Annotated in this window: 64 protein-coding genes (1 of these 64 cut by a window edge); 32 read left to right on the top strand and 32 right to left on the bottom strand. The window is 70.1% G+C overall.

What is annotated here, in order from left to right; genetic code table 11:
* Positions 1-149: 149 nt before the first annotated feature.
* Together BM228_RS18925 and BM228_RS18930 are read left to right on the top strand one after the other, a co-directional pair.
* The gene (locus tag BM228_RS18925) at positions 150-1,595 is read left to right on the top strand and encodes a YcjX family GTP-binding protein (protein ID WP_092043055.1); all 1,446 of its coding nucleotides are present in this window, start codon (positions 150-152) and stop codon (positions 1,593-1,595) included.
* A 371-nt stretch (positions 1,596-1,966) separates the two neighbouring features.
* On the top strand, positions 1,967-2,995 hold the full coding sequence (locus tag BM228_RS18930; protein ID WP_092043057.1) for a YcjF family protein: 1,029 nt from the start codon (positions 1,967-1,969) through the stop codon (positions 2,993-2,995).
* Between the two features lie 9 nt (positions 2,996-3,004).
* On the opposite strand, the gene BM228_RS18935 is transcribed toward BM228_RS18930, so the two are convergent.
* The 3 genes from BM228_RS18935 to BM228_RS18945 all read right to left on the bottom strand — a co-directional run bounded on the left by BM228_RS18935 (position 3,005) and on the right by BM228_RS18945 (position 5,064).
* Positions 3,005-3,235, bottom strand: coding sequence for a hypothetical protein (locus BM228_RS18935; RefSeq protein ID WP_092043058.1), 231 nt, complete (start codon positions 3,233-3,235; stop codon positions 3,005-3,007).
* 94 nt (positions 3,236-3,329) lie between these two features.
* The gene (locus BM228_RS18940; RefSeq protein ID WP_092043060.1) at positions 3,330-3,881 is read right to left on the bottom strand and encodes an RBBP9/YdeN family alpha/beta hydrolase; all 552 of its coding nucleotides are present in this window, start codon (positions 3,879-3,881) and stop codon (positions 3,330-3,332) included.
* 109 nt (positions 3,882-3,990) lie between these two features.
* On the bottom strand, positions 3,991-5,064 hold the full coding sequence (locus BM228_RS18945) for an apurinic/apyrimidinic endonuclease family protein (protein ID WP_092043062.1): 1,074 nt from the start codon (positions 5,062-5,064) through the stop codon (positions 3,991-3,993).
* Between the two features lie 121 nt (positions 5,065-5,185).
* Between BM228_RS18945 and BM228_RS18950 the strand changes: the two genes are divergently transcribed.
* The 5 genes from BM228_RS18950 to BM228_RS18970 all read left to right on the top strand — a co-directional run bounded on the left by BM228_RS18950 (position 5,186) and on the right by BM228_RS18970 (position 11,782).
* Positions 5,186-6,373, top strand: a complete 1,188-nt coding sequence (locus BM228_RS18950; RefSeq protein WP_092043063.1) for a YihY/virulence factor BrkB family protein — start codon at positions 5,186-5,188, stop codon at positions 6,371-6,373.
* Positions 6,374-6,489: 116 nt separating this feature from the next.
* Entirely contained in the window at positions 6,490-6,900 is a 411-nt protein-coding gene (gene msrB / locus BM228_RS18955) for a peptide-methionine (R)-S-oxide reductase MsrB (RefSeq protein WP_092043155.1), read from the top strand.
* 320 nt (positions 6,901-7,220) lie between these two features.
* Positions 7,221-8,213, top strand: a complete 993-nt coding sequence (locus BM228_RS18960; RefSeq protein WP_092043065.1) for a CYTH domain-containing protein — start codon at positions 7,221-7,223, stop codon at positions 8,211-8,213.
* A 190-nt stretch (positions 8,214-8,403) separates the two neighbouring features.
* A complete protein-coding gene (gene thrS, locus BM228_RS18965) occupies positions 8,404-10,431 on the top strand; it encodes a threonine--tRNA ligase (RefSeq protein ID WP_092043066.1) in 2,028 nt (675 codons plus the stop codon).
* 364 nt (positions 10,432-10,795) lie between these two features.
* The gene (locus tag BM228_RS18970) at positions 10,796-11,782 is read left to right on the top strand and encodes a diguanylate cyclase domain-containing protein (protein WP_244537209.1); all 987 of its coding nucleotides are present in this window, start codon (positions 10,796-10,798) and stop codon (positions 11,780-11,782) included.
* A 16-nt stretch (positions 11,783-11,798) separates the two neighbouring features.
* Here the strand turns inward: BM228_RS18970 and BM228_RS18975 are convergent, their stop codons facing one another.
* The 5 genes from BM228_RS18975 to BM228_RS18995 all read right to left on the bottom strand — a co-directional run bounded on the left by BM228_RS18975 (position 11,799) and on the right by BM228_RS18995 (position 13,450).
* A complete protein-coding gene (locus tag BM228_RS18975) occupies positions 11,799-12,227 on the bottom strand; it encodes a hypothetical protein (RefSeq protein ID WP_092043069.1) in 429 nt (142 codons plus the stop codon).
* A 41-nt stretch (positions 12,228-12,268) separates the two neighbouring features.
* Positions 12,269-12,502 (bottom strand): DUF6894 family protein, encoded by a 234-nt coding sequence (locus BM228_RS18980; RefSeq protein WP_092043071.1) that lies wholly within the window; start codon positions 12,500-12,502, stop codon positions 12,269-12,271.
* A gap of 131 nt (positions 12,503-12,633) precedes the next feature.
* Positions 12,634-12,888: a hypothetical protein gene (locus BM228_RS18985; RefSeq protein ID WP_092043072.1), complete on the bottom strand. Its 255-nt coding sequence runs from the start codon at positions 12,886-12,888 to the stop codon at positions 12,634-12,636.
* Positions 12,889-13,023: 135 nt separating this feature from the next.
* On the bottom strand, positions 13,024-13,209 hold the full coding sequence (locus BM228_RS18990) for a hypothetical protein (protein WP_092043074.1): 186 nt from the start codon (positions 13,207-13,209) through the stop codon (positions 13,024-13,026).
* A gap of 34 nt (positions 13,210-13,243) precedes the next feature.
* Positions 13,244-13,450, bottom strand: coding sequence for a hypothetical protein (locus BM228_RS18995; RefSeq protein ID WP_092043075.1), 207 nt, complete (start codon positions 13,448-13,450; stop codon positions 13,244-13,246).
* 666 nt (positions 13,451-14,116) lie between these two features.
* Here BM228_RS18995 and BM228_RS19000 point away from each other — a divergent pair.
* The 5 genes from BM228_RS19000 to BM228_RS19020 all read left to right on the top strand — a co-directional run bounded on the left by BM228_RS19000 (position 14,117) and on the right by BM228_RS19020 (position 16,491).
* Entirely contained in the window at positions 14,117-14,584 is a 468-nt protein-coding gene (locus BM228_RS19000; protein ID WP_092043077.1) for a Ros/MucR family transcriptional regulator, read from the top strand.
* A gap of 258 nt (positions 14,585-14,842) precedes the next feature.
* Positions 14,843-15,118 (top strand): hypothetical protein, encoded by a 276-nt coding sequence (locus tag BM228_RS19005; RefSeq protein WP_425284966.1) that lies wholly within the window; start codon positions 14,843-14,845, stop codon positions 15,116-15,118.
* Positions 15,119-15,324: 206 nt separating this feature from the next.
* Entirely contained in the window at positions 15,325-15,687 is a 363-nt protein-coding gene (locus BM228_RS19010) for a hypothetical protein (protein ID WP_092043078.1), read from the top strand.
* A 221-nt stretch (positions 15,688-15,908) separates the two neighbouring features.
* Positions 15,909-16,091: a hypothetical protein gene (locus tag BM228_RS19015; protein ID WP_092043080.1), complete on the top strand. Its 183-nt coding sequence runs from the start codon at positions 15,909-15,911 to the stop codon at positions 16,089-16,091.
* A 61-nt stretch (positions 16,092-16,152) separates the two neighbouring features.
* Entirely contained in the window at positions 16,153-16,491 is a 339-nt protein-coding gene (locus tag BM228_RS19020; protein WP_244537211.1) for a PilZ domain-containing protein, read from the top strand.
* Positions 16,492-16,497: 6 nt separating this feature from the next.
* Here the strand turns inward: BM228_RS19020 and BM228_RS19025 are convergent, their stop codons facing one another.
* Complete coding sequence (locus tag BM228_RS19025; RefSeq protein ID WP_092043081.1) at positions 16,498-16,887, bottom strand: heme utilization protein; 390 nt, start codon at positions 16,885-16,887, stop codon at positions 16,498-16,500.
* Positions 16,888-17,059: 172 nt separating this feature from the next.
* Here BM228_RS19025 and BM228_RS19030 point away from each other — a divergent pair, with 172 nt between their 5' ends.
* From BM228_RS19030 to BM228_RS19040, 3 genes are all read left to right on the top strand, one after another.
* Positions 17,060-17,242, top strand: coding sequence for a hypothetical protein (locus BM228_RS19030; RefSeq protein WP_092043083.1), 183 nt, complete (start codon positions 17,060-17,062; stop codon positions 17,240-17,242).
* Positions 17,243-17,265: 23 nt separating this feature from the next.
* Positions 17,266-17,514 carry a hypothetical protein gene (locus BM228_RS19035; protein ID WP_092043084.1) on the top strand — a complete coding sequence of 83 codons (249 nt, stop codon included), beginning with the start codon at positions 17,266-17,268 and terminating at the stop codon, positions 17,512-17,514.
* An 81-nt stretch (positions 17,515-17,595) separates the two neighbouring features.
* Positions 17,596-17,901 (top strand): hypothetical protein, encoded by a 306-nt coding sequence (locus BM228_RS19040; RefSeq protein WP_092043086.1) that lies wholly within the window; start codon positions 17,596-17,598, stop codon positions 17,899-17,901.
* Between the two features lie 66 nt (positions 17,902-17,967).
* Here the strand turns inward: BM228_RS19040 and BM228_RS19045 are convergent, their stop codons facing one another.
* Entirely contained in the window at positions 17,968-18,162 is a 195-nt protein-coding gene (locus BM228_RS19045; protein ID WP_007566096.1) for a hypothetical protein, read from the bottom strand.
* A gap of 223 nt (positions 18,163-18,385) precedes the next feature.
* On the opposite strand from BM228_RS19045, the gene BM228_RS19050 reads away from it, so the two are divergent.
* The 3 genes from BM228_RS19050 to BM228_RS19060 all read left to right on the top strand — a co-directional run bounded on the left by BM228_RS19050 (position 18,386) and on the right by BM228_RS19060 (position 19,517).
* Positions 18,386-18,586 carry a hypothetical protein gene (locus tag BM228_RS19050; RefSeq protein WP_092043087.1) on the top strand — a complete coding sequence of 67 codons (201 nt, stop codon included), beginning with the start codon at positions 18,386-18,388 and terminating at the stop codon, positions 18,584-18,586.
* 104 nt (positions 18,587-18,690) lie between these two features.
* Positions 18,691-19,167, top strand: a complete 477-nt coding sequence (locus tag BM228_RS19055; RefSeq protein ID WP_092043089.1) for a phasin — start codon at positions 18,691-18,693, stop codon at positions 19,165-19,167.
* 107 nt (positions 19,168-19,274) lie between these two features.
* Positions 19,275-19,517, top strand: a complete 243-nt coding sequence (locus tag BM228_RS19060) for a hypothetical protein (RefSeq protein ID WP_092043090.1) — start codon at positions 19,275-19,277, stop codon at positions 19,515-19,517.
* Positions 19,518-19,570: 53 nt separating this feature from the next.
* On the opposite strand, the gene BM228_RS19065 is transcribed toward BM228_RS19060, so the two are convergent.
* Complete coding sequence (locus tag BM228_RS19065; protein ID WP_092043092.1) at positions 19,571-19,825, bottom strand: hypothetical protein; 255 nt, start codon at positions 19,823-19,825, stop codon at positions 19,571-19,573.
* Positions 19,826-20,288: 463 nt separating this feature from the next.
* Here BM228_RS19065 and BM228_RS19070 point away from each other — a divergent pair, with 463 nt between their 5' ends.
* Entirely contained in the window at positions 20,289-20,516 is a 228-nt protein-coding gene (locus BM228_RS19070; RefSeq protein WP_092043093.1) for a hypothetical protein, read from the top strand.
* Positions 20,517-20,544: 28 nt separating this feature from the next.
* Here the strand turns inward: BM228_RS19070 and BM228_RS19075 are convergent, their stop codons facing one another.
* From BM228_RS19075 to BM228_RS19090, 4 genes are all read right to left on the bottom strand, one after another.
* Complete coding sequence (locus tag BM228_RS19075) at positions 20,545-20,862, bottom strand: hypothetical protein (RefSeq protein WP_092043159.1); 318 nt, start codon at positions 20,860-20,862, stop codon at positions 20,545-20,547.
* 172 nt (positions 20,863-21,034) lie between these two features.
* Positions 21,035-21,295 (bottom strand): hypothetical protein, encoded by a 261-nt coding sequence (locus BM228_RS19080; RefSeq protein WP_244537212.1) that lies wholly within the window; start codon positions 21,293-21,295, stop codon positions 21,035-21,037.
* Positions 21,296-21,375: 80 nt separating this feature from the next.
* Positions 21,376-22,209 (bottom strand): hypothetical protein, encoded by an 834-nt coding sequence (locus BM228_RS19085; RefSeq protein WP_092043096.1) that lies wholly within the window; start codon positions 22,207-22,209, stop codon positions 21,376-21,378.
* A 216-nt stretch (positions 22,210-22,425) separates the two neighbouring features.
* Positions 22,426-24,462 carry a molybdopterin-containing oxidoreductase family protein gene (locus tag BM228_RS19090; RefSeq protein ID WP_092043098.1) on the bottom strand — a complete coding sequence of 679 codons (2,037 nt, stop codon included), beginning with the start codon at positions 24,460-24,462 and terminating at the stop codon, positions 22,426-22,428.
* A 217-nt stretch (positions 24,463-24,679) separates the two neighbouring features.
* On the opposite strand from BM228_RS19090, the gene BM228_RS19095 reads away from it, so the two are divergent.
* From BM228_RS19095 to BM228_RS19105, 4 genes are all read left to right on the top strand, one after another.
* Positions 24,680-26,707, top strand: a complete 2,028-nt coding sequence (locus BM228_RS19095; protein WP_244537215.1) for a BON domain-containing protein — start codon at positions 24,680-24,682, stop codon at positions 26,705-26,707.
* A 465-nt stretch (positions 26,708-27,172) separates the two neighbouring features.
* Entirely contained in the window at positions 27,173-27,439 is a 267-nt protein-coding gene (locus BM228_RS19100) for a hypothetical protein (RefSeq protein WP_208612061.1), read from the top strand.
* Positions 27,440-27,536: 97 nt separating this feature from the next.
* Positions 27,537-27,707, top strand: a complete 171-nt coding sequence (locus BM228_RS34730; RefSeq protein ID WP_167367771.1) for a hypothetical protein — start codon at positions 27,537-27,539, stop codon at positions 27,705-27,707.
* Between the two features lie 339 nt (positions 27,708-28,046).
* Positions 28,047-28,751, top strand: coding sequence for a YidB family protein (locus BM228_RS19105; protein WP_092043102.1), 705 nt, complete (start codon positions 28,047-28,049; stop codon positions 28,749-28,751).
* A gap of 335 nt (positions 28,752-29,086) precedes the next feature.
* Here BM228_RS19105 and BM228_RS19110 read toward each other — a convergent pair whose 3' ends face one another.
* The 6 genes from BM228_RS19110 to fabD form a co-directional block, all read right to left on the bottom strand.
* The gene (locus BM228_RS19110; protein ID WP_092043104.1) at positions 29,087-29,428 is read right to left on the bottom strand and encodes a DUF6883 domain-containing protein; all 342 of its coding nucleotides are present in this window, start codon (positions 29,426-29,428) and stop codon (positions 29,087-29,089) included.
* The gene (locus tag BM228_RS19115) at positions 29,425-29,676 is read right to left on the bottom strand and encodes a DUF4926 domain-containing protein (RefSeq protein WP_092043105.1); all 252 of its coding nucleotides are present in this window, start codon (positions 29,674-29,676) and stop codon (positions 29,425-29,427) included. Before BM228_RS19115 ends, BM228_RS19110 begins: the two co-directional genes overlap by 4 nt.
* Before the next feature lie 214 nt (positions 29,677-29,890).
* Positions 29,891-31,153 carry a beta-ketoacyl-ACP synthase II gene (fabF, locus tag BM228_RS19120; protein ID WP_092043107.1) on the bottom strand — a complete coding sequence of 421 codons (1,263 nt, stop codon included), beginning with the start codon at positions 31,151-31,153 and terminating at the stop codon, positions 29,891-29,893.
* Between the two features lie 173 nt (positions 31,154-31,326).
* Complete coding sequence (locus BM228_RS19125) at positions 31,327-31,566, bottom strand: acyl carrier protein (RefSeq protein ID WP_007559070.1); 240 nt, start codon at positions 31,564-31,566, stop codon at positions 31,327-31,329.
* 344 nt (positions 31,567-31,910) lie between these two features.
* Entirely contained in the window at positions 31,911-32,648 is a 738-nt protein-coding gene (fabG, locus tag BM228_RS19130) for a 3-oxoacyl-[acyl-carrier-protein] reductase (protein WP_092043108.1), read from the bottom strand.
* Positions 32,649-32,665: 17 nt separating this feature from the next.
* Complete coding sequence (gene fabD, locus BM228_RS19135; protein WP_092043110.1) at positions 32,666-33,607, bottom strand: ACP S-malonyltransferase; 942 nt, start codon at positions 33,605-33,607, stop codon at positions 32,666-32,668.
* 269 nt (positions 33,608-33,876) lie between these two features.
* Between fabD and rpoZ the strand changes: the two genes are divergently transcribed.
* From rpoZ to BM228_RS19150, 3 genes are all read left to right on the top strand, one after another.
* Positions 33,877-34,287, top strand: coding sequence for a DNA-directed RNA polymerase subunit omega (gene rpoZ / locus BM228_RS19140; RefSeq protein WP_010685409.1), 411 nt, complete (start codon positions 33,877-33,879; stop codon positions 34,285-34,287).
* A gap of 216 nt (positions 34,288-34,503) precedes the next feature.
* Complete coding sequence (locus BM228_RS19145; RefSeq protein WP_092043161.1) at positions 34,504-36,744, top strand: RelA/SpoT family protein; 2,241 nt, start codon at positions 34,504-34,506, stop codon at positions 36,742-36,744.
* Between the two features lie 360 nt (positions 36,745-37,104).
* Positions 37,105-37,746, top strand: coding sequence for a LabA-like NYN domain-containing protein (locus tag BM228_RS19150; protein WP_092043111.1), 642 nt, complete (start codon positions 37,105-37,107; stop codon positions 37,744-37,746).
* A gap of 15 nt (positions 37,747-37,761) precedes the next feature.
* On the opposite strand, the gene BM228_RS19155 is transcribed toward BM228_RS19150, so the two are convergent.
* From BM228_RS19155 to dapA, 3 genes are all read right to left on the bottom strand, one after another.
* On the bottom strand, positions 37,762-38,331 hold the full coding sequence (locus BM228_RS19155) for a peroxiredoxin (RefSeq protein WP_092043113.1): 570 nt from the start codon (positions 38,329-38,331) through the stop codon (positions 37,762-37,764).
* 188 nt (positions 38,332-38,519) lie between these two features.
* Positions 38,520-38,993 carry an SsrA-binding protein SmpB gene (smpB, locus tag BM228_RS19160; RefSeq protein ID WP_092043114.1) on the bottom strand — a complete coding sequence of 158 codons (474 nt, stop codon included), beginning with the start codon at positions 38,991-38,993 and terminating at the stop codon, positions 38,520-38,522.
* Between the two features lie 16 nt (positions 38,994-39,009).
* The gene (gene dapA, locus BM228_RS19165; RefSeq protein WP_092043116.1) at positions 39,010-39,909 is read right to left on the bottom strand and encodes a 4-hydroxy-tetrahydrodipicolinate synthase; all 900 of its coding nucleotides are present in this window, start codon (positions 39,907-39,909) and stop codon (positions 39,010-39,012) included.
* 248 nt (positions 39,910-40,157) lie between these two features.
* On the opposite strand from dapA, the gene BM228_RS19170 reads away from it, so the two are divergent.
* Positions 40,158-42,485: a transglycosylase SLT domain-containing protein gene (locus BM228_RS19170; protein WP_092043117.1), complete on the top strand. Its 2,328-nt coding sequence runs from the start codon at positions 40,158-40,160 to the stop codon at positions 42,483-42,485.
* Between the two features lie 523 nt (positions 42,486-43,008).
* Here the strand turns inward: BM228_RS19170 and BM228_RS19175 are convergent.
* Complete coding sequence (locus tag BM228_RS19175; RefSeq protein ID WP_092043119.1) at positions 43,009-43,224, bottom strand: hypothetical protein; 216 nt, start codon at positions 43,222-43,224, stop codon at positions 43,009-43,011.
* A gap of 182 nt (positions 43,225-43,406) precedes the next feature.
* A complete protein-coding gene (locus BM228_RS19180) occupies positions 43,407-43,997 on the bottom strand; it encodes a thermonuclease family protein (RefSeq protein ID WP_092043120.1) in 591 nt (196 codons plus the stop codon).
* A gap of 494 nt (positions 43,998-44,491) precedes the next feature.
* Here BM228_RS19180 and BM228_RS19185 point away from each other — a divergent pair, with 494 nt between their 5' ends.
* Genes BM228_RS19185 through BM228_RS19195 form a run of 3 tightly spaced genes read left to right on the top strand, consistent with a single transcriptional unit; the run spans position 44,492 to position 46,836 of the window.
* Positions 44,492-44,797, top strand: coding sequence for a PepSY domain-containing protein (locus BM228_RS19185; RefSeq protein ID WP_092043122.1), 306 nt, complete (start codon positions 44,492-44,494; stop codon positions 44,795-44,797).
* A gap of 15 nt (positions 44,798-44,812) precedes the next feature.
* Positions 44,813-45,475, top strand: coding sequence for a response regulator transcription factor (locus BM228_RS19190; RefSeq protein ID WP_092043123.1), 663 nt, complete (start codon positions 44,813-44,815; stop codon positions 45,473-45,475).
* Entirely contained in the window at positions 45,472-46,836 is a 1,365-nt protein-coding gene (locus tag BM228_RS19195) for an ATP-binding protein (RefSeq protein ID WP_092043125.1), read from the top strand. Before BM228_RS19190 ends, BM228_RS19195 begins: the two co-directional genes overlap by 4 nt.
* On the opposite strand, the gene metW is transcribed toward BM228_RS19195, so the two are convergent.
* The 6 genes from metW to BM228_RS19220 form a co-directional block, all read right to left on the bottom strand.
* Positions 46,833-47,519: a methionine biosynthesis protein MetW gene (gene metW / locus BM228_RS19200; protein WP_092043126.1), complete on the bottom strand. Its 687-nt coding sequence runs from the start codon at positions 47,517-47,519 to the stop codon at positions 46,833-46,835. The genes BM228_RS19195 and metW overlap by 4 nt on opposite strands.
* Positions 47,520-47,527: 8 nt before the next feature.
* Positions 47,528-48,733: a homoserine O-acetyltransferase MetX gene (gene metX, locus BM228_RS19205; RefSeq protein WP_092043128.1), complete on the bottom strand. Its 1,206-nt coding sequence runs from the start codon at positions 48,731-48,733 to the stop codon at positions 47,528-47,530.
* A gap of 202 nt (positions 48,734-48,935) precedes the next feature.
* Positions 48,936-49,142 (bottom strand): hypothetical protein, encoded by a 207-nt coding sequence (locus BM228_RS19210; RefSeq protein WP_092043130.1) that lies wholly within the window; start codon positions 49,140-49,142, stop codon positions 48,936-48,938.
* 96 nt (positions 49,143-49,238) lie between these two features.
* Positions 49,239-49,418: a hypothetical protein gene (locus tag BM228_RS19215; RefSeq protein ID WP_092043131.1), complete on the bottom strand. Its 180-nt coding sequence runs from the start codon at positions 49,416-49,418 to the stop codon at positions 49,239-49,241.
* Between the two features lie 129 nt (positions 49,419-49,547).
* The gene (locus BM228_RS34735) at positions 49,548-49,715 is read right to left on the bottom strand and encodes a hypothetical protein (protein WP_167367772.1); all 168 of its coding nucleotides are present in this window, start codon (positions 49,713-49,715) and stop codon (positions 49,548-49,550) included.
* Positions 49,716-49,857: 142 nt separating this feature from the next.
* Positions 49,858-50,151, bottom strand: a complete 294-nt coding sequence (locus tag BM228_RS19220) for a hypothetical protein (protein ID WP_092043133.1) — start codon at positions 50,149-50,151, stop codon at positions 49,858-49,860.
* A 787-nt stretch (positions 50,152-50,938) separates the two neighbouring features.
* Here BM228_RS19220 and BM228_RS19225 point away from each other — a divergent pair.
* Both BM228_RS19225 and BM228_RS19230 read left to right on the top strand, forming a co-directional pair.
* Positions 50,939-51,553 (top strand): LysE family translocator, encoded by a 615-nt coding sequence (locus BM228_RS19225; protein ID WP_092043134.1) that lies wholly within the window; start codon positions 50,939-50,941, stop codon positions 51,551-51,553.
* Positions 51,554-51,652: 99 nt separating this feature from the next.
* Positions 51,653-52,748: the 5' portion of a pyridoxal phosphate-dependent aminotransferase gene (locus BM228_RS19230; protein ID WP_092043136.1), read on the top strand. The gene runs 20 nt beyond the window's last position; 1,096 of the gene's 1,116 nt are visible here — the first part of the coding sequence; it begins with the start codon at positions 51,653-51,655; the stop codon falls past the right edge of the window.

Genomic DNA, 52,748 nt, shown 5'->3' on the forward strand with positions numbered 1-52,748 from the left:
GGTGGAACCCTGCAAGCCTCCGGGCTCCGCCCCGGAACCCCGCCAAAGGGCTGAGCCCTTTGGAAACCCCAGTCCGGCCAAGCCTTGCGGTTCGAGCCGAACCGCGCCACCTGTGCCCGGCCTGTTTCCCCGAGACGACGAGCCCGCCCGTGCCCCTGACCGACCTTGCCGCACGCGCCGGCTCGGCCGTCAAAGCCTTCGCCGAAGCCTCGCACGACCTGTTGATCCAGCCGACCTTGCGGCTCGGGGTCACCGGACTCGCGCGCTCGGGCAAGACCGTGTTCACCACGGCGCTGATCCACCACCTCGTGGAGGCGCACGCCCTGCCGGCCTTCGCGCCCGCGCAGGAAGGCCGCCTGCGCCGGGCCCGGCTGGTGCCGCAGCCCGACGACGACGTGCCGCGCTTTCCCTTCGAGGAGCATTTCGCGACGCTCACCGAGGCCAGGCGCTGGCCGCGCTCCACCGACCGGATCAGCCAGTTCCGTCTGGAGATCGCCTACGAGCGCGCCGCCGGCTGGCGCAGCGGCCCCGCGACCCTGATGCTCGACGTGGTCGATTATCCCGGCGAATGGCTGCTCGACCTCGCGCTGATCGAGACGAGCTACACCGCATGGTCGCGGGCCACGATCAACGGCACCCGCCGGCCTGGCCGGGCGGCTGTCGCGGCGCCTTGGCTTGAGGCGCTCAAGGGCTTCGATCCCAACGGGCCCCTGGACGAGGTCGCGGCCGAGCGGGCCAGCGACGCGTTCAAAGCCTATCTCGCGGCCCTGCGCGCCGGCCCGGAATCGGTCGCCACGACCCCGCCGGGCCGCTTCCTGATGCCCGGCGACCTCGCGGGCTCGCCGGCCCTGACCTTCGCGCCGCTCGACAATCTCACCGGCAGCATCGCCCCCGACAGCCTCGCCGGGCTGATGGAGCGGCGCTTCGAGGCCTACAAGGCCAAGGTCGTGACCCCGTTCTTCCGCGACCATTTCCAACGGGTCGACCGGCAGATCGTGCTGGTGGACGTGCTCGCTGCGGTCGATGCCGGGGCAACCGCCCTGGCCGAGTTGGAGGAGGCGCTGGACGCGGTGCTGCTCAGCCTCAATATCGGCCGCAACACGGTGCTGTCGAAGCTGTTCGCGCCCCGGGCGGACCGGGTGCTGTTCGCCGCCACCAAGGCCGACCACCTCCACCAGACCAGCCACGACCGGCTCGACGCGCTGCTGCGCCTGCTGGTCTCCCGGGCCATGCGGCGAACGGAAGCCGCGGGCGCCCGGGTCGGCACCGTGGCGCTCGCCTCCGTGCGCGCCACCCGCGAAACCACGGTCCATGATGGCCCCGAGATTCTTCGCGCGGTTGCGGGGACGCCGGAGGCCGGGGAAACGGTCGGCGACGAGGTGTTCGACGGCAACAGCGAGGCCGCGGTGTTCCCGGGCGAGCTGCCGGCCCGCGCGGAGGCCGTGCTGGAGGGCGCCGTCGCGCCGGGCTCGCTGCGCTTCCCCCGCTTCCGCCCGCCGCTGATTCGCCCCGACGGCCTCGGCCGCCCCGGCCACCTGCCGCAGATCCGCCTCGACCGCGCGATGCAGTTTCTGATCGGCGACAGGCTCGGGTGATGGGGAGGGTGGCTGTCCGGGATGCCGCCGCGGTCGTGAACCGGTCGACGCATGTTTCGATCGCCCTGCGACGTGCCGGCGTTCGTTCACACGCATCGTGCCCGACTCACACGGCGCCGGTTGGGGCGCAGGTCCCCTCTCCTGTGCGGGAGAGGGACAGGGTGAGGGATGCGACTTCTCCGGAAAGCCCTAGTCCCTCACCCCAACCCTCTCCCGCACGGGCGAGGGGGCGTGTCGCGGCCGGCGCGAAGCGATGGGTCAACATTGGAGTCCGTGCCAGCGACGGCACCCGGCGCACCCGCACGGACCGGCTCCAACAGCCCACCGCCCTGAGGGCAAAACCGAAAAAACCCCTCTGGAGGCCGTAAGCCATGTCCTCAGGCCAGAAACCCCGCGCCTTCCGGATCAATCCCGAGCCGCCCCCCGGTCCGGGGGTGACCACGACGCCGCTCGCGGCCCGGCCGGAGCAGGCCCGGATCGTGGAGGAGCCGTTCGAGATCGTCGACGCGGCCGACGGCGTCGCGGTGCCGGTGGCGCCGCGGCGGGGTTCGCCCTGGGGGGCGCTGTTCCTGTCGGCGGCCGGCGGCCTGGTCTCGTTGGGGATCGGGTTGTCGGTCGAGCGGATGATCGCCGACCTGTTCCAGGCTGCGCCCTGGCTCGGCTGGGTGGCGCTCGCGCTATTGGGCCTCGCCGGGCTGGCGCTGCTGGCGATCGTCGGGCGGGAGCTCGCCGGGCTGCGGCGCGAGCGGAAGATCGAGCGGCTGCGGCAATCGGCGGTCGACGCGCTCGCCACCCGCGACCATACCGGCGCGCAGGCGGTGGTGCAGGCCCTCTCGGCCTTCTACGCCGACCGCGAATCCCTGGCCCCGGGCCGCGCCCGGATCGACGCCGCCGCCGACGCGATCCTCGACGTGGACGATCGGATCGGGCTGGCCGAGCACGAATTGCTGGCGGGCCTCGATCGGCAGGCGCGCAACGCCATCGCGTCCGCCGCCAAGCAGGTCTCGGCGGTCACGGCGCTCTCGCCGCGGGCGATCGTCGATGTCGCGTTCGTGGTCTTCGCCGCCGTCCGGCTGCTGCGCCGGATCGCCGCCATCTACGGCGGCCGGCCGGGCTTCCTCGGCTTCCTGCGTCTGGCGCGGGCCGCGGTGGGGCATCTCACCGTCACCGGCGGCATGGCAGTGGGCGAGAGCGTGATGCAGCAGGTGCTGGGGCTCGGGATCGCCGCCCGGGTCTCGGCCAAGCTGGGGGAGGGCGTGCTCAACGGGCTGATGACCGCCCGCTTCGGGCTGGCCGCCCTCAATGTCTGCCGGCCGCTGCCGTTCGTGCGCGAGGCGCCGCCGCGACTGGCCGACGTGGCGGGCGAGCTCCTGCGCGCGGCCGAGCCCGATCCGAAATAGGCCGGACGGCTATTTGGCGGCGGCCGTGGCGGCGCGGCGGTTGGCGATGCGCGTGAACATGTTGCCGGTGTAGTCGGCGACCTTCGGCTTCTCGACCTCGCCGACCTTCGCCTCGAACGCCTCGATGCGCTTCAGGAGCGCGGCGTCGTTGAACAGCGAGCTGTTGAAGTTGATGTGGGCCCGGGGCCCGAGGGCGGCCTGGACCGCGTCGAGTCGTTCCAGAAGCTCTTTACGCGTCACGGTGCTCTCCAGGGGCGCCTTCGGGGCGAAGGACCGCCCAAGCCCACACTGGAGGCCGCGAGGGTAAACGACGCGTTAACGTGAGGCGGAGCGCCTACAGCCCCTTCAGGAACCCGGCGAGGCGCATCAGCCCCTCCGGCCATGGCCCGTGCCCGCTGGCGACGTTGATGTGACCCGATTCGCCGGCATCGACGGTCAGAGAGCCCCAGCTATGGGCGAAATCGTCGGCCCGGTCATAGGTGCAATACGGGTCGGTGCGGCTGGCGACCAGGAGCGACGGGAAGGGCAGGGGGTCCCGGGGAACCGGCGCGAAGGCGCGCACCGATTCGGGCAGGTCGGGCGCCTCCTCGACATCCGGGCACGCCACGAACAGGGCACCGCGCACGATTCCGGGGGCGAAACGCGGCGCCGCCTCGACGCAGGCCACCACCCCGAGGCTGTGGGCGATCAGGATCACCGGTCGGGTCGCGGCCGCCACCGCGTCTGCGATCCGCCCGCACCAGGCCTCCGGGGTCGGCGCGTGCCAATCGTCCTGGGCCACCACCTGCGCGGTGGCGAGGCGCCCGGCCCAGCGGGCCTGCCAGTGGTCCTCGTCCGAGCCTCCGAGCCCCGGGACGATGAGGATGTCGCAATCGGCGGTCTTCATGCCGGCTGACTAGCGCATGATGCGGAAAAGTGGAAACCGGTTTTCCGGAATCATCATGCGCGAACAAGGCGCTAGCGCAACCGTCCGCGGAAGGCGTCGAGACCGCCGGTCACTCCGCGGCGATCGGGGCCGCCCGGGCCGGATCGGTGATGTGGCGGGCGATCTGGGTCGAGGCGTGGTTCTTGGCCTTCGCCTCGATCTCGAAATCGGCCCAGACCATGTGGCGAGCGACGAGGTCGTTCACCGCCCGGTTCCACATCATGTCGGAATGGGCGGCGAGATCCCGGACCGCGTGGCCGGCGGCGCGCAGGGCCGGGAAGTCGGGCAAGGCGTCGGGATCGCAATCGGCTGAGACCGCCTCGCGCGAGACGCTGATATGGGCCACCGGCCGCACCCCGCGCCAGGAGCCCCGCACCCGGGCGATGCGGGGATCGTCGGGCTCGATGTATTCGCCGCCGCTCTGGACCCAGTGATGGTGCAGGTCGAGCACCACCGGCACGAGGTCGGCGAGCTGGAGCACCGCCTCGATCCCGAAGACGTTCTCGTCGTTCTCGACCGTGACGAGGTCGCGCGCCACCTGGCTCGCCCGGGGCAGGGTCTCGCGGAACCCCGCCACCCCCGGGTCACCGGCGCCGACATGGATGTTGATGTGGGCGCCGTGCGGGTGCCAGCCGCCGCCATAGCCCATGCGGTCGAAAATCTCGGCGTGGTAGTCGAGTTCGGACAGGCCGTTGGCGATGGCCGCCGGGTTGCGGCTCGCCAGCAGGCAGAACGGGCCCGGGTGGAAGCTCAGGCGCACGCCGAGGCGGCGCGCCAGCGCTCCGGCCTCCGCAAGCCCGCGCTCGACCAGGGTGGCCATCTCGGGCTCGGCGTAGATCGCGCGGGCGATGGCGTGGGTGTAGCCGGGCAGGACGTTGCTCGCCATGCGCAGCAGGCGCTCGATCGGCGGCCGCGCCCCGACCCAGGCGATCTGGCGCGCCAGCGCATCGAGATTGTGCGCGACGAGACCGCCGAGCTTCGCCCGCCGGGCGACGGGGTCCAGCTTGGCGAGATGCGCCATGGTCACGCTGGTCAGATTCATGTGGAGCGTCGCCTCGCGCTCCGCCTTGAGGGTAGCGTGGGTGCCGGGCGGCTCGTCCAGGACGAACTTGCAGCAGAATCCGAGGCGGGGCTGATCGCGCATAGGATGCACAACGCGCATCGGGGCCAGGCGTGCCCGAAATCGCGCGCGGAACGGCCGCGCTTCGGCGACGTTTGAGCCTTCGAGCGCGGCAGTTCCGCGCGGACGGCCCTCTCGTACCACCATGCCCGCGTCGCCCCCCCGCCCGAGTTCCGAACCGGATGCCGGCTCGATCCTCTGGATCCTGATGCTCGGCTCGGCCCTGGTGGCGCTCGCCGCGACGCCCGCCCGGCGACGCGCGACCGCTCAGCCCGAAGTTCTGGAACCGCCGGCGGATCGGTCGGACGAAGCCGACCCCGCACGCAAGAAAGCCGTGAATTCCGGCGCGCGCTCGATCGTGGGCCGCGCCGCGCAGCTCACCGCCGCGACCCAGCCCGAGCGCGGCCGCGCCGCCAACAGTCCCTCCGAGATGACCCCGGCCGGCTGGAAGGACATCGCGGTCCGGGTCTACCTGGAATTCAACAAGGACCGGGTGCTGGCGGTGGCCGCCGGGGTGACCTTCTACACCCTGCTGTCCCTGTTCCCGGCGATCGCCGCTCTGGTGAGCTGCTACGGCCTGTTCGCCGACGTCAACGCCATCAACGAGCACTTGGCGCAGCTGCACGCGGTGCTGCCTTCGGGCGCGGTCGAGCTGATCGGCGACCAGATCAAGCGCATCGCCGCCAAGGGCAGCAGCTCGCTCAGCGTCACCTTCTTCACCAGCCTGCTGCTGTCGCTGTGGAGCGCCAACGCCGCCATGAAGGCGATGTTCGATGCGCTGAACGTCGTCTACGAGGAGGAGGAGAAGCGCAACTTCTTCTGGCTCAACATCCGCTCGCTCACCTTCACGGTGGGCGCCCTGCTGTTCATCATCATCGCGCTCAACGCGATCGTGGTGGTGCCGGTGGTGCTGAACTTCCTCGGCCTCGGCTCAGGCGCGTGGCTGCTCGCGGCCCTGCGCTGGCCGGCGGTGCTGCTGGTGCTGCTCGCCGGGCTGTCGGTGCTGTACCGGTTCGGCCCGAGCCGGGAGCATGCCCGCTGGCGCTGGGTCGGCGTCGGCAGCATCGTGGCGGGGCTGCTCTGGCTGATCGCGTCCCTGCTGTTCTCTTGGTACGTCGCGAGCTTCGGCACGTACAACGAGACCTACGGGTCGCTCGGTGCCGTGATCGGCTTCATGACCTGGATCTGGATCTCATCGACCATCGTGCTGCTCGGCGGCGAGATCAACGCCGAGCTGGAACACCAGACCGCCCGCGACACCACCACGGGTGCGCCCCTGCCGATGGGCCACCGCCGGGCCCGGATGGCTGACACCGTGGGGGCGGCGGCCTGATCGTTCGACCCGGCGCCGGAGCGACAGGTCGCCGCCGGTGCCATCGCATTCACCCCCGCGGGACTGCCGAGGCCGGGGCGCAATGCCTATATCTCTCGCCGAAAAGGGAGATGTTCATGTCCGATACCGCGACCGCCAACCCCGAGACCCGCAGCGAGGCCGAATGGCGCGCGGCGCTCACGCCGGAGCAGTACCGGGTGCTGCGCGAGCACGGCACCGAGCGGGCCGGCACCAGCTGCCTTCTGGCCGAGAAGCGGCCGGGCACGTTCACCTGCGTCGGCTGTGGACAGCCGCTGTTCGAGCAGGGCACAAAGTTCGAGTCCGGCACCGGCTGGCCGAGCTTCTTCGAGCCCCTCGAGGGCGCCGTCGAGACCACCGTGGACCGCAGCCACTGGATGGTCCGGACCGAGGTCCATTGCGCCCGCTGCAAGGGCCATCTCGGCCACGTCTTCGACGACGGCCCGGCTCCCACGGGCCTGCGCTATTGCATGAACGGCGCCGCGATGACCTTCGAGCCGGCCGCCTGAGGCACCCGGTTCCGGTCTAACCTGGGTTGGGAAAACCGCCGCGAAAGACGGGATATCGGGGACAGGCGGGGTTGTGAGCGAATCACAACCCCGTTCCGGTCTTGATTTCGGCGTGTTTTTGCTTAGCGCTTAACCGTCTCATGGTATCGCCATCCGGTATTGGCGATGGATGTGGTCAAGGGCGAGCCAATACGGCGTTGCAGTTGAGCTTATACGCCGTCGGCGCGGGCTCGACTTGCCGGATCTATCCGGGCCGGCGGCCCTAAGGGCAGTCCGCCGGATCGGCGCACCGCCGACGAAGCGGGAGGGGTTTTGAGTTCATGAGCACCATTCGCCGATTCCTGGTTGCGCCATCCCTGGTCCGCCTGATCCGCAAGGAGCGGGGCGGCGCCCGGATCACCGAAGGCCACTTCGTGGCGCAGGGGGGCCGCAGCTCCTACGTGCGGGTCGACGGCCAAGTCTGCCAGCTGGTGCTGGTGAACAAGGGCCCGGACGGCGTCCCGGCCGAGGAGCGGACCGACGTGCCGCGCGCCCACGGCGACGCGCTGCTCGACGTCTGCCCCGGCAAGGCCGCCTACGACCGCACGGTCCTGACCATCGGCGGCCGCGAGGTCACGATCGACCGCTACGTCACGCCGGGCAATCTCGACCTGATCAGCGTCGCCTTCGACAATGACGGCGACGCCTCCGCCTTCCAGACCCCGAACTGGTTCGGGCGTGAGGTCAGCAGCGAACCGGCCTTCGAGCGGCAGGCGCTGGCCATCCAGGGCGTGCCGGCCGCCGAAGAGGTGCCGCTGAGCAACGCGGCGCTCGACGCGGTCCTCGACCTGATCGAGCCGCGGTTCGGTTTCGGCCGCTACGGCAGCAGCGCCCGCGCGAGCGAGCCGTCCGATGACGGCGCGATGAGCGCCATGCGCCGCATCGTGACCCCGGCCGCCGCGGCGGCCCCGGTTGCGGCTGCAGCGGCGGCCCCGGCTCCCGAGCCCGTCGAGCCGCCTCCGGTCGCCCCGGTTGCCGAGGTTCACCCGGAGCCCGAGCCTCAGCCCGAGCCGGAGCCGACCCCCGCCCCGGAGCCCGTGCATCATGCGGCCCCGGTGGCTCAGGAGCCGAGCCCGCCTCAGCCCGCCCCGCAGGAGAGCATCCACAGCGACGCCCGGATCGACGACGTGATCGAGAGCCTGTCCCAGGCGCTCGGCGCCGCGATCCACCAGCATCCCGAGGCTGCCGCCGAGGCGAAGGACGCCAAGACAGACGAGTCGGCCGGCGTGTTCGAGCGCTGGACCGTGCGGCCCCGCCGGACGCAGCAGACCTGATCGACCGAGCCATTGGGAAGGCCGCGGGGGCAGGAGCCACCGCGGCCTTTTTGCTGCGCGCCGTCCCGGGCGCGCGTGGTCACGATCCGCGCCATTCCCTCGCCAAAGAAAAAAAATCGGTCTACACGGCCGCTCCCCAGAACACGCTTACCTGCCCCGTATGCAGGACTGAGCCCGGAGAGCCTGACCCATGCCGATTCTCACCTTCCCCAATGGCGACACGCGGGAGGTCGCTGCCGGCACCACCGGCCGCAGCGTGGTCGAGGGCATCGCCAAGTCGCTGGCCAAGCGCACCGTCGCCATGGCCCTCGACGGCACGGTCGCCGACCTCGACGATCCGATCGCCCAGGATGCCCGCATCGAGTTCCTGGACCGGACCGACCCGCGCGTCCTGGAACTGATCCGCCACGATTGCGCGCACGTGCTCGCCGAGGCCGTGCAGGCGCTCTGGCCGGAGACGCAGGTGACGATCGGCCCGGTGATCGAGAACGGTTTTTATTACGATTTCTATCGCGAGACCCCGTTCACGCCGGAGGATTTTCCGAAGATCGAGGCGAAGATGCGCGAGATTATTTCGCGCGACGCGCCATTTACCAAGGAAGTCTGGACGCGCGAGGATGTGCGAGCGCTGTTCGCGGGCAAACAGGAAAAATTCAAGGTCGAGCTGGTCGACGCGATCCCGCCCGGCGAGGATCTGAAGATCTACCGGCAGGGCGACTGGTTCGACCTGTGCCGCGGCCCGCACATGACCTCCACGGGCAAGGTCGGCACCGCCTTCAAGCTCATGAAAGTCGCGGGCGCCTACTGGCGGGGTGATTCGAACAACCCGATGCTGACGCGCATCTACGGCACGGCCTGGGCGGCCCAAGCCGATCTCGACGGCTACCTGCACCGGCTGGAGGAGGCCGAGCGCCGGGACCATCGGCGGCTCGGCCGGGAGATGGACCTGTTCCACTTCCAGGAGGAGGGGCCGGGCGTCGTCTTCTGGCACGCCAAGGGCTGGACGATCTTCCAGGAGCTGATCGCCTATATGCGCCGCCGGCTGCGCGGCGACTACGCCGAGGTGAATGCCCCGCAGATCCTCGACAAGGCCCTGTGGGAGACCTCGGGCCACTGGGGCTGGTACCGGGAGAACATGTTCGCCGCGCAAAGCGCGGGCGACGAGGCCGAGGACAAGCGCTGGTTCGCCCTCAAGCCGATGAACTGCCCGGGCCATGTGCAGATCTTCAAGCATGGCTTGAAATCCTACCGCGACCTGCCCCTGCGGCTCGCCGAGTTCGGCGTGGTCCACCGCTACGAGCCGTCGGGCGCCATGCACGGGCTGATGCGCGTGCGCGGCTTCACCCAGGACGACGCGCACGTCTTCTGCACCGAGGATCAGCTCGCCGACGAGTGCCTGAAGATCAACGACCTGATCCTCTCGACCTACGCGGATTTCGGCTTCGACCAGATCGTCGTGAAGCTCTCGACACGGCCGGAGAAGCGCGTCGGCTCGGACGCGCTCTGGGACCATGCCGAGGACGTGATGACCCGGGTGCTGGCGCAGATCGAGGCGCAGTCGGCCGGCCGCATCCGCACGGAGGTCAACCCGGGGGAGGGCGCGTTCTACGGGCCGAAATTCGAGTACGTCCTGCGCGATGCCATCGGCCGGGACTGGCAATGCGGCACCACGCAGGTGGACTTCAACCTGCCCGAGCGGTTCGGCGCCTTCTACATCGATGCCGACGGCGCCCGGAAGCCGCCCGTGATGGTGCATCGGGCGATCTGCGGCTCGATGGAGCGCTTCACCGGCATCCTGATCGAGCATTTCGCCGGGCATTTCCCGCTTTGGCTGTCGCCGGTCCAGGTGGTGGTGGCGACGATCACCGGCGAGGCCGACGCCTACGCCCATGAGGTGGTGCGCGCCCTGGATCGCGCCGGCCTGCGGGTCGAGGCCGATCTGCGCAACGAGAAGATCAACTACAAGGTCCGGGAGCACTCGCTCGCCAAGGTGCCGGTGCTGCTGGCGCTCGGCAAGCGCGAGGCCGAGGAGCGCACCGTCTCGATCCGCCGGCTCGGCAGCCAGCAGACCCGCACCCTGCCGCTCAAGGAGGCGGTGGCAGCCTTCGTCGAAGAGGCGACCGCCCCGGATCGCCGCCGGGCGGAGGCCGTGGCCGACACGGTCCCGACCAGCGACACGGTGCTCGACGGGCATCACGGCGTGCACGAGACGCCGTAAGTCCTTCTCGAACCGCACAGCCAGCGTCCCGCCGAGAGGAAGTGGCGCGGAGAGAAATATAAACCCATCCCCGCAGTCTTGCGCTGCGGGGATTTATTTAGAGGTTGCTTGCCTGCGGTGGGACGTTTGGTAACTCTAAGTGCTTGCAACTGAAGGGCCGCGCGCAAAAATTCGGGGCACGGCTTCGGCAACTGACATGACGATCGCGCATCCTTGAGCGAAACGCCGTTTCGTCAAGGTTGGCGAAAGGAATCCCATTCTATGACCCAGCAGAAGCAGTCTTCAGCGGGGCGTCCGGCCGCGGTGCCGCGCAGGCCCGGCCGGGCGCTTGAAGGGGGTCGCCAGGATGGCGCGAGCGGGCAGGGTGTCGGCGCGGCTGGAGCGGCGCACGCGAGAGCCGATCGTGATGGCCCGGCCCTACGGGTACTGCCGGGACCGGCGGCTCGGGGGCCGGGTCATGCGAGCCCTGGATAGCCTGCCGCACGGCTTCTGCCTGTTCGATGCCGGCGACCGCCTGCTGTTCGCCAATGCCGGCTACCGGCGCCTCTTCGGCCAGCCGGACGGAGAGGCGCGACCGGGCATGCATGCCCGCACGCTCATCGCGATCAACGCCGCCCAGGGCCTGAAATCCGGGCGGGACCCGGAGCAGATCTGGACGGAACGGCGGAGGTTTCTGGCCCGGCGCGATCCCGGCACCCTGCTGCAGACGCTCTCCGACGGCCGCCAGATCGCCCTCACGCTCCAGCCGCAAGCGGATGGCGGCTGGGTCGCCCTGTACGAGGACGTGACCGAGCGTCGGCGCGCGGAGACGCTGCTGCGCCATATGGCCCATCACGACCCGCTCACCGACCTGCCCAATCGCTACCTGTTTGAGGCCAGGCTCGAGCGCGCCACCGCCGAGCCCACCGGCCAGGGCTGCGCCCTGCTGTGCATCGATCTCGACGGCTTCAAGCCGGTCAACGACCTCTACGGCCACGCCGCCGGCGACGCGCTGCTGCGGCAGGTGGCCGAGCGGCTCCGGGAAGGCCTCGGCGAGCAGGACACAGCCGCGCGCCTCGGCGGCGACGAATTCGCCCTGCTCCTGGCGGACGCGCCGGCCTCGACCGTGCTGGACCGGGCGCGCCGCATCCACGAGCGGCTCACCGAACCCTACGCGATCGGCACCGGCCGGCCGGTCCTGGTCGGTGCCGCGATCGGGATCGCCTGCGCGACACGGCAGGCTTTCGAGGCGCGAACGCTGGTCGAGCGGGCCGATGCGGCGATGTATCAGGCCAAGCGGCTCGGCCATCCCTGCCTGTGGAGCGAGGCTTTGCGCTTCGGCCACGCACCGACCGCCGAAGCCGCCCTGTGACGGACGGCGCTCCGGCTCAACGGGCCTTGTCGTGCTCCGCGAGGCCGACGGCCTTGTAATCGTAGGTCGGGTAGAACTCGGTCCGATAGGCACCCCAAGCGGTGTCCTCCAGGACGCGGTTGATCTCGCGCAGCCGGGTGGCGGGCAGCCGCAGGGTGATGATCTGCCCGATGCCCATGACGACGTTCCAGGAGACGACCTCGATCCCCGGCGGCGGGAAGGCCTTGTAGAAGCCCTGCTTGGCGAGCTGGTCGTTCAGCTCGGAGAGGGGACGCGACTGGTCGTGCCGCAGGAAGACGGTGAGCAGGATCGCGTTGTCCGGCGTCGCCGCGGCCGAGCCCGCCTGAGGCGGCGGCGTGGTCTGGGCTCTGGCCGGCCCCGCGGCGGCGGCCGTCAGGAGAAGGGTCGCCAGGATTGATCCGGTCGCGATCCTCGAGCGTGTCATGCATCCTCCTCGGCCGTCAGCGACCCATAGAACCCCGGCCTTCAGCCGGGCTCGACATCGTAGGACAGGCGCAGCCGCAGGCGGACGGTGCCCTGCTCGTCCCGGACGGCGATCACGTAATCCTGCCGGACCTGCGGATCCGACAGCCCCTGCGCGATCCGGGTCATCATGCGGACGGCTTGCGCCTGGGCGGCGGCGAGATCGGGCAGGTCGAAGCCCTTTTGGTCGCGAACCAGGTTCGCGCCATCGTGGAGATCAATAAAGTATCGGGGCACGGATATTGGCTCTGGGCGCGCGATCGCTCACCAGCATCGTGCTACGTTGTTTCTACGTAGTGTCCAGGGGGCCGGCGATGCATTTCGCCGCCGCCGTATCGCCCCGGCGCTGCGAGCCCCGGTGACGCGCATCAGCCGCCTTGGAGGCTTTCGGCAAAGTCCTCCGGCACCTCGCCGAACTGGCCGAGGATGGTCACGCCTTCGAGCTCGCCGGTCTCGTCGTCGGCGACCACCTTCAGGGCCGCCGCCCCCGGCATGCGGCCGGCCAGAGCTTCGGCCTTCTTGAGGGCGCCGAACTCGCTCTGGGCGGGCTCCTGCCGGGCCGGCCGCAGCCGCTTGCGGTGCAGCTCGAACGGCTGCACCACGAATGTCGTCTTCATCGTCATCCGCTACCTTTGAAGCACGCGGAGCGGTTGCGATAGAGCATCGGCCCGACAGGGGGTCGCAGGCCCTCGGAAAAGAGGATGCTCGATCGAAGGCCAATTATGGCTCGCAGCGGCGCGAGCCGGAGGCCGGACCCGTCACAGGCTGCGGGTGGTGACCCCGAGCGCCAGCAGCGCGTAGGCGCCGATGAAGAACCATTGCCGATGCGCCACCACACTCCGTCCGACCATAGGGATGCGCGTGTACAGGCTGGCGATGGCCAGGCCGATGAGCACGGCCGAGACCAGGAAGGTGAGCAGGCGCGGGGCTGAGAGCGTGGGCATGGCCCATGCTCGCGCCGAGTCGGTTACCGGCGCGTTACCGGTCGAGCCCCGGGACGCGGGGCCGGTCCGGCGTCAGCGGGCCGGTGGTGCCCGGCAGCAGCCCGACCTGGGCCAGCCACAGGGCCATGATCGCCCCGGCGATCAGGGTCGCCAGCGAGGCCAGCCGGCCGGTCCAGCGCCGGGTGATGATCATGACGGCCAGGACGACCAGAAGGGCGAGGAGGAGAGCGAGCAGCAGCATGATCGCGCAATGCCACGGCTTGGGCCTCCCGTCACCGAGGGAGCGACGGCCTTGGCAAATACTGTTCGCCCGAGGGTTGAAAGCCTGAGGCCGCCCGATCTCCACGACGTTAGCCTGCGAAGAGCAGGATCCGGATGGGCGGACGGATCAGGATCTTGCGCACCCGGAAGCCCCGGATCATCGCCTCGCGCCGTCCTTCCAGGGTCGCGCTCGGGGACGGCCCCGGGAAGACCGACTTGTTTCTCCAGCCGCCTTCCGTCGTATTCACACGAAGACTGATTACAATTTGTCGCAGTGCTTTCGAGAACTGTCTTGAATCGGACGAACATAATATTTGATGGATAAAAACGACGCACGCCGCATGGAAACATCCGATGCTTGGCTCGGGTCTGTCGGAGACGCAGCAGCGCTTCGGCCGCGCCGTCAACCGGTTTGATCCAATCCCCCAAGCGATTGACCAGAATGCGGAAACACTGGCGCAGTGGTTATCGAAACCTCTGCCTTCGCGGATAGTTCACCTGACGGTTGTACCAGAATTTCCTGCCCCGAAGCGTCAGCATGCATAGCGATCATGACCAAAACGCACCTCGTTCTAGGGTTTTGTAACTTGCATTCGGCCGGGAGAGGTAGCAAATCGCCCGAGAGGGGCAGATCGGGAACCATAAAGTGACAGAAGAAACCATTGTGCACACGCCAGACTTGATCGGCTTGGCGGGCGACATCGTCGCCGCTTACGTCTCGAACAACCCCGTTCCGGCTGCCGAGCTGCCGGCGCTGATCGCTCGCGTGCACGGCGCGATCGCCGGTCTCACCTCCGGGACGAGCACCGCCGCCGCCGGCGCGGTTGCCGGCGAGGCGGTCGACAAGCCGACCCCGGCCCAGATCCGCAAGTCGGTCCAGCAGGACGGGATCGTTAGCTTCCTCGACGGCAAGACCTACAAGACCTTGAAGCGGCACCTGACCGCCAACGGCCTGAGCCCGCAGAGCTACCGCGAGCGCTACGGCCTGCCCGCCGATTATCCGATGGTCGCGCCGAGCTACGCCGAGCAGCGCTCCGCGCTTGCCAAGGCGATCGGTCTGGGCCAGCCCGGCGCGATGGCCGAGCGCGAGCGGAAGGGCCGCAAGGCCGCCTGACTCACCCGGACACCTTCGGCGGCGACCGCCGCCGAGGTCGTTCCCCGCGCTCCGGATGCCTCATCCGTCGACCGCGTGCGATCAGTCCGTAGCCGAAGCGCCGCTGTCGACCGCACCGGCGCAGGGTCGTGATTGCGACAGTTGCCGCACAGCCACACAGGCCGGCGACGTGCGGTGACACGGACAAGCTGCCACACTCTGCACAAAGCTGATGCCCACGCCGGATCCAGAGAGTGATTGGCGTGGGATCGAAGCATGATGAAGCGTGAGCAGACGAGAACCGACACGGTCGTGGCGTTCCCGGCCCATATCGCGCCCACCGTGGCCGACGAGGACACGGCATCGGTGATCGCCGTGCTGCAGGACCAGCTGGCGCTCGCCCGCGAGGGTCGGCTGCGCTCGGTGGCCGTCGTCTCGGTCTCGACGGATGGCGAGGCGATCGGCACGCAATGGTCGTGCAAGGGCGCCGACATTTCCAGCCTGATCGGCAAGCTGACCGTGCTCACGCACGACATGATGTCGGCCCGGAAGTGATCGACGCGCGCTTCGGCGCGTGAAGCGGGCCGGAACGCATCGGCTCTGAAAGGCCGTGACGGGCGCTGCCCGGCGGCACCGCGCTGCGATGTCGCTTCGCGGCACAGCTTGCCGGGGCGGCATCCGGCCTCGCTAGCCCTATCTCTGCGGCATGGACCGGCGCCGACGCGCGGGTCCGGCTTCAGCCCGCAGAGGAAGACCCGACCATGAGACGCGCCCTGCTCGCCGCCGCGCTGGCTGCGTCGATCCTCTCGCCCGGCCCCGCGGCGGCGCAGGACGAGAAGCGGGCCGAGACGATCGACGGACTGGTGCGGATCGTCGGCGCGCAGGCCGGCATCGTCCTGTATTGCCGCAAGTTCTACACCGTGGACGACGCGGTCGCCGAAGGCCTGTCCCGGACCGTTCGCAAGGCGCTCGACGAGACCCTGGGCCATCGCAAGGCGCAGACCGCCATCGCGGAGGAAGGCCGGCGCGTCGCCCAAACGATCGCGGAGGTTGGGGCGGAACAATGGTGCGCCGACCAGCGGGACATTCTCAACACCGACGGCGTCCGGGTCTTCCTCGACTGAACTGTGCCGCCACGGTCGTCCCCAGAAAAAGCTGCTGCGCCGGCGAGATCTAAACGGTGCAGCCCTAGCGTGTTCTGCAATGCAGAACAGATTATCTTCTTGTTCGCGTTCAGATCGTCTGTCATGTTTCGGCGACGGACGCCTGAAAGCAGAACACGCCGGCTGCGATCGTCCGGACAAGAGCCCGAAGGGCCAGGAGACCGGCGTCGGAGGATCACGCCATGTCCACACCGATCACCATCGCCATCGCGCTCGTCGTGTTCGGCGCGGCGCTCTCGGTCTTCGCCTTCGCCCGCGCCCCCCGGTCGAACGACTTCGCGGGCTGGGACGTGATGTTCATGAGCGGGATCGGTGCCGTCGCGCTCGGCTTCCTCGCGACGCTGGTCGGCGTTGTCACCGGGTAGCGGGCCCGCTGGGCCGGATGCAGACAATCCGACGGGTTTCCAGAACCTGTTCTGAACCCGGATGGCCGATCCTGCGGCCATCGAGGTTCACGAGGCGGCGATGCTTGACCGACGGCGCGCTCCGCGCACGGTGCTGAACGAAACCGGCAGTATTTCGGTCGATGAGCATCGCAGCCTGCCCTGTATCGTCTACGATCGCTCCCTCGACGGCGTCCGCATCGCCCTGCCGGAAGCCGAGATCGTGCCGGACCGGTTCGTGCTCAGCATCGATGCGAGCCGCGAAATCCTCATCTGCCGGGCAGTGTGGCGCAAGGCGGAAGAGATCGGCGCGACGACCGACGAGCCGGAGACCGGGCGGGCAGGCCGTCCGAGCCTCCGCCGCGAGCCGGCGCCAGTCTGACGCGTCTCAACTCGCGCGACGGGCGTTCCAGCGGCCGCTGCAGGTGATGGCGCCGCCGGTGGTCCGCCAGGTGCCGCTGCCGGCGCCCTGGGGATCGAGGCTGCCGGAGATCGGCACCGTATTGGAGCCGCTTGTGATCGTGGCCTGGACGCTGCCGCTCGCCGAGACGCCGCCATCGATATCGACCTCGTCGCCGGGGATCGAAGCGTCGCTGTCCTTGATCTGGACCTGATAGCTGGTCTGCGCTGCGCAGGGCCCTTCGGACGTGGTCGCTACGATGGTCCAGGCGCCGTCGTACCGGTTCGGCACCTTGACTTTGCGGGTCGCTGCGAAGGCCGGGAACAGGCCGCCGACGATCACGGTCGCGGTGAGGATCGGGACAAGGCAGCGGATCACGGGCGGCTCTCAAGCTTGCGCAGCCAGGGCCGGCCACGTGGGGGGAGAACCGCGGAGCCGTCGAAACGGTTGCTGCGACCAATCGGGTGTGGGCACCTTCGCGCGCGACGGCCGTTCTGTCTGAGCCGGACCTGCCGATCGCAGGGTGCGGTACCGACGCCGGGGACATGCCATGCCCGATCCGACATCACCCGGCGCGGACGACGCGCCCATCCCCGACCTGCCCCAGGGCCTGCCGACGCCGCCGAATACCGGGGACATGCCGCCGCCCCGGCTGCCGCCCGCCCCGGAGGACGATCCAGCCCCACCGCGCCGGGAACCCGCGCCGGATATCGACGACGTGCCGGGCCTGTGACGACGGCGCGAAGAATTCGATCGATGCGCGGGTGCCTGAGCCTCGCCGCCTGTCTCGGATCGGTTCTGGCGGCCTCCGCCGCCGAGCCGCTCACCATCGAGCGGCTGAGTGCCGATGGCTGGGAGATCGCCGGCTATACCGGCACCTTCGACAACCGGTCCTCCCTGATCCTGTTTCGGCGGAAGGACACCAAGTACCTCGTCCAGTGCTCGATCCTGTACGATGTGACCCGCAACCCGCGGGTGATCACCAATTGCTACGAGTTGCACTGAGTGTCCCGGTTGGCGCCGCGCGAGCGTGAACTTCGCCGGCCCGCACCCGTTGCCGTCCGACCCCACACAACGGACGTATTCATGACACGCACGACGATGCTGCTCTCGGGCGCCCTGACCCTGCTGCTCGCCGGTCCGGCCGCGGCGCAGGTGACCACCGGCGGCGCCGGCAATACCGGCGTGACCGCTCCGCCCACCACCGGCGGCGTCGGCGCGGGGACGGTGGGCAGCGGCCCCAACGCCCAGATCACCACGGGCACGACGGCCAATCCCAGCAATTCCTCCGTCCCGGGCACCACGCCGGGGGTGAATATCGGCGGCACCCCGACCAGCGGACCGCCCGGGACCGGCGGCACGGCGGGCGGCCCGGCCCTCGGCAACCGCTAGCGTATCGTCTCGAGAGGCGGTCGCCGGCTTTCGGAACAAGACGATGCGCGAGCAAGCTGCGTCGGCTCACTCCCCCCAATCGATGTCCAGCGACCGCTCGAACGCGGCCGCGGACATCTCCTTGCCCTTGGGATCGGCGACCATGATCTCCCGGAACCCGCGCCGGGCGAGTTCCCAGGTCTTCTCCATGGCCTGCTCGTCGGTCCCGCACGCGAAAGTCATGACGCGGCCGGACGGATCGATCCCCTTGACGGTGAACACGACACTCTCCTCGTTCCTCCGCCCGCATATAGCGCGGCGGATGCGATCCCGGCCACACGGCGACTGATGATCCGGGAGCCGCGGGCCTTGCGCCGCGTTGCTCCAAGCATCGTCCCGAAAGGTGGTTGCCGGCTTTCTGGGAAGACGACGCGGATCGAAAAGCCGAGCCTCGCCTCTGGATCCGGTATCCAGGATGCTGGTCTCGGGACAGGGAAATCCTCGGATGACTGATTCGCGCGAACCCGCGACTGTTCCGGACCGGGCCTCCCCCCCGGTCGATCCGGATCTGGAGATCGCGTCCGGGGATAGCGAGCCCGAGGCTTCCAACAAGCCCTTGCCGATCCCGAGCGACGAGCCGGAGGTCGGGCTCTCACAGAAGGGAAGCGGGGAGGACGCGGTGGTTCGGCGCGAGACCGAGATCTGACGGAATCCGGCCGTCTGGTCGCCGCCGATCCCTGGACCTAGCCGCTTGTGCGGTGCACAATAAGTCCGGCCGCGGCCGGACTTGCGGCTGACAGGAGACCAGTCATGGCGAATATTCCAAGCTTCGAGGTCCCTCCGCAGCTGCGCGACCTGGCCGAGACCAGCGTCGAGCAGGCCCGCAAGGCGTTCGGGACCTTCATCGGCTCCGCGCGGCGCGCCGCCGACACGGTGCACGGCTCCACCGATCTGGCCCGCACCAACGCGCAGGGTCTCTATACCCGCAGCCTCGATTACGCCGAGCAGAACGTCCGCGCCGCCTTCGACCTCGCCCAGAAACTGGCGACCGCGCGCTCCTACCCGGAAGCGCTGCAGCTTCAGGCCGACTACGTGCGTGAGCGCTTCGCCGCCATCCAGGCTCAGGCGAAGGATCTCGGCGGCCTCGCCCAGGGGGCGTTCCAGCAGGGTGCGGAGCGCGCCCGGTCGGCGGTGCAGCAGGGCGTGGCGGACACGCAGAAGGCGGTGCAGCAGGGGCAGGACGCCGTCCAGCAGACGCAGCACGCCGCCGAGCAGGCATCGCACTAAGTCAGCGCCGCACGCGCAAGGCCGCGGTCTTCGCGCGCCGCCGCCTCGGTCGCGGGCTGGCGACACCTCCCGGTGTCGCCGCTTCTATCCAGGATGTGGAGTTGCCGATGATGTACGGCGAGGTTGGCCGCCTGGCGGACGAGGCCATCCGGCTGAGCATCCGCCAGGCGGAGAACGCCGCCCTTCTCGCGGTCGCCGTCCAGTACGCCTGGCTGGATTTCTGGTTCGAGAGCTATCGGGCGACCGGCGCCGCCCTCAGCGCCGAGCAGGGGCATAGAGCCCGGACCCGTCGCCTGATCGAGCGCGGCGTCTCACCGAGCCTCGCCGCCCGGGAACTGCACATCGTCTGACCGGCGCCGCGCCGGAGGGATCTCCGTCCGGCGCGGCAAGCCGTGCGCTGCGCTCAGCGGTTCGTGTCGGCGGAAGCCTGGACCATCGGACGCTCGAGGGTCGCCACCGGGCGGCTGACGGTGCGGGTGGCCGAGACCGGATGGGGCGTGGTGGTCAGGTCGCTGACCGAATGGACCTGCGTGGTGGCGCGGGCCTGCTCCCGATACAGCGGCGGGGTCAGGTGCAGGCTGTCGCCCGCGCTGGCGGGGCCGGCGAGGATGGCGGACGTGGTGAGCGCCGCCGACGCGAGGATGAGGATCGTGCGCATGGTGCGTCTCCGGTTCGATCGCGGACTGCAATCGCTGGACGCATGAGACCATGGATTTGTGCAATGCGGTATGCTCATTGCGCATTGCAACATAAATCTGAGTCTGCAGTGTTTTGCAGTTCTCACATCGCGTCCTGAGGGAAAGACGCTGGTCAAAGCAATGGACGCCATGCATTCCGAACAAAGGAAATAAATTTCACAGGATGAACTTTCAAATATAAATTGAAGTCCCGTCAGATTTAATTTCGCTTGACGTCCAATGAGCCGACAGGATTGCCGGGCTTCAAGCGCCGCATTGCCCCTACGGCCCGTTTTGGCCGCTGATGGTCCGCCCGACGACGGGCTGCGAACACACGTCGCGGCATGCCGATCGTCCCGACACGAAGCGGCAACCTGATCGCCAGCTCCGCGTCACATAGATGGGTTAGACGGAGTCCAATCTTCAAATCTCCGGAGCGCGACCATGACGCCCGCTGATCTCGACAAGCGCGCCGAATTGACCGTGTGGCCGAGCTGTTCGCTCGGGCGGTCTGCGAAGGGACGCCCCTTCGCAACCCTGCGCGAAGCCCTCGCGGTCGCGGCGCAAGTGATCGAAGCCGAGGATGCAGAGCCCTGGATCATCACCGAGGAGGGCGACGTGCTCTCGCCGCGCTGGATCCGGGCGAACAGCTGCTCTCGCGCCCTTCAGTGATCTGAGGGTTAGGAGCGGCGCGGTCCGCTCAGCATCCGATGCAGATGTCGTGCACCACGTGTTCCCGCCGGGGACCGGTGCGCTGGTTCGGCAGCCGCCCCTCCGTCGATGGAAAGCCGCTGCCGAGCGCCTGAAGGCGTCGCCGGCCATTGGCAGGCTCCGCCGTCGTGGAAGGCGCCGGCGCGGCGGGCGATGGAGCCGCGCTCGGGGCGCTGTTGGCCATGCCGGTATCGGGGAGGGGCATCACCATGCCCTGGGCCGGCGGGTTCGCCGCGAACTCCCCCGCCTGAACGGACGAGGCCGTGCAAACCAGGGCAACGAGGATCAGCCGACACGGCACCGGCATCGAGATCCCTCCGCGCATGCCCGCTCGATGATCGCCGGCGCCATCACGCGCCGGCGGGGTGAGTGTTGAGAGTGACGAGCCCGCATCCGGCGAGCCAGTACCTCCTTCGACGGCGGACGCTCAAAGCATCGTCCCGGAAGATGGCCGCCGGCTTTCGGAAGAGAACGATGCGCTAGTAGGCCCGGCCGTAGAACGGCTTGGATTCCGGGCGATAGCGGTCGCCGACCGGCCAGGTATAGGGCTGGTCCTTGCCGGTGCGGATGTCGGAGCCGAATTTCGGCGTGTTGAACCCGATGCCGTGAAGGCTGCCGGTCCGGCCCTTGGCGCCCTGCATCGTGGATCCTGACTCGCGGGCCAGCGCCACGCTCGACATCCCGACGACGAGAACAGCCGCAAGCGAAGCGCGGCCCAGTCCCATGGCTTTCTGCATCATCGCCTCCTGTCCCGGCCGAAGTGCCGGTACAGGAGGAACGGTAGCGCTTCCGCCCGGTTCCGCCGCGCCGTGCGGTCCCGTCAGAAGCCGTTCCCGCCCCCGAAACAGGCGACCGCCAGCCGCCCGGTGCAGGCCGTATCAGCCTGAGCAGATCCTGCTGCGATGCCGGCGCCCCCCACCGCTCCACCACCCCGAGCCGTGCTGGCGGTCGTCACCGGATCCGTGGTCGCGTTGGCGCCGCCCGCGATCCCGGCACCGCCGACCGAACCGCCTCCGTTGGCGGTGGACGTCGCCGCCGTTGCTGTCGCGGTGTTCAGGCCGGTTGAACTGGCGCCGATCCCGCTGCCGCTGCCGAAACCGCCCGTCCCGAACGAGGCCACCGACGAAGCCGAGTTCGCATTGGTGTTCAGGCTGGTAGCGATGGCCGAGCTTCCGCTGGTCCCACCTATGCCGAACGACGAGAAGGCACTGCCCGAGATCGAGCCGATCGCCGAACTCGACGAGGTGTTGAAGCCGCTGCGCGTCCCGGTCGCCCCGATCGTGCTGCCGGTCCCGGTCGAGCCGGAACTCGTGCTGCTGGTGATGCCGGCGCCTCCGGTCGTGCCGACGCCGGTCAGGCCGAGCCGGCCGGTGCTGCCGCTCGCACCCGACGGCGGCGCGATGCTGCCGCTTCCGGAGCCTCCGCCGCCGAAGCTCAGCTGACCGGCATTCACCAGCCCGCCGCCCTGGGCCGAGAGGGTCGGGAATGGGCCGGTGGTGGACCCGCCGCCGATGCTGAGTTGTCCGGGATTGGCGATCGCCGTGACCGGTTCCAGCGAGGCCGCCGAGGGCGCGGTGGCGGTGGCGGACAGGTTTTGCGCCCAGGCCGACGAGGCGAACGGAAGCAGCAGGGCGGCAGCGAGGAGGACCCGCATGGCTGGTGACATCCACGAAACAGTGTGTCCGCAGCCAACCACGCCACTTCAGGCGGGTTCCGTCATGGGCCAATCACTGAAAATCTCGGATTCAAAAGGTCTTCGACCTTTTGCGGGTCCAGGGCAGAGCCCTGGTCCATCGGGGCTCCGCCCCGATACCCCGCCAAAGGGCTGAGCCCTTTGGGATCCCTCTTCTTTGCCTGGGCGGGCTGGTTATCAGGCTGCCCTGACCCAGACCGCGGTGTCGTGGAAGGTGGCGCCGTCGTTGGGGGCAGCCGGGGTGTCACCGATCAGCGCGTTGATGCCGCGCCCGCCCGAGAAAGCGGCCGAGGGCCACAGGCTCTCCACCACCACGATCCCGGGCGGCTGCCCCTCGGCGAGGCGCGCATGCAGCCGGACCTGGCCGCGAGTGTTGCCGATCTCCACCGCATCCCCGGTGGCGATCCCGAGGCGGGCGCCGTCCGCCGGATGGAGCAGGCAGGTCGGGCGCCCCTCGCGCCGGATCGATTCCGGGCTGTTGGTGAAGGTGGTGTTGAGGAACTGGCGGGCCGGCGGCGCCACCATCCGGAACGGCCGCTCGGCATCGGCCGGCTCCGACACCGCCCAATGGTCGGGCAGGGCCGGCATGCCGGCGGCCCGCGGCCCCAGCGACGACCAGTCCGGGCTGAACCGGAAGCGCCCATCCGAATGGCCAAAGCCGGTGAGGAAGTGGCTCTCGGCAAAACTCGGCTGCGCGTCGATCCAGCGTTCCTGCTCCAGCCGATCGAGGCCGCCCCATCCGGAACGGGCCAGGGTGGCATCGGCGAGATCTCGCGCGCTGAAATCGAAGCCTGCATGCGTGGCTCCGAGCCGGCCGGCGAGGGCGGCGATCAGGTCGTGGTTGGAGCGGCATTCCCCCGGCGGCTCCAGCAGCGCCGGCCCCGACTGGATATGGCTGTGGCCGCCGGCCCCGTAGATGTCGTCGTGCTCCAGGAAGGTGGTGGCGGGCAGCACGAGGTCGGCGAGCGCCGCCGTCTCGGTCATGAACTGCTCGTGCACCGCCAGGAACACGTCCGGCCGCATCAGGCCGGCGCGCACGCGGTTGCTGTCCGGGGCGGAGGCGGCGGGGTTGGCCGACTGGATCAGCATGGCCCGCACCGGCGGCCCGCCCTGCAGGGCGTCCGCATCGTCGGCTAGGATCGCGCCGATCCGGCTCATGTCGAGCTCGCGCACCCCCGGGGCCTTGGCGTCGAGGCCCTCGGTCAGGGTCTTGTCCCAGTTGAAGATCGCGGCGTTCTGCCAGAGGGCGCCGCCGCCTTCGTGCTGCCAGGCGCCGGTGACGGTCGGCAGGCAGGTCACCGCGTGCAGGTTGACCGCGCCGTTGCGCGTCCGGGTGAAGCCGAAGCCGCAGCGGATGTAGCTGCGCGGCGTCGCGCCGTAGAGCGCCGCGAAGGCCTCGATCTCGGCGACCGTGAGGCCGGTGATCGCGGCTGCCCAGTCCGGGGTTCGGGTCGCGACGTGGGCCTCCAGCGCCGCCGTGTCCTCGGCATGGGCCGCGAGGTAGGCCCGGTCGGCGTAGCCATCGCGGAACAGCACGTGGAGGACGGCGCAGGCCAGGGCCCCGTCGGTGCCGGGCCGAGGCGCGAGGTGGAGGTCGGCTGCCGCCGCGGTGCCGGTGCGGTAGGGATCGATCACCACCAACTTGGCGCCCCGCGTCTTGCGGGCCCGGCTGATGTGGCTCATCGCGTTGACCTGGGTGCTCACGGGGTTGCCGCCCCAGACCACGATCAGGTCGGAGACCGCCATTTCCCGCGGGTCCGGGCCGGCGACGCGGCCGATGCCGGCGCTCCAGCCGGCGATGGCGATGGCGGTGCAGATGGTTCGCTTGCGGCGGGAATAGCCCATCACGTGGGTCAACCGGTGGATGCCGTCGCGCTGGACGAGGCCCATCGTGCCGCCGGAATTGTACGGCCAGACCGCCTCCGGACCGTGGCGTTCGGCGGCTTCCGTGAAGGCTCCGGCCAGGCGGTCGAGGGCGGCGTCCCACGCGATCGGGCGCCACTGGCCACTGCCCTTCGGGCCAACTCGTTCCAGAGGCTGGAGAATCCGGTCCGGATGGTGGACCCGCTCGCCGTAGCGGCTGACCTTCGCGCAGATCACCCCGGCGGTGTAGGGGTTGTCCCCGCCCTTCACGGAGACGACGCGGCCGTCGGCCACCTGCACGTCCAGGCTGCAGGCGGAGGGGCAATCATGCGGGCAGACGGTCCGGGCCAAGCGACGAACTCCGTGCCGTCTCTTCGCGGCGGCGTCGGCCATGATGCAAGCGCCGTGCTTTTTTGCGGCGAGACCATGCGAAGTTTACGCGAAGAATGCGGTTTTTCCCGGCGGGCATCCCGCCAGCCTGCGAAGAATTGGTCTTCATCCTGCCGAATTGGCGGTATGGTCTCGCGTCCCGGATCCCGCTGAACTCACGATTGCGCCGTTGCCAGAAGTGTTCGCTCAAGGCTTGCGCCGCGCCGGCTGGCTCGCCGGCCTGCCCGCGCTCGCGCTGATCTGGGCGAGCGCGACGCTCTACGCCGCCCCGCAGATCGCCGACCGGATCGAGGCCGCCGGCGCAAGCGTCGCCGCCGGCACCGCCACCGCCACCGCCATCGGCGAGCCCTGGCTGCGGCTGGAGGCGCGGGGGCGCGACCTGGCGGCGGCGGGCGAGGCGCCGGATGTCGGCGAGCGCGAGACCGTGCTGGCGAAGCTCGCCGCCCTGGAGGGGCCCCGGCGGATCGTCTCGGAGGTCGGGCTGGTGGAGACGGCCTCGCCGTTCCTCTGGGCCGCGATCCGCACCGGCGCGGCCCGGGTGGCGCTGGAGGGCAGCCGCCCGGTGGAGATCGGCCGGCGGGCCCTGGAGGCGCGGGTCACCGGGGCGCTGGCGCCCGGCACCCATCTCGACGACACCGCCCGGGCGGCCAGAGGGGCGCCCCCGGACTTCGCCAGCGCCGCGGCCTTCCTGGCGGCGCGCCTGTCCGGGCTCGCCAAGGGCGGCCGGGCGGCGTTAAGCGACACCGTGCTCAGCCTCTCCGGCGAGGCCCTGGACGTGCCGGCCTACGAGGCTTTGCGAGCCGCCCTGTCGGACCCGCCGACCGGGTTCAGCATCGGGCGGATCGAGATCCTGCCGCCCGCGGTGGCGCAGTACCGGTTCACGGTGGAGAAGTCGGCCCGGGGGGTTTTGCTCGACGGCTTCGCGCCCTCCGCGGCGGACCGGGAGGCGGCTCTCCGCGCCGCCGCGGAGGCCGTGCCCGGCAGCACCGTGCAGGACCGGCTGCTCACCGCACGGGGGCTCGACCCGGCGATCGACCCAAAAACCCTGATCGCCTTCGCGTTCAAGCTCGCCGAATTGATCCAGGCCGGCACCGTCAGCTTTTCCGATGATGCCGTATCGGTCACTGGCGACGCCATCGACGCCCAGGCCATCCCGGACGCCGCCGCGCTGATGCGCGAGGGCCGGCCCGCCGGGGTGAAGCCCGGTTCGGTGGCGCTGACGGCCCGGCCGCTCTCGCCCTACCGGGTGGCGATCCGCCGGACCCCGGAGGCGGTCACGCTGACCGGCCACCTGCCCGACGACGCGACCCGGGAGCGGGTGCTCGCCGCCCTGCGGCCGCGCCTGTTCCGCGAGCCGGTGGTGGACCGCACCCGTCTGGCCGACGGCGCCCCGCCGGATCTCGGCACGGCCCTCGCCGCGGCCGCCCCCCTGGTGGCGAACCTCGCGGTCGGGGAGGTGGCGGTCTCGGACCGGGCGCTGACGCTCACCGGCGAGAGCCTCTACCGCGAGGCCGCCGCCCGGACGCCGGAGCGGCTGGCCGAGGCGCTGCCCCCCGGCTGGACCGGCCAGGCCACCATCGCGGCCCGCCAGCCCGCCGAGACCCGCGACCCCGCCGCCTGCCGGGCCGAGGCCGCCGCGACGCTGGCCGGAGCCGCTCTGCGCTTCCCGGCGGGCGGCGCGACCCTGACGCCGGCCTTCTACCCCGTCCTCGACGCCCTGGCGGCCCTGGCCAAGGCCTGCCCATCCCTGCGCATCGCGATCTCGGCCCCCGCCGACCCGGGGAAGCCCAAGCCGGCCCCGGGGGAGGGCGCCCCGGCCGCCGAGGCGGCCCCGACCCAGATGGCGAGCACGGCCCGGCCCGATTCCCCCGCCGCCACCGGCTCGGCCCCGAAGCCCGCTGCCAAGGTGCATCCGGAGCCCGAGACCAAGCCGGCCCCGAAGAAGGCCGAGCCCCCCAAGGCCGAGCCTGCAAAGCCCGGAGCCTCGAATCCCGCGCCCGCGAAGCCCGCCGGCTCCAAGACGCCCCCCACCCAAAAAGCCGACAAAAAATCCAAAGACGCCGTCGACGAGCCGCCCCTCGACCTGCCGCGCCTGCGCGGGCAGGCGGTCATCGAGTATCTGCTCCAGGCCGGGGTACGGCCGGACCAGATCAGCGCCGGGCCGGACGCGCCGGCCGGCCCCGTCGCCTTCGCGCTGCTGCCGTGAGGCTCGGGCCGCGCGCCCGCGCCGGTTTGCGCCTATGATCGCCGCCCTCCCGTCATTGCGAGCGCAGCGAAGCAACCCAGGGCAGCGCGCGATCGCGGAACGTGGCGGATCCCTGGGTCGCTTCGCTGCGCGCGCGATGACGGCGTGGGGTGACAGGCCGGACCACGCAAACGGAACCCGTATGAGACCGACACAGACCCCGATCCGTCCAGCGCACCGCCCCGATGGTCACCCATCGTCGTCCCCGAAGCGCGACGCGCTCTCCTCCCCCTTGTGGGGAGGAGTTGGAGGTGGGGGTGGTTCAGACGGCACCGTTTCGCTTGATCCTGCACCACCCCCACCCCGGGCCCCTCTCCACAGGGGGGAGGGGAAAAAGCGCAACGGCTTTCAACGCCCGCACCTCAGGATGAGGGCGCTGGTGGGAGGGCGATATCCAGCTGCCGCCGGGGAGGCCGGACGGCCGTGATGCTGCTGCTTGACGGATTCTGGCCCGGGCTCGCCTGGGCGGGGGCACTCGGCCTGGTGGTCGGGGCCCTGGCCGGCTGGCCGGCCCGGCCGCTGGTGCCGCTCGCTCTGTGCGGGCTCGCCGCGCTCCTGGCGGCGCTGGCGCTCGTGGAGATCGTGCCGGGCCTGCCCGGCCTGTGGCTGGAGGGCGCCGGCCTGATCCTGCCGCCCTACCTCGCCGGCTGCGCCCTGGGCGCCCTGGCGCGCCGCTGGGTCGCCCGTCCGTAGGGTCGCGATCCGCGGCGGGATGGAACCGGCCCGCCCCCCGGCGACGTTGCTTCTGCGAGAATGGCCCCAGCGGCCTACAACCAGAAGAGGCGATCCGATGCCGAACCTGACGCGCTCCGCCCGCCGCTACGCCCTCCGCCTGCCGCGCCCCCGGGCCGGCGCCGCCGCCACCGGCCTGTTCCTGGCCGCCCTGGCCCTCTCCGCGGCGACGGTCCCCCTGGCAGAGCCGACCACAGCCAGCACCGCCCAGGCCTCGCTGGCCCGCTGAGGCGCGACGGGGAGGGGCTTACGGAAAGCTCCGCCCCGCCGAGGACGGGCTCGTTCCCTCCCCCCTCTGCGGGGGAGGGTGGCCCCCGAAGGGGGTCGGGAGAGGGGAGCGACGGTGCAGGGAAAAGCACTGACCCGCACATCGGGTCCGCCTTGTTCGGAGCCCGGGTTCCCCTCTCCCGACCCGGCCTGACGGCCGGCCCACCCTCCCCCGCAGAGGGGGGAGGGGATGCGCGGGCACGATCCGCTCTACCCTGCAGCCTTCAAAAGCCCACCCTGCAACCCCCACCCCACACCCGCCGTTGTCAGCCCGGGCGGAGCCCGCCCCGGAGGGACGCTTATGGGTTTGCTCGAATCGGCGATCGGCGGCGTGCTCGGTCAGGTGTTCGGCGGCCAGAAGCAGGGATCCGGGGGGATGTCGCCCCTGGTGAAGGCCCTGCTGATGCTGCTGCTCGCCAAGGGCGCCAGCGGCGGTTTTGGCGACATTTTCGGGCGCGGCGGCCGGGGTGAGCCGGGGCCCGAGGCCGACCGGTCCGGCGGCGCCGGCCCCTACGGACGCGATCCCGGCCAGCACCCCGCCGATGCCGGCGGGCGCGACGGCCCGGAGCCGGGGGATCTCGGCGGCTGGGACCAGTCCGGCCAGCGCCGCGAGACCGGCCCCTCCGACCCATCCCTGCCGCCCGGCGATTTTTCGGACCTGTCCGGCATGCTCGACGGCCCGGGGGAATCCAGCCCGGCCGCGAGCCGCGCCGCCCCCGAGCATCAGGGCGACCTGGGCGGCCTCGACGGCCTGGTCGACCGGTTCCGCCAGGGGGGCCTCGGCGACGTGATCGAATCCTGGATCGGCCCCGGCAGCAACCGCCCGGTAGCCCCGGCCCAGCTCGCCCAGGCTCTGGGGCCCGACACGCTCGACACCCTCCAGAGCCAGACCGGGATGGACCGCGAGGCGCTGCTCTCACAACTGGCCCAGGCCCTGCCGGAGGTGGTGCACGCGCTTACGCCTCAGGGGCGGCTGCCGGGGGCGGAGGAACGGCGGGGGTGGTGAGCCGGCCACTAGATAAGCAGTGGATTAATCGCCGCCCGGTCTCTTCCCCAACGATCATGATTTCAATCAGTGGCTGATCTTTGCAAGTGCCTCACAAGCTGTAATCATGCCGGTTATAGTTGGATGGTTCGATCTCTCGTCTCGCACCGTCATCGCGAGAGGAGCGAAGCGACCCAGTGCAGCGCGCGATCCCCGAACATAGTGCGTCCCTAGGTGGCTTCGCTGCGCTCGCAACGACTGCGAGGGCGGCGGCAAGACCTGCAACGGGGAATCGCATCACGCGCTAAAGGCCAAGGGCTTTTGTCCAATATGTCCTTCCGAACGCATCTGACCGGTCAAGGCTTCCAGGGATAAGCGGTGAGGAAGCGCATCTCAGTATCGTGGGTGATCTCCCAGACGCTGCGGAGAGAGATGACGCGGCCGTCCGGTGCCGTCACAGGCCCCTCGAATACTCGGCGCGGTAGGCCGATCGGGCGCACCACCGTGCGCCCCGGCCAATGATCAACCGCGTGTTTCACCAGATCACCGGCGAGACGTTCAGGCTCCTCAGCCGCATACCCGAAAGCCAGCAAATACTTGGCTTTCGATGCGCCATCGGTGTGCGCCGGGTTGAGCAGGTAGCTGACGATCTTGGGCCACGCGACGGTCCAGACTATCGCTTCGACGGCGTCGGTCACACCGGTGCGCGCTCGACGAGCCTGATGTCCTCGGGCCGAACCGTCGCCAGCGCGCCGACCGGTGTCGGAAACTCGACCACGTAGGCCTCACCGCCGCGATAGACGCTGACGATCGTCCCTTCCGTACCGGGCGCCAGCACATCGCCATCATCGCTGGTCGCAGCCGTCACCAACGCGACCCGGTCGAGATCCCGCAGATCCGACCGCGATGCGTCCTGCCGAAACTGGTAGGCGAATTCCAGCGTCATAGCGGCATGATAGGCGCGCGCCGGGATTGCGCAACCGCTCCCGTCTCCGAAGACTAAGCTTAAGGCTATCGGGCTCCTGAAAGCCTCTTTGCATCGATGTTTCCCACCCGCGCCCTCATTCTGAGATGCAGAGCTGAATGTGGGCAGTCGCACAGTCTTCCACGATCAATACATCTGACCGTTGCTTGCGGAAGACTGAAGAAGTCTTCGCTTGTCAGGTGACGCGCCGCATCACCAAGCTGGCATTCGTCCCGCCAAACCCAAACGAATTCGACAGCACCACGTCCACCTGCTTGCGCTTCGCCTCGAAGGGCACGAGGTCGATCTTGGTCTGGACGGAGGGGTTGTCGAGGTTGAGCGTCGGCGGGATCACGCCGTCGCGCAGGACGAGGATCGAAAAGATCGCCTCAACCGAGCCGGCGGCGCCGAGCAGGTGGCCGACCGAGCTCTTGGTGGAGGACATGGTCGCGTTGGCGGCGGCGTCGCCCAGAAGACGCTCCACGGCCTTCAGCTCCAGCTCGTCGCCCATGGGCGTCGAGGTGCCGTGGGCGTTGATGTAGCCGATCTCGGCGGGCGAGATGCCGGCGCGCTTCACCGCGGCGCTCATGCAGCGGAAGGCGCCGTCGCCGTCCGGGGACGGGGAGGTAATGTGGTAGGCATCGCCCGAGAGGCCGTAGCCGACCACCTCGGCGTAGATTTTTGCGCCGCGGGCCTTGGCGTGCTCGTACTCCTCGAGCACGACGATGCCGGCACCCTCGCCCATGAGGAAGCCGTCGCGGTCGCGGTCGTAGGGGCGGGAGGCCTTTTCCGGGGTGTCGTTGAAGCCAGTGGTCAGCGCCCGGCAGGCGGAGAAGCCGGCGATCGACAGGCGGTTGACCGGCGATTCGGCCCCGCCCGCCACCATCACGTCGGCGTCGCCCAGCGCCACGAGGCGGCTCGCGTCGCCGATGGCGTGGGCGCCGGTGGAGCAGGCCGTGACCACGGCGTTGTTCGGGCCCTTGAGGCCGTAGGCGATCGAGACCTGGCCGGAGGCGAGATTGATGATCCGGCCCGGGATGAAGAACGGCGAGATCCGGCGCGGACCCTTCTCGTGGAGGGTGACCGAGGCGTCGTAGATGCCGCCGATGCCGCCGATGCCGGAGCCGATCAGCACGCCGGTGGCGCACTGGTCCTCGTGGCTCTTGGGGCGCCAGTTCGCGTCCTTCAGGGCCTCGTCGGCCGCCGCCATCGCGTAGACGATGAACGGATCGACCTTGCGCTGCTCCTTGGGCTCCATCACCGCGTCGGGGTTGAAGGTGCCGTCGGTGCCGTCGCCGAACGGGACCTGCGCGGCGACCCGGCAGGGCAGGTCGGCGGATTCGAAGCCGCGGATCGGGCCGGCGCCGCTGTCGCCCGCGATCAGCCGGCTCCAGGTGTGCTGCACCCCGCTCCCGAGCGGCGTGACCATCCCCAGACCCGTGACCACCACCCGCCGCATGCTACCTGTCCCGTCTTAGAACCGCTGTCCGATCCGCGCCCCGCCGGCTCGTCCCCGGAGCGCGTCTCGACATAACCGCTTCGCGCCGGATCCGTGCCCCCCGACCGCGAAACGCAGAACGGCGCGGGGGCTGCTTCGCCTCACCCGCGCCGCGTGATACCGAATCCGGCGCGTCAGGCGGCCGAGTTCTTCTCCAGGAACTTCACCGCGTCGCCGACCGTCTGGATGGTCTCAGCGGCGTCGTCCGGGATCTCGACGTTGAATTCTTCCTCGAAGGCCATGACCAGCTCGACCGTGTCGAGGCTGTCGGCACCGAGGTCGTCGATGAAGTTGGCGCTCTCGACCACCTTCTCGGGCTCGACGCCCAGGTGCTCGACGACGATCTTCTTCACGCGCTCAGCGATATCGCTCATCGGTCTTCCGTCCTCGTCCTTTTGGTCTGTCAGTCTTCTCGGGGTGGTGCCGTGGCCGCGCCGCGCCCTTGCGGGCTTGTTGACGGGCCGGTGTCCGATCGCGCGTGTTTCGAGGTGAACTGGGACGGCCCCGCCGGGGGGCCTTGGACTGAAAACCCGCTGAACCGTCAACCCCCTGTACGGCTGCGGGGCGTGGTAGCACAGGGTTCCCGCCCTGGCGAGAGCCGTTCAGATTCCCTTCATGGGTGTGGCACGCGCGTGTCGGAAGGGTTGATTCGGGGCCTGAGTCGGATGCGGAAGCGTTGTTTTCGCCGTTCCGAATGCGTCCTGCGGTCGCGCCAAAACTAGAACATCGCCATGCCGCCGTTCACGTGCAGGGTGTGGCCGGTGACGTAGGCGGCCTCCGCCGACGACAGGTAGATGCAGGCGGCGGCGACCTCGGACCCCTCGCCGAGGCGCCCGGCCGGCACCCGGGCCAGGATGCCCTCGCGCTGCTTCTCGTTGAGCGCGTCGGTCATGGGCGAACTGATGAAGCCCGGGGCGATGCAGTTGACCGTGATTCCCCGGGAGGCGACCTCGGCGGCCAGCGCCTTGGTCATGCCCACCAGGCCGGCCTTGGCGGCGGCGTAGTTGCCCTGGCCGGGATTGCCGGTCGCGCCCACCACCGAGCCGATATTGACGATCCGGCCGGAGCGGCGCCGCATCATGCCCTTCACGGCCGCCCGCGAGAGCCGGAAGGCGGCGGTGAGGTTGACGGCGAGCACCTGCTCCCACTCGTCGTCCTTCATCCGCATGAACAGGTTGTCCCGGGTGATGCCGGCATTGTTGACCAGGATGTCCAGCGGGCCGATCGCCGCCTCGGCGGCAGGGACCAGGCCCTCCACGGAGTCCTTGTCGGAGAGGTCGGCCGCCACCGGGCTCGCCCGCTCGCCGAGTTCCGCCGCCAGGGCCTCCAGCGCCGCGGGCTTCGTGCCCGAGAGCGCCACGGTGGCGCCCTGGGCGTGCAGCGCCCGGGCGATCGCCTGGCCGAGGCCGCCGGTGGCGCCGGTCACGAGGGCTTTGCGGCCGGTGAGGTCGAACATGCGGGAATCCCTTTATATCAGAGCGCGAAGGCCGCCACGTCCGCGGGGGTGCCGATCGCCGTGGCACTCGCCTGGGGCGCGATGCGCTTGACCAGGCCGGTGAGCACCTTCCCGGCGCCGAGCTCGTAGAACCGGTCGACCCCTGCACCCGCCATGGCGGCGACGCTCTCGCGCCAGCGCACGGTGCCGGTGACCTGCTCGACCAGGGCCGCCCGGATCGCCTCCGGATCCACCACCGGGGCCGCCGTGACGTTGGCGTAGAGCGTCACCCGGGGCGCCTTCAGGTCGACCTCGGCCAGGGCCGCTTCCATCGCGTCGGCGGCGGGGCCCATGAGCCGGCAATGGAACGGGGCGGAGACGTTGAGCATCACGGCGCGCTTGACCCCACGGTCCGTGGCGATGCCGACGGCGCGCTCCACCGCCGCCCGGTCGCCGGAGAGCACCACCTGGCCGCCGCCATTGTCGTTGGCGACGTCGCAGACCGCGCCGTTCGTCTCCAGGCCCGCCGCCTCGGCGATCGCCCGGGCGGCCTCGACATCGGTGCCGATCAGGGCCGCCATGGCGCCGACGCCCGGGGCCACCGCCGCCTGCATGGCCTCGCCGCGCAGGCGCAGCAGCCGCGCCGCATCCGCGATGGTGAGGCTGCCGGCGGCCGCGAGCGCCGCGTATTCGCCAAGCGAATGCCCGGCGACGCAGGCCACGTCCCGGGTCAGGTCGAGGCCGCGCTCGGCCTCCAGCACCCGCAGGACCGCGAGGCTCGCCGCCATCAGGGCCGGCTGAGCGTTGGCCGTGAGGGTCAGCTCCTCAACCGGCCCCTCGGCCATCAGCCGCGACAGCGGCTGGGACAGGGCGTCGTCGACCTCGTCGAGCACGGCCTTGGCCTGCGGGAAGTCCTCCGCGAGACCCTTGGCCATGCCGACCGCCTGGCTGCCCTGGCCGGGAAAGATGAGTGCGCGCATGGCCGGTCCTGTCGCTCTCGTCGCTGTCGCCGTGCGACGCGCGAACGCCGCCCCTGTCGGCCAAAAAACCTGGAATGAGCGGCGCGCACTCGCACCCGAGGCAGCCTGTGTCAACAATGCGTCGCACAATCCGCGGGGGCCTGACCCCGGCCACCGCCCGTCAGACGCGCGCCCGGCGCAACCCGCTGTGCTTGTTGCACAACGGCATTCCGTGTAGAGTGGCGCCACACCCGACATCACCCGTCGCTTAAGCTGAGGAGCCGCCCCGCATGGCGCGCGTCACCGTCGAAGACTGCATCGAGAAGGTCGAGAACCGGTTCGAGCTGGTGCTGCTGGCGAGCCACCGGGCGCGCCTGCTGGCCGCCGGCGCCCCGCTCACCATCGACCGCGACCGCGACAAGAACCCGGTCGTGGCTCTGCGCGAGATCGGCGACGAGACGATCACGGCCGACGATCTCAAGGAACAGCTGATTCACTCGATGCAGAAATACGTCGAGGTCGACGAGCCGGAGGCCGAGACCGTGCCGCTGCTGTCGAGTTCGCCGGCCGCCGCCGCCGTGGCCCCGCAATCCTCCAGCGACGATGCGGCGGTCCAGTTCGACCGCATGAGCGAGGAGGACCTGCTGCGCGGCCTCGAGAACCTCGCCCCGCCGGTCGAGACCGACGACGAGGGCGAGTAACCTCCGGACAGTGAGCTGCTCCACGTGGGCCTGGATGATCACGACCTGAACGCGACCGGACCCGGCGGAGACGCCGGGTTCTTGCGTTCGGACGGCGATACGGTCGCAACCGGCGCTTTTCCGCCGCCGGGGGCTGGCGCCGTCACGCCGGTTGCGGGAGAGTCGGGCGTGACTCCGACCCCGCGTGCCATCCAGGAACCGACGACGGCCCGGCGGATGATGCGCCAGTACGAGCTCGTCGAGCGAGTCAAGCGCTACAATCCGGCCGCCGACGAGGCGTTGCTCAACCGCGCCTACGTCTACGCCATGCAGGCGCACGGCACGCAGAAGCGGGCCTCGGGCGATCCGTTCTTCGCCCATCCGCTCGAAGTCGCCGCGATCCTCACCGACCTGCATCTCGACGACGCCACCATCGTGGCCGCGGTCCTGCACGACACCGTCGAGGATACCGAGGCGACGCTGGAGGAGATCCGCCGCCTGTTCGGGCCGGAGATCGGCGCGCTGGTCGACGGCCTGACCAAGCTCAAGCGGCTCGACCTCGTCTCCAAGCAGGCCGCCCAGGGCGAGAATTTCCGCAAGCTGCTGCTGGCGGTCGCCGCGGACGTGCGCGTGCTGCTGGTCAAGCTCGCCGACCGCCTGCACAACATGCGTACCCTCCACCACATGCGGGAGGACAAGCGCCACCGCATCGCCCAGGAGACCCTGGACATCTACGCGCCGCTCGCCGGCCGGATGGGCATGCAGGAGCTGCGCGAGGAGCTGGAGGACCTGGCCTTCCGCAATATCGAACCGGAGGTCTACGCCACCATCACGCAGCGGCTCGCCCGCCTCACCGCGAAGTCCGAGCGGGTGGTCGAGACCATCGCGCAGGTGCTCACCGAAAAGCTCTCCGCCCAGGGCATCACCGCCGAGGTCAGCGGCCGGCAGAAGCGGCCGTTCTCGATCTGGTCGAAGATGGAGCGCAAGTCGGTCGCCTTCGAGCAGCTCTCCGACATCTTCGGCTTCCGGGTGATCGTGGACACGGTCCAGGATTGCTACGCGGCGCTCGGGATCGTCCATACCAGCTGGCCGATGGTGCCGGGCCGGTACAAGGACTACATCTCGACCCCGAAGCAGAACGATTACCGCTCGATCCACACCACGGTGATCGGGCCGAAGAGCCAGCGCGTCGAGCTGCAGATCCGCAGCCGCGCCATGGACGACATCGCCGAATACGGCATCGCCGCGCACGCCCATTACAAGGAACTCGGCAAGGACGTCCCCAAGGAGCCGGGCAGCGTCCACCCGAAGCTCGCCGCTGAGAGCGGCGCCTACCAGTGGCTGCGCCGGACCATCGAGCTCCTGGCCGAAGGCGACAGCCCGGAAGAGTTCCTGGAGCACACCAAGCTCGAGCTGTTCCAGGACCAGGTGTTCTGCTTCACCCCGAAGGGCCGGCTGATCGCCCTGCCGCGGGGCGCGACGCCGATCGACTTCGCCTACGCGGTGCACACCGATGTCGGCAATTCGGCGGTGGGCGCCAAGATCAACGGCCGGATGGCGCCGCTGCTGCACGAGCTCGCCAACGGCGACGAGGTCGAGATCAGCCGCTCGGACGGCGCCTCGCCGCCGGCCGCCTGGGAATCCCTGGTGGTGACCGGCAAGGCCCGGGCGGCGATCCGCCGGGCGACCCGGGCGGCGGTGCGCCGGCAATATGCCGGTCTCGGCCGCCAGATCCTGGACCGCGCCTTCGAGCGCGCCGCCAAGACGTTTTCCGAGGACAAGCTGCGCGGTGCCCTGCCGCGGCTGGCCCGGGCCACCACCGAAGACGTGTTTGCGGCGGTGGGGCGCGGCGAGATGTTCTCCGGCGACGTGGTGCGGGCGGTCTATCCCGACCACCGCGACGAGCGCAGGCCATCCACGCCGCAGGGCGCGCTGAACGGCGCCGGCCGCCTCGTGCGCTCGGCCGACCAGACCATGCGGCTGACCTTCCCGGCCACCGAGGGCGGCAAACCCGAGGACCGCAGCGACGCGATCCCGATCCGGGGCCTCGCCGGCGACCTGCCGGTGACCTTCGCGCCCAATGGCGGCGCGGTCCCGGGCGACCGAATCGTCGGCATTCTGACCCCGGGGGTCGGCGTCACCGTCTATCCGATCCAGTCGGCGGCGCTCGCGGCCTTCGACAACGAGCCCGAGCGCTGGCTCGATGTCCGCTGGGACACGGAGGCTTCGGGCACCGAGCGCTTCCCGGCCCGGCTGGCGCTGAAGTCGATCAACGAGCCCGGCGTGTTCGCCCAGATCGCCCAGGTGATCGCCGACCACGACGGCAACATCGACAACATCTCGATGAAGCGCCGCACCCAGGATTTCACCGACATCACCATCGACCTGTCGGTCTGGGACCTCCAGCATCTGACGGCAATCATCGCCGAGCTGCGCGGCAAGCGCCCGGTCAACAGCGTCGAACGCGTGAACGGCTGAGATGTTTGTCCGCCCGTACGGGCGATGGACCTCAGGTTTATCGGATTAACCCAGGTCTATCGTCCCAGTCGCGTGGCGAGATACGCCGCGATACGATTTTTCTATCGACCCCCCGGGGAAACGGCGTTATCGAGAGCCACATTCCTTCCGGTTGACTTGACAGGGGTATGTTTCGCCCGAATGGTCGAGAAAGCCCGGGCGACCGTCGTCCGGAAGGGGACCGCGCTTTTCTGTCCCGGCTTTCATCCCTCTCGGCATTCGATCGCGACGAGGCGGCCCCGAGCTTTCCGCCCGGATTTATCCCAGCCGTTTCAGCACACGATTTCCGGCAACCCGTATTCTTCAGGATTCGACCCATCCATGGCAGCATCCCAACGCAGCGCGCTCTTCATCGACGGCGCGAATCTCTACGCCACCACCAAGGCCCTCGGCTTCGATATTGATTACAAGAAATTGCTCAAGGAATTTCAGGCCCGCGACAACCTGCTGCGGGCGTTCTACTACACCGCAATGATTGAGGATCAGGAATATTCCTCGATCCGGCCGCTGATCGACTGGCTCGACTACAACGGCTACCGCGTCGTGACCAAGCCCGTGAAGGAGTTCACGGACTCGATGGGCCGGCGCAAGTACAAGGGCAACATGGATATCGAGCTGGCGATCGACGCCCTCGAGCTGAGCCCGCATATCGACCACATGGTGCTGTTCTCGGGCGACGGCGATTTCCGCTCGCTGGTCGAGGCGATGCAGCGGCGCGGCGTCAAGGTGACGGTGATCTCCACCATCCAGACCCAGCCGGCGATGATCTCGGACGAGCTGCGCCGGCAGGCCGACGAGTTCGTGGATCTCGCGAGCCTCTCGAACCGGATCGGTCGCGAGCCGAGCGAGCGCCCGGTCCGGGCTCCCGGCGAGACCGCCAGCCGCTACCGCGGCGAGGCTCGGCCGAGCCCGGCCCTCGAGAACCGCTACGGCATCCGCCAGCCGGAATCCGAAGAGGGCTGAGACCGGGGCTAAGCGTCAGGCGCTTCCGCCGTCGAGCCAGTCGATCACCTGCTGCGCGCCGCGATCGGCTGGGAAGACCGGGTAGAACACCTGGCTGACCACGCCGTCGTCGATCACCAGGGTGAGGCGGCGCAGCAGCACCTGGCCGCCCGCCTCGAAGACCGGCAGGCGCGCGGCCATCGCGAAGGCCCGGTGCGGATCGGCCAGCAGCGGGAACGTGAGGTGCAGCCGCTCGGCCGCCTCCCGCTGGTAGGCGCTGGTCTGGGTCGAGAGGCCGTAGACCTGCGCGACGCCGCGCTTGCACAGGGCAGCATGGTGATCCCGGAAATCGCAGGCCTGCGGGGTGCAGCCCCGGGCGCCGGGAATCGCGTCCCAGTCCGGCGTCAGGACCGGCTTCCCCGGCTCGCCGGTGCGCGGATAGGCATAGGCCACGGTGCGGCCGGAGAGCTTCGCCAGCGACACCGTCGTGCCGTCCGTGGCGGTGAGCGCCACGTCGGGCAGCTTCATGCCGCGTAGATGATCGGCGGCGCCGTCATCCACGGGGGCGGGGAGGTCGGCGGGCAGGGTGTCGGGGTTGGGGTGCATGGGCGGCTCCTCGGATTGAGGGAGCCTAGATCGCCGCGGGCCGAAGGTGAATCGCCCGTTCTTAAGCTTCACCCTCACCGTCATCACGAGCGGAGCGACGTGACCCAGGGCAGCGCGACATTCGGAGATCGCACGCCGCACTGGGTTGCTTCGCTGCGCTCGCAATGACGGAAGGGCCGTGAACCGGTCTACCCCCGGTCCCGCAGCAGCCGCGCCCGGTCGCGCTGCCAGTCGCGCTCCTTGGAAGCCTCGCGCTTGTCGTGGGCCTGCTTGCCCTTGCCGAGGCCGAGCTCGATCTTCGCCCGGCCCTTGTCGTTGAAGTAGATTTTCAGCGGCACCACCGTGTAGCCCTGGCGCTGAGTGGCGCCGATCAGCTTGTTGATCTGGCGGCGGTGCAGCAGCAGGCGGCGCGGGCGCTTGGGCTCGTGGTTGAAGCGGTTCGCCTCCAGGTATTCCGGGATGTAGCAGTTGAACAGCATCAAATCGCCGCCGGAGGGGCCGGCATAGGCCTCGCCGATCGTCGCTTTGCCGCCGCGCAGGGACTTCACCTCGGTGCCGGTCAGGGCGATGCCGGCCTCCAGCGTGTCCTCGATCGTGTAGTGGAAGCGCGCGGCACGGTTGTCGGCGACGACGCGCCGACTGGGCTCCGGTTTCGGGGCCATGTTTTTGGGATTCTCCTCAGCCTTCGAGCAGACCGGCGTGGCGCAGGGCCGCGTCGACGATCGCCCGGGTCGCGTTCGAGACCGGCACCAGCGGCAGGCGCAGCTCTTCGGTCATGTGGCCGAGCTTGGCCAGCGCATATTTCGCCGGCGACGGGTTGGCCTCGGCGAACAGGCCGCTCTGGAGCGGGAACAGCCGATCCTGGATGGTGAGCGCCTTGGCGTAGTCGCCGGCCAGCGAGGCCTCCTGCAGGTCGGCGCAGAGGCGCGGCGCGACGTTGGCCACCACCGAGATGCAGCCGTGGCCGCCCTGGGCATTGTAGCCGAGCGCCGTCGCATCTTCGCCTGAAAGCTGGAGGAAGTTCGCCCCCATGGCCTGACGCTGCTGACTGACGCGGTCGATCTTGGCGGTCGCGTCCTTCACGCCGGCGATGTTCTTCAATTCGAAGAGCCGGGCCATCGTCTCGACGCTCATGTCGACGACGGAGCGGGGCGGGATGTTGTAGATGATGATCGGGATGCCGACCGCGTCGTTGACGGCCTTGAAGTGGGCGTAGAGGCCTTCTTGCGTCGGCTTGTTGTAGTAGGGCGTGACCACGAGCACCGCGTCGGCGCCGGCGCGCTCGGCGTGGCGCGCCCGGGCCACCGCCTCGGCGGTGGAGTTGGAGCCCGCGCCCGCCACCACGGGCACGCGCCCGCCGGCCTCGTCGATGCAGGCCTCGACCACCCGGTCGTGCTCGGCATGGGTCAGGGTCGGGCTCTCGCCGGTGGTGCCGGTGGGCACCAGGCCGTGGCTGCCCTGCTCGATCTGCCAGCGCACGAATTTCCGGAACGCGGCCTCGTCGAAGGCGCCGTCGCGGAACGGCGTCACAAGCGCGGTGAGCGAGCCCCGCAGGCGGCTCCCGGTCATCTCGGTCATCTCAGGCGTCCCGAAGAGTGTCAGCTGGCGTCTTGGCGGACTGATTGGCTGCGGCGTTCTCGGCGCCGCGCGTCCCGCGCGCCGTTCGGCCGCGGACGGGCAGACATAGGCGGTCGCGCCACGCCGCGCAAACAGATCGTGGTCACGGTTTACGGGTTCTTAATGCCCCTGCACCGATCCTCAAGTCTTTCCACTCCGGTCGTGACAAGGGGGGAAACGTGATCCGAGCGCAGACGGTCCGAGGGAACGTGATCCGCGCGCTCGCCTCAAGGCGCACGCCCCTTGTGGCGGCGGCTCTGGTCACGACGCTTGTCACGACCCTTGGGGTCGCGTTGGCCGGGCAGATCGGGACCGACGCGCCGGCCTCGCAGCCGACGCCGCCGTCGAGCGACGCCGCCCTGTCGCCCGCCCAGACCCGCAGCACCGAGGCCGCGCTTGTCGCCGATCCGGTAGCCGCCGACGCCCTGAAGCTCGATCCGGCCCAGGCCGCCAAGGGGAACGAGAAGGGCTCCGACCGGGGCGAGGAGGCCGCCGGCAAGATCCCGGCTGCCGCCACCGCCTATGCCTCGGCCGATCCCGACGCCCCCGTGGCCTTCCCGCTGCCCGACGCGGCGGTGACCCCGGCCGCGCCGGTGCCGGAAGTCCCGGATCCGGGCAAGCCAAAGATCTCGGGCGACACCGACCCGACGCTGCTGCGCGGCGCCATCGACCTCTACCGCAAGGGCCGGGTCGCCGACGGCGACCGGATGCGCGACGGCTTCACCGATCCCGCCGCGAGGGCGCTGCTCGAATGGGTGGCGATCCGCGCCGGAGCCGGCATCGGCTTCGCCCGCACCGTCGCCTTCGCCCGGGCCAACCCGACCTGGCCGGCCGGCCCGCTGCTGCGCCGCCGGGCCGAGGAGGCCCTGCTGTCCGAACGCAAGCCCCCTTCCGTGGTCCGGGCCTATTTCGCCACCGCCAAGCCGGTGAGCGCGCCGGGCAAGTTCGCCCTGGCGCTGGCGCTCCGGGCCGACGGCTATGACGGCGACGCCGCCGAGATCGTCCGCGACCTGTGGCGCACCGAGAGCTTCGGCAAGAGCCTGGAGGCCAAGGTCCAGGACGCGTTCCCGGGGGTGCTCACCCGGATCGACCACCGCTACCGGATGGAGCGGGCGCTCCTGAAGGACGATTGGGAGAGCGCCGGCCGGGCGGCGGGCTACGCGGGCGGCGGCTATGCCAGCCTCGTGCGCGCCCGCCGGGCCGTGGAGGACAAGGCCGGCGGTCCGGCCGCCCTGGCGGCTGTGCCCCCGTCGCTCCGGGGCGACGCCTCCTACATCTTCTCCCGGGCGCAGTATTTCCGCCGGGCCGACAAGCCCGAGGAGGCCGCCGCGGTGCTCGCCGCGGCCCCCAGCAACCCGGACGTGCTGGTCGACGGCGACGAGTGGTGGGTCGAGCGCCGGATCGTGGCGCGCAAACTCCTCGACCTCGGCGATGCCAGGACCGCCTTCACGGTGGCGAGCGGCCACGCGGCCCGCACCCCGGAGAAGCGCCTGGAGGCCGAGTTCCACGCCGGCTGGATCGCCCTGCGGTTCGCCGGCGACCCGGCGAGCGCCGCGCAGCATTTCGCCCGGATGGCGACCATCGCCGAGAGCCCGGTCTCGCTCGCCCGCGCCGCCTACTGGCAGGGGAGGGCGGCGGAGTCGCTCGGCCAGCACGATGTCGCCAAAACCTTCTACGAGCGGGCCGCCCTGCAGCCGATTGCCTATTACGGCCAGGTCGCCCGGGCCAAGCTCGGCCAGACCAGCCTGCCGCTGCGCGCGCCGGCCGATCTCGAAGGCGTCGAGCGGCAGGCCTTCGAGGACAGGCTCTACATCCGGGCGCTGCGCCTGCTCGGCGAGGCCGGGCTCAAGGACCTGGCGCTGCCGCTCTACATCGACGCCGCCCGGGAGCTCGGCGACCCGCGCGAGATCCAGGCGCTGGGCGACCTCGCCACCGACATGAAGGATGCCCGCGCCCTGGTGGCGATCGGCAAGCTCGCGGTGCAGCGCGGCCTGCCGCTCGACGCCCACGCCTACCCGACCATCGGCATCCCGACCTACGAGACGTTTTCGGCGGTCCCGCAGGTGGAGCGGGCCATGGTCTATGCCATCGCCCGCCAGGAGAGCCAGTTCGACCCCCGGGCCCAGTCCGGCGTCGGCGCCCGCGGCCTGATGCAGATGATGCCGGCCACCGCCCAGCGCACCGCCCGCAGGGTCTCGGCCGCCTTCGACCTCGACCGCCTGACCAGCGACCCGGCCTACTGCGCCAAGCTCGGCCAGGCCCATCTCGGCGAGCTGATGGAGGATTGGCGCGGCTCCTACGTCCTCGCCTTCGCCTCCTACAATGCCGGCGGCGGCAACGTGAAGAAGTGGATCGACGCCTACGGTGACCCGCGCAAGGGCGAGGTCGACGTGATCGACTGGGTCGAGCGCATCCCGTTCACCGAGACCCGCAACTACGTGCAGCGGGTGATGGAGAACCTGCAGGTCTACCGCTCCCGCCTCGACGGCCGCAGCGCCCTGCTGATCGACGGGGATCTGCACCGCGGGGCGCGGTAGGGGATCGGGCGTTCGCCGCGCGGGGTCCGAGGGTCACGCATCGGCTTTTGGCTAGGGACTACACAGGTTTGCGGCGCAGGCGGTGTTGCAAGCCGCGACGCGTACGCTCTCCGTGCGAGCTGCGATGTTCACACATCTGCGCCGACACGCTCTCCTCCCCCTTGTGGGGAGGAGTTGGAGGTGGGGGTGGCTCAGGAGGCACCGCTGCGCCCTATCTGGCACCACCCCCACCCCTGGCCCCTCCCCACAAGGGGGAGGGGAAACGCGCTTGTTTCTCAAGCCCTTGGAGTCCGAGAGAGAAGTCTGAATCGGCTAGCCTTTGCGGGTGAGGACGGGCGCGTGTCCGCTGCGATGTGACGTCCGTTGCAGCGGAGAACCATCCGGACCGCGTTCTGTGAATCCACTCACCCGCACAGGAGGGCCTTCCTGCCTTGTCCAGCATCCGGTGCATCTGTTGCGCGTGGAAGAGGGGCCCCGCGCCACAGCCGACGTGCTGAAAGTCGGCTGGCTTCATCCGCCCGTCTCAGCGCTGCTCGTCCTCGACGATGCCGCGCAGGGCGGTGAGGGCGCGTTCCCGGCCGGCATCGGTTTTGATACACGACCAGAGCCGCAGGCATTCCTGCATGCCGGCGGTACCGGGTGACCCACTGTCGCCGGTGAAGAAGCGGTCGACCGGGATGCCGAGAATGTCGGCGAGCGTCAGCAAGGTCTGGGTCCCCGGCTTTTCAGTGCCGCTCATGAGGGACAATCCCTTTACCGGTATACAGTAAAATTGAACCAATTTTATAATATATAAGATTGTATAAAAAAATCAATCTTGTTATCTTTATATGTTTCTAAGAGAAGCCGTCGATCTGTGCGAGACCAAGCCCGTCAGCGTCCCGGCGGACGCCAACGGTCCCCTCGACCCTGCACCGCGGCTCATCCCGCGATCCGGAGCCCGGCCGCGTCGGCGCGCCGACCGCGCCGCTCCGTCGGGTCCTGGAACACCCCGGACCACAGGCCGAGCCGGCGTCCCCAGGCCCGGTCGGAGGCGGCCGCGTAGGTCGCCACTGCGCGATCGGGCACCGCGAGGCCCCGCGCCACCATCCAGGCCCCGAGATCCTCGTCGCCGACCCGGCAGAGCGCCGCCACCGAGCCCTCGGACTCAGTCCCGCGCGGCTCGCAGGTGATGGCTTCGGTGCCGATATGGTCGGCCAGGGCCCGGGCGGCGTCCCGGCCGCAGGGATAGGGCCGGTCCTGGGCGTCCGAGCAGGTCTGGTCGGCATCGGGCGCCGCGATGCCGTAGAGGCTGACCCGATGCGGGCCGACCATCACGGTCCCGCCGTCGAGCACCCGGGCCGGGCCGTGCAGAGGCTCGGCCGCCCGGGCCGGGGCGTGCCAGGCGAGGCCGCCGGCCAGGAAGACCGCCAGCAGCGGCAGCCGCGAGCGTCGGGCCGAGTCGTCGGGGCAGAGGAGGGTGCCGGCGAGGCCGGCGGCACAGGTGAGGAGGGCACCGAGGATCAGGGACATGGGATCGCGTCTCCGGAAGAGGTCTGACCCCCTTCTGCCGGAACCCCGCACCGCGATCCTGACGGCGCCTGTCAGCCTCCCGTCAGGCGGCCCGCGCCACGCCGTGCGGGATGACTTTACGGGGCCGGACCCCACCTCTCTGCGTTATGGTTGACCCGGTTGGCATTTCGCCTTGTGCAGGCCGCGACGCGCATACTCTCCCGTGCGGGCTAGCGGATTCACATATCGCGTTCGGCAGTAAGCGCTCGAGACACCGCGCTTTCTGCACTCCCCCTTGTGGGGAGGGGTCAGGGGTGGGGGTGGTGCCGGATGAGGCTCAGTGGTGCCTTCTGCACCACCCCCACCTCCAACTCCTCCCCACAAGGGGGAGGAGAGCGCGTTCCGCCTGCCAGACGACGATCTGTGACTCCGCTAGCCCGTGCGGGGATGGGACCCGCGTCGCGTTCGGAACCGTGTGATGCCGCGAGCCTCCTGATGGTCGAGCCACCTCTCGCATGATCCAGCCCCCGTCCCGCCGCGCCGCGCTCCTGCTGCTCGCCTGCGCGGCCTGGCCCGCCCGTGCCTCCGAGGATGCCGACCGCGCCCGCCGCGCCCTGGAGAAGGGCGAGATCCGCCCCCTCGACGAGATCCTGCGGGCCGCCCGCGCGGCGGTGCCGGGGGACGTGGTGGCGGTCGATCTCAAGCGCGACGACGGGCAGTGGCTGTACAAGCTGCGCATCCTCGGCGCCGACGGGAAGCGCCGCTCGGTGAAGGTCGATGCCGGCTCGCTCAAGATCCTGGACGAGGACGACGATGATTGAGGGCGGGAGCCGGCCGTGCGCGTCCTAGTGGTCGAGGACGAGCCCCGCATCGCCGCGGACGTGAAGCACGGGCTCGAACAGGCCGGCTACGTCGCCGACGTGGTCGCGGACGGGGAGGCGGCGTGGTTCCGCGCCGAGACCGAGCCCTACGACGCCATGGTGCTCGATCTCGGCCTGCCGCGCCTCGACGGGCTCGGCGTGCTGCGCCGGCTGCGGACGGCGGAGGTGGCGCTGCCGGTGCTGATCCTCACCGCCCGGGACGGCTGGCGCGAGCGGGTCGAGGGCATCGATGCCGGCGCCGACGACTATCTGGTCAAGCCGTTCCGCATGGAGGAGCTGGTCGCGCGCCTGCGGGCGATCCTGCGGCGCACCGCCGGCCACGCCTCGCCGGTGCTCCGGACCGGGGACGTGGAACTCGACACCCGCACCCGGGCGGTGAGCGTCGCTGGCCGGCCGACCGAATTGACCGCCCTGGAATACCGGCTCCTGGCCTTCCTGCTGCACCGGCAGGGGCAGGTCGTGCCGGCGGGCGAGGTACTGGACCATCTCCACGGGGTCGGCACCGAGCGCGAGGCCAACGCCCTCGAAGCGCTTCTGACCCGGCTGCGCCGCAAGCTCGGGCCGGGGGTGATCGAGACCCGCCGCGGCCAGGGCTACCGCGTCCCGGAGGCGCCGTGAGGCGCGACTCCCTGCGGCTGAGGCTGGGGCTCGCGGCGGCGGCCCTGATCGCGCTGGCGCTGCTGCTCGCCGGCGCCGGCCTCACCGTGATCCTCGATCAGGTGCTCGACGCCCGCACCGCCGACGAGCTCGACCGGACCGCCAAGCTCATCGCCGGCCGGGTCAACCTCGCTGCGGACGGGAGCCCGACCATCTCCCGGGAGCCGCCGGACCCGCGCTTTTCCACGCCCTATGGCGGCCTGTACTGGCAGGTGGAGGCGGGAAGCCGTGTCCTGCGCTCGCGCTCCCTCTGGGACAAGAGCCTCGACCTGGGGGCGACCACCGGCGATGCCCCTTCGACCGTCGAGGCCACCGGCCCGGATGGTGGTCGGCTCATCGCCATCGCCCGCCCCCTGGAGATCGGCCCGCGCGGCGCCGAGACCCGCTTGCGGGTGATCGTCGCCGAGGACCGGCGCGACCTGGCGGCGAGCCGCGCCACGTTCCTGCGCCTGCTGGTCCCGGCGCTGGCGGCCCTGTTCGTGGTGCTGACGCTCGCCCTGTGGCTGTTCGTGCACCGGGCGCTGGCGCCGTTCCGGGTGCTGCAGCAGGATCTCGGCGCGGTCCATGCCGGGACCCGGACACGGCTGCCGGAGCAGTTCCCCGACGAGGTCCGGCCGCTGGTGGCCGATCTCAACCGGCTGCTCGATGCGCAGGAGCGCGCCCTGGTCCGGGCCCGCGCCGCGGCGGCCGACATGGCCCACGGCCTCAAGACGCCGCTCGCCGTACTCGACGCCCTGGCGCGCCGGACCGGGCCGGCCGATCCCGGCCTGTCGGGGGAGATCGCCGAGCAGGCCCGGGCGATGGGCGGACAGGTCGAGCGCGCGCTCGCCCGCGCCCGGATCGCGGCGGCGGGCGACCTGCGGCGGCGGACCTGCCGGGTCGCCCCGGTGGCCGAGCGCCTGGTCGCGACCATGCGCCGGCTGCCGGAGGGCGATTCGCTGGCCTGGGCGATCGCCGTGCCGGAGGCGCTCGCCTATCCGGGCGAGGAGGGCGAGCTGATGGAGGTGCTGGGCAACCTCCTCGACAACGCCCGGAAATGGGCGCACCGGCGGGTCCGGGTGGCCGGGGCGGCAGATGGCGGGGGCTCGCGGCTCACGGTGGAGGATGACGGCCCCGGCATGAGCGAGACCGCGATCGCCGGCATCGGCCGCGGCCAGCGCTGGGACGAGAGCCGCCCGGGCACCGGCTTCGGCATCGCCATCGCCCGGGACGTGGCCGAGGCCGCGGGCGCCCAGCTCGCCTTCGGGCGCTCGGAGATGGGCGGGTTGCGGGCCGACTTGACCTGGACGGAGCCGGCGGAGAGCGGAAAGCCGAGGCGCTAATCCGCCCCGCGCCGGAGCAGGAACACACCTTGCGCGCCGAACAGGTTCCACACCCACCAGGGCATCGAGAACCGCATCGGCCGGCCGCTCGCGTCGAGGGCCGTGGCGTGCTCAATCCGGGCGCCGATCAGGCGGCACAGGCCGACGAAGTCGCGGATCGTGCAATGGTGGATGTTGGGGGTCTCCCACCAGGCATCCGGCATGATCTCGGTGACCGGCATCCGCCCGCGCAGGGCGAGTTCCGACCGGACCCGCCAATGCCCGAAATTCGGGAACGAGATGATCACCTGCCGGCCGATGCGCAGCAGGTGCTCCAGCACGATCCGGGGATTGCGGGTCGCCTGGATGGTCTGGGACAGCACGACCACGTCGAAGGCGTCGTCGGGGTAGTTCTCCAGGTCGGTGTCGGCGTCGCCCTGGATCACCGACAGGCCCCGGGCCAGGCAGGCATTCACCCCGTCGCGGGACAATTCAATCCCGCGCCCGTCGATGCTGCGCCGGTCGCGCAGCAGCGCTAGGAGCGAGCCGTCGCCGCAGCCGATGTCGAGCACGCGCGCCCCCGGCGGCACCAAGCCCAGCACGACGATGTGGTCGACCCGGGCGCCGTTGCCCTCGGCAGTGCGGGGCAGGGCGTCGGTGGTCTGCCAGGGCGCGGCGTTGCCCGGGGAGCCCTTGAACAGCATCGAGCCGCTCACAGGCCGCGCGCCCGGGCGGCGGCATCGATGAAGCCGCGGGCGGCGGAGAACATCGCCGGCTCATCGAGCAGGAAGGCGTCGTGGCCCTTGTCGGTCTCGACCTCGACGAAGGCCACCGGCGCCGCGGCGGCGTTCAGCGCGTGCACGATCACCCGCGATTCAGAGGTCGGGAACAGCCAGTCGGAGGTGAACGAGATCACGCAGAACCGGGTCTTGATCCCCTGGAACGCCTTGGCCAGCACGCCGTCATGGTCCTCGGCGAGGTCGAAATAATCCATCGCCCGGGTGAGGTAGAGATAGGCGTTGGCGTCGAACCGCTCGACGAAGCTCAGGCCCTGGTGGCGCAGGTAGCTCTCGATCTGGAAATCGGCGTTGAACGAGAAGGTCGGCGCCGAGCCGCCCTGGAACCGCCGGCCGAACTTCCGGTGCAAAGCCGGCTCGGACAGGTAGGTGATGTGCGCGCCCATCCGGGCGACGCCGAGCCCCTTGGAGGGCCGCGTGCCCTCCTCGAGGTAGCGCCCGTCGGCCCAGGCCGGGTCGGCCATGATCGCCTGCCGGCCGACCTCGTGGAACGCGATGTTCTGGGCCGAGTGACGGGGTCCGGTGGCGATCGGCATCGCGGCAAAAACCCGCCCGGGATAGAGCGCCGCCCATTGCAGCACCTGCATCCCGCCCATCGAGCCGCCGATGCACAGGAACAGGTCGCGCACGCCGAGCCGCTCCAGCAGCATCGCCTGCGCTCGGACCATGTCGCGGATCGTCACCAGCGGGAAGTTCAGCCCGTAGGGCCGGCCGGTGGCGGGATCGATCGAGGCCGGGCCGGTGGAGCCCATGCAGGAGCCGATCACGTTCGAGCAGACGACGAAGTAGCGGTCGGTGTCCACCGGCTTGCCGGGGCCGACCAGGGTCTCCCACCAGCCGGGCTTGCCGGTGAGCGGGTGCGTGTGGGCGAAATACTGGTCGCCGGTGAGGGCGTGGCAGATCAGCACCGCGTTCGTACCCGCGGCGTTGAGGGTGCCGGCGGTCTGGTAGGCGATCTGGAAGGGCGCGAGTTCGACGCCGGCATCGGTCCGCAGCGGCGCATCGGCACCGAAGCGCATGACCAGGCTCTTGGGGTCGAGCGCCTGCGAGGGCTCCGACAGGCGCCCGGCGGCCTCGTCGATCGGGTCCGGCCGCAGCGCGGTCTCCGGTTGGGTATCCATGCGGGACTTGACGACCGTGTGTCGGCGATCCCGGTCCGCGGCAGGGAAGCGCGGGATCGCATGACGCGCCGCACTCGCCCGACGCGGCCAGCGAGACCGGGAGGTAATGCTCCGGGGGGCGAGCGTCAACGCACGGACCGGTGCAAGAATGCCCAGGCCACCAGGCTTGGTCCGGCCTCGGGCGGACGCTCGGGGGATCGGCTTACGCCGGGTCGCTCTGCACGGGCGCCGCGGCAGGGTTCGTCCCGGTCGGCCCAAGAATGTCGCCCGCCGCCGTCACCACGGCTTCCACCGCGGAACCGGTCAGTTCCAGGCCGGTCTGGGCGGGCACGGCCTGCAGCACGCCTTCGAAAGCGGCGTGCGCGGCCCAGGCCGCACCTTCCAGGATGACACCAAAGATGAAGTCCATGATCCGTCCTCGTTTCTCGATGACGGGACCTAGACCGGCCGGCCACGCTTCGCGGTGCGCCGAGGCACGTCCCCGGGGTTGGGGCGCGAGCCCGGCTCAGGCGAGCGGGGCCGCCATCAGCGCCAGCCCGAGGGCCGGGAGCCCCAGCGCCAGGGCGGCGCGGGCGTCGAGCCGGTCGGCACCGACGCCGCCCCGCCAACTCCGGCTGGCGACGTTCTCGACGCAAAGACCGGACAGGACGAGCGCGCAGCCGACGATCGCCTGGATCGAAACCATGGGAACCTCACCGAGCCGGCCGCACTACGGAATGCAGCCCAGGATCACGGCTGGGGAAGTGCGCAGGGGGCCCGCCGGTTCCTCCGGAGGTTCATCCTGAACGCGGGGTGTGGCTTGCGGGGCAAATCGTCAGCGGATCGCGACCGCGCAGGCGAAGAACACCATGGCGGCCCCGACTGCGGTGATGCAGCCGTTGGTCCACGCGGAGGCGTCCGCCCGGCGCATTCGACAATCGGCGGCCACCGACGTGAGGATCCCGATCAAGAACAGGCTGCAGGGGATCAGGTCACCGGGCATATCGATCCGTCCAGGGGAACGCGGGGCGCGACGCGCCCGACGCGGCCCCTTCTCCGGGATCAACAGGCCGAAACGTGGCGAGTGCCCCGCGGCATTTGCGCGTCGCCGCTTTGCCGCGGGGGAACCTCGCTCCGCCGGACCCTTAAAGCGTGGCCGCCCCCGGCGGCGTCTGGAAATCCTCCGGGCCCATGTCGAGGAGGTCGTTGGGGGTCGGGGTCTTGTCGTAGGCGGCGCTGGCCGCGGCCTCGATCGCCGCCTGGTTCTTGGCGAACAGGTCGAGGGGGGCGATGTCGGCGCCGCCGAAATGCTGGCGCAGGACCGGGATCGGCACGTCGATCCCGATCACCCGCTCGCCATTGGTCATCGCGAACCGGATCAGGCTCTCGTCGGCGGGCAGGATATGGGCGCCGCCATCCAAGTAGCGTGTGAGGGGCATGGGGTCGGTCCTTTCACAGTCCAGTCGCGGACCGGGGAGGTAGGGCGGAGCCGGGCTCACGTGTATCCGCCGCTCGGACGCGCCTGGGGGTAGAGGACGCCGTCCAAGGGCCGCAGGCTTCGAAATCGAACGCCCCGCAGCGCTGTCATTGCCCTGGTACTTAAACACGCCGCCCGGACGAACGACGCGCGGCCCCTCAGCGCAAACAATCCCACAGGATGCCGATTCCATTGCAAAGTATTTTTGTAGATTTTTGTGGTTCGAATTTTCTATTCTATGAACAGACTTTGTCGTGACGCAGTGTTTTTCTCAGAATAAGCTATTGCCCTAAGCCGCCGCATGCTTGGATTGCCTCGCTGCACGCGCACCGACCAGCTACGGACTACACAGGTTGGAAGACTCATTTCCCGACGATTGATACGCCATCCTTGATAACCCGCGCCGTCATTCCGGGGCGCCGTAGGCGAGCCCGGAATCCAGAACCGCTGTCGATGCAAGACCTTGGCACGTCGGCGGTTCTGGATCCCGGGCTCCGCTGCGCGGCCCCGGGATGACGGCGCGTGGCGACATCGGTCAAGCCTTCTCGAAGACGACTGAGTCTTTCGCGCCGGGGCGAGAGGAAAAAATTCCAACCCGTGTAACTCGCCGCCCTCCTGGGAGGGGAAATGTGTTGCAGCTCAAAGGTTTGCCACGAACCAAATCTGATTTGGGAATCCGTCAGCACTGATCCTGAGGTCGAGGATGGGAGATCATCGGCCGATACGACTCAAAGATAGACCTACCAAACATGTTCGCCGCCGCACTCATCTACATCCTCGCCGTCATGAGCCCGGGGCCGAATTTTCTTCTGGTCACGCGCTTCGCCTCGTCCGGCTCCGTGCGGGCCGGATTGGGGGCGACGGCGGGGATCGTCCTGGTCGGACTGATCTTCTCCAGTTCGTCGGTGACCGGCCTCTCCGTGCTGATCCGGCAGATCCCGGCCTTCGACAAGGTCGCCGGCGCCGCGGCCGCCCTGTACTTGGTCGCCATCGCGGCCCTGCTGGTCCGGGGCGCCCTCAAGCCGGCGAGCCCGGCAGCGGAAGGCGCGGAGCCGCGGCCGGAGGCGCGCTTCTGGCGGGCGTTCCGGATCGGAGCGCTGACCAATGTCGGCAACGTGAAGACAATCGCGTTCATGGTGAGCATCTTCACCGGCTTCCTCGTGGTCGAGCGAAGCGGATCCGAGAAGGCCGCGATCGTCGCTTTGTGCAGCACGCTGGAGTTCGGATGGTATGCCGGCGTGGCCTTCATCTTCGGGCGCGGCGCGATCCGGACGTTCTATGCCCGGCACAACCGCCTGATCGACCTCTTCATGGCCGTGTTCCTGGTGGGCTTTGCCGCCAAGACCGCCGCGGAGCTCCTGTGAGCCGCGCAGGGCCGGCCCCGCCGGCTTCACCCAGGGAGGAAATGCTGTAGACGGACCCGGCAAACGAAAGTCCCGCCCGCGCATCTGAGTCGCAGAGCCATGTCCGCTCCCACCCCCGTCCGCCCGGAACCGCGCCCTGGCGTCCTGGCGATCGACACCTACGTGCCTGGCAAGAGCGGGCGGCCCGGTGGCGGCAAGGTCCACAAGCTCTCGTCCAACGAGACGCCGCTCGGCCCGAGCCCGGCGGCTCTGGCGGCGCTCCACGAGGCGACCGCCAAGCTGGAGACCTACCCGGACGGGCGGGCGACGGTTCTGCGCACGGCCATCGCCAAGCGCTACGGGCTCGATCCCGAGCGGATCGTCTGCGGCGCGGGGTCGGACGAGCTGCTGTCGCTGCTGGCCTACGCCTATGGCGGCCCGGGCACCGAGGGCATCTACTCGGAGCACGGATTCCTGGTCTACCGGATCGCGATCCTGGCCTCGGGCGCGACGCCCGTGGTGGCGCCCGAGCGCGACTACACCACCGATGTCGACGCGATCCTGGCCCGGGTCACCGAGCGCACCCGGATCGTCTACGTCACCAATCCGAGCAATCCGACCGGCACCTACCTGCCGTTCGACGAGATCCGCCGCCTGCACGCCGCCTTGCCGGCCAACGTGCTGCTGGTGATCGACGGCGCCTATGCCGAATACGTGCGGGCGAACGACTACTCGGCCGGGCTCGAACTCGCGCTCGACTCCGAGAACGTCGTGATGACCCGGACCTTCTCGAAGATCTACGGGCTCGCCGCCGTGCGGATCGGCTGGATGCTGGCCCCGGCCCATGTGGCGGATTCGGTCAACCGCATCCGCGGGCCGTTCAACGTCTCGGGTCCGGCCATCGCGGCGGGCGCGGCCGCCATCGCCGACGAGGCGCACATGGCGGCGGCCGCCGCCCACAACGCCGAGTGGCTGCCGAAACTCACCGACGGCGCCCGGGCGCTCGGGCTGACCGTGACGCCGAGCGTCGCCAACTTCGTGCTGATCCACTTCCCCGACGAACCGGGCCGCTCGGCCGCGGATGCCGACGCCTTCCTCACCGAGCGCGGGCTGATCACCCGCCGGGTCGCCGCCTACGGCCTGCCCAACGCCCTGCGGGTGACGGTGGCGAGCGCCGAGGCGAACACGGCCTTCCTGGCGGCGCTCGGCGACTTCG

Origin of the sequence: Methylobacterium pseudosasicola (assembly GCF_900114535.1) — a bacterium.
Lineage (GTDB): Bacteria > Pseudomonadota > Alphaproteobacteria > Rhizobiales > Beijerinckiaceae > Methylobacterium > Methylobacterium pseudosasicola.

What these genes read in the sequence shown, in the direction of transcription:
- fabG (WP_092043108.1), bottom strand. Translation starts at nt 32,648, where the DNA reads ATGTTCGACCTCACCGGCCGCAAAGCCCTCGTGACCGGCGCCACCGGC.
- BM228_RS19055 (WP_092043089.1), top strand. Translation starts at nt 18,691, where the DNA reads ATGGCGAATATTCCAAGCTTCGAGGTCCCTCCGCAGCTGCGCGACCTG.
- BM228_RS19175 (WP_092043119.1), bottom strand. Translation starts at nt 43,224, where the DNA reads ATGAGCGGCACTGAAAAGCCGGGGACCCAGACCTTGCTGACGCTCGCC.
- BM228_RS19020 (WP_244537211.1), top strand. Translation starts at nt 16,153, where the DNA reads ATGGCCGATCCTGCGGCCATCGAGGTTCACGAGGCGGCGATGCTTGAC.
- BM228_RS19085 (WP_092043096.1), bottom strand. Translation starts at nt 22,209, where the DNA reads ATGCGGGTCCTCCTCGCTGCCGCCCTGCTGCTTCCGTTCGCCTCGTCG.
- BM228_RS19035 (WP_092043084.1), top strand. Translation starts at nt 17,266, where the DNA reads ATGCGCGGGTGCCTGAGCCTCGCCGCCTGTCTCGGATCGGTTCTGGCG.
- BM228_RS19145 (WP_092043161.1), top strand. Translation starts at nt 34,504, where the DNA reads ATGATGCGCCAGTACGAGCTCGTCGAGCGAGTCAAGCGCTACAATCCG.
- BM228_RS18940 (WP_092043060.1), bottom strand. Translation starts at nt 3,881, where the DNA reads ATGAAGACCGCCGATTGCGACATCCTCATCGTCCCGGGGCTCGGAGGC.
- BM228_RS19010 (WP_092043078.1), top strand. Translation starts at nt 15,325, where the DNA reads ATGAGACGCGCCCTGCTCGCCGCCGCGCTGGCTGCGTCGATCCTCTCG.
- BM228_RS19100 (WP_208612061.1), top strand. Translation starts at nt 27,173, where the DNA reads ATGCTGCTGCTTGACGGATTCTGGCCCGGGCTCGCCTGGGCGGGGGCA.
- BM228_RS19105 (WP_092043102.1), top strand. Translation starts at nt 28,047, where the DNA reads ATGGGTTTGCTCGAATCGGCGATCGGCGGCGTGCTCGGTCAGGTGTTC.
- msrB (WP_092043155.1), top strand. Translation starts at nt 6,490, where the DNA reads ATGTCCGATACCGCGACCGCCAACCCCGAGACCCGCAGCGAGGCCGAA.
- BM228_RS18930 (WP_092043057.1), top strand. Translation starts at nt 1,967, where the DNA reads ATGTCCTCAGGCCAGAAACCCCGCGCCTTCCGGATCAATCCCGAGCCG.
- BM228_RS19220 (WP_092043133.1), bottom strand. Translation starts at nt 50,151, where the DNA reads ATGCCCCTCACACGCTACTTGGATGGCGGCGCCCATATCCTGCCCGCC.
- BM228_RS18960 (WP_092043065.1), top strand. Translation starts at nt 7,221, where the DNA reads ATGAGCACCATTCGCCGATTCCTGGTTGCGCCATCCCTGGTCCGCCTG.
- BM228_RS19155 (WP_092043113.1), bottom strand. Translation starts at nt 38,331, where the DNA reads ATGCACCCCAACCCCGACACCCTGCCCGCCGACCTCCCCGCCCCCGTG.
- fabD (WP_092043110.1), bottom strand. Translation starts at nt 33,607, where the DNA reads ATGCGCGCACTCATCTTTCCCGGCCAGGGCAGCCAGGCGGTCGGCATG.
- BM228_RS19210 (WP_092043130.1), bottom strand. Translation starts at nt 49,142, where the DNA reads ATGGACTTCATCTTTGGTGTCATCCTGGAAGGTGCGGCCTGGGCCGCG.
- BM228_RS34735 (WP_167367772.1), bottom strand. Translation starts at nt 49,715, where the DNA reads ATGCCCGGTGACCTGATCCCCTGCAGCCTGTTCTTGATCGGGATCCTC.
- BM228_RS19115 (WP_092043105.1), bottom strand. Translation starts at nt 29,676, where the DNA reads ATGACGCTGGAATTCGCCTACCAGTTTCGGCAGGACGCATCGCGGTCG.
- BM228_RS34730 (WP_167367771.1), top strand. Translation starts at nt 27,537, where the DNA reads ATGCCGAACCTGACGCGCTCCGCCCGCCGCTACGCCCTCCGCCTGCCG.
- BM228_RS19180 (WP_092043120.1), bottom strand. Translation starts at nt 43,997, where the DNA reads ATGTCCCTGATCCTCGGTGCCCTCCTCACCTGTGCCGCCGGCCTCGCC.
- BM228_RS19005 (WP_425284966.1), top strand. Translation starts at nt 14,843, where the DNA reads ATGAAGCGTGAGCAGACGAGAACCGACACGGTCGTGGCGTTCCCGGCC.
- BM228_RS19215 (WP_092043131.1), bottom strand. Translation starts at nt 49,418, where the DNA reads ATGGTTTCGATCCAGGCGATCGTCGGCTGCGCGCTCGTCCTGTCCGGT.
- BM228_RS18945 (WP_092043062.1), bottom strand. Translation starts at nt 5,064, where the DNA reads ATGCGCGATCAGCCCCGCCTCGGATTCTGCTGCAAGTTCGTCCTGGAC.
- BM228_RS19070 (WP_092043093.1), top strand. Translation starts at nt 20,289, where the DNA reads ATGACGCCCGCTGATCTCGACAAGCGCGCCGAATTGACCGTGTGGCCG.
- thrS (WP_092043066.1), top strand. Translation starts at nt 8,404, where the DNA reads ATGCCGATTCTCACCTTCCCCAATGGCGACACGCGGGAGGTCGCTGCC.
- dapA (WP_092043116.1), bottom strand. Translation starts at nt 39,909, where the DNA reads ATGACCGAGATGACCGGGAGCCGCCTGCGGGGCTCGCTCACCGCGCTT.
- BM228_RS19050 (WP_092043087.1), top strand. Translation starts at nt 18,386, where the DNA reads ATGACTGATTCGCGCGAACCCGCGACTGTTCCGGACCGGGCCTCCCCC.
- BM228_RS19065 (WP_092043092.1), bottom strand. Translation starts at nt 19,825, where the DNA reads ATGCGCACGATCCTCATCCTCGCGTCGGCGGCGCTCACCACGTCCGCC.
- BM228_RS19080 (WP_244537212.1), bottom strand. Translation starts at nt 21,295, where the DNA reads ATGATGCAGAAAGCCATGGGACTGGGCCGCGCTTCGCTTGCGGCTGTT.
- BM228_RS18950 (WP_092043063.1), top strand. Translation starts at nt 5,186, where the DNA reads ATGCCCGCGTCGCCCCCCCGCCCGAGTTCCGAACCGGATGCCGGCTCG.
- smpB (WP_092043114.1), bottom strand. Translation starts at nt 38,993, where the DNA reads ATGGCCCCGAAACCGGAGCCCAGTCGGCGCGTCGTCGCCGACAACCGT.
- BM228_RS19060 (WP_092043090.1), top strand. Translation starts at nt 19,275, where the DNA reads ATGATGTACGGCGAGGTTGGCCGCCTGGCGGACGAGGCCATCCGGCTG.
- fabF (WP_092043107.1), bottom strand. Translation starts at nt 31,153, where the DNA reads ATGCGGCGGGTGGTGGTCACGGGTCTGGGGATGGTCACGCCGCTCGGG.
- metW (WP_092043126.1), bottom strand. Translation starts at nt 47,519, where the DNA reads ATGCTGTTCAAGGGCTCCCCGGGCAACGCCGCGCCCTGGCAGACCACC.
- BM228_RS19030 (WP_092043083.1), top strand. Translation starts at nt 17,060, where the DNA reads ATGCCCGATCCGACATCACCCGGCGCGGACGACGCGCCCATCCCCGAC.
- metX (WP_092043128.1), bottom strand. Translation starts at nt 48,733, where the DNA reads ATGGATACCCAACCGGAGACCGCGCTGCGGCCGGACCCGATCGACGAG.
- BM228_RS18985 (WP_092043072.1), bottom strand. Translation starts at nt 12,888, where the DNA reads ATGACGATGAAGACGACATTCGTGGTGCAGCCGTTCGAGCTGCACCGC.
- BM228_RS18995 (WP_092043075.1), bottom strand. Translation starts at nt 13,450, where the DNA reads ATGCTGCTGCTCGCTCTCCTCCTCGCCCTTCTGGTCGTCCTGGCCGTC.
- rpoZ (WP_010685409.1), top strand. Translation starts at nt 33,877, where the DNA reads ATGGCGCGCGTCACCGTCGAAGACTGCATCGAGAAGGTCGAGAACCGG.
- BM228_RS19015 (WP_092043080.1), top strand. Translation starts at nt 15,909, where the DNA reads ATGTCCACACCGATCACCATCGCCATCGCGCTCGTCGTGTTCGGCGCG.
- BM228_RS19040 (WP_092043086.1), top strand. Translation starts at nt 17,596, where the DNA reads ATGACACGCACGACGATGCTGCTCTCGGGCGCCCTGACCCTGCTGCTC.
- BM228_RS18975 (WP_092043069.1), bottom strand. Translation starts at nt 12,227, where the DNA reads ATGACACGCTCGAGGATCGCGACCGGATCAATCCTGGCGACCCTTCTC.
- BM228_RS19125 (WP_007559070.1), bottom strand. Translation starts at nt 31,566, where the DNA reads ATGAGCGATATCGCTGAGCGCGTGAAGAAGATCGTCGTCGAGCACCTG.
- BM228_RS18990 (WP_092043074.1), bottom strand. Translation starts at nt 13,209, where the DNA reads ATGCCCACGCTCTCAGCCCCGCGCCTGCTCACCTTCCTGGTCTCGGCC.
- BM228_RS19150 (WP_092043111.1), top strand. Translation starts at nt 37,105, where the DNA reads ATGGCAGCATCCCAACGCAGCGCGCTCTTCATCGACGGCGCGAATCTC.
- BM228_RS19075 (WP_092043159.1), bottom strand. Translation starts at nt 20,862, where the DNA reads ATGCCGGTGCCGTGTCGGCTGATCCTCGTTGCCCTGGTTTGCACGGCC.
- BM228_RS19185 (WP_092043122.1), top strand. Translation starts at nt 44,492, where the DNA reads ATGATCCAGCCCCCGTCCCGCCGCGCCGCGCTCCTGCTGCTCGCCTGC.
- BM228_RS19225 (WP_092043134.1), top strand. Translation starts at nt 50,939, where the DNA reads ATGTTCGCCGCCGCACTCATCTACATCCTCGCCGTCATGAGCCCGGGG.